The sequence below is a fragment of the Streptomyces vulcanius genome (genome assembly GCF_042653945.1).
GTDB lineage: Bacteria > Actinomycetota > Actinomycetes > Streptomycetales > Streptomycetaceae > Streptomyces > Streptomyces mangrovi.
In genome coordinates this window covers 57,672-110,354 of the sequence record NZ_JBHSFK010000041.1, presented here as the reverse complement: position 1 = coordinate 110,354, position 52,683 = coordinate 57,672, and the positions used below count along the sequence as shown (strand labels likewise).

Annotated in this window: 51 protein-coding genes and 6 pseudogenes (1 of these 57 cut by a window edge); 29 read left to right on the top strand and 28 right to left on the bottom strand. The window is 69.8% G+C overall.

Annotated elements, in window-relative coordinates:
* Window positions 1-111 (top strand): annotated as a pseudogene (locus ACFPIH_RS56560) (IS630 family transposase); the annotation flags it as partial.
* Window positions 112-221: 110 nt separating this feature from the next.
* Here ACFPIH_RS56560 and ACFPIH_RS43655 read toward each other — a convergent pair.
* The 4 genes from ACFPIH_RS43655 to ACFPIH_RS43640 form a co-directional block, all read right to left on the bottom strand.
* The gene (locus tag ACFPIH_RS43655) at window positions 222-395 is read right to left on the bottom strand and encodes a hypothetical protein (protein WP_381184044.1); all 174 of its coding nucleotides are present in this window, start codon (window positions 393-395) and stop codon (window positions 222-224) included.
* A gap of 88 nt (window positions 396-483) precedes the next feature.
* Window positions 484-1,053 carry a hypothetical protein gene (locus ACFPIH_RS43650; protein WP_381184042.1) on the bottom strand — a complete coding sequence of 190 codons (570 nt, stop codon included), beginning with the start codon at window positions 1,051-1,053 and terminating at the stop codon, window positions 484-486.
* Between the two features lie 39 nt (window positions 1,054-1,092).
* On the bottom strand, window positions 1,093-1,701 hold the full coding sequence (locus ACFPIH_RS43645; RefSeq protein ID WP_381184039.1) for a hypothetical protein: 609 nt from the start codon (window positions 1,699-1,701) through the stop codon (window positions 1,093-1,095).
* Window positions 1,702-2,083: 382 nt separating this feature from the next.
* Window positions 2,084-2,647 (bottom strand): DNA-binding protein, encoded by a 564-nt coding sequence (locus ACFPIH_RS43640; RefSeq protein ID WP_381184037.1) that lies wholly within the window; start codon window positions 2,645-2,647, stop codon window positions 2,084-2,086.
* 314 nt (window positions 2,648-2,961) lie between these two features.
* Here ACFPIH_RS43640 and ACFPIH_RS43635 point away from each other — a divergent pair, with 314 nt between their 5' ends.
* Window positions 2,962-3,111 carry a hypothetical protein gene (locus tag ACFPIH_RS43635; protein ID WP_381184034.1) on the top strand — a complete coding sequence of 50 codons (150 nt, stop codon included), beginning with the start codon at window positions 2,962-2,964 and terminating at the stop codon, window positions 3,109-3,111.
* 92 nt (window positions 3,112-3,203) lie between these two features.
* Here the strand turns inward: ACFPIH_RS43635 and ACFPIH_RS43630 are convergent, their stop codons facing one another.
* From ACFPIH_RS43630 to ACFPIH_RS43620, 3 genes are all read right to left on the bottom strand, one after another.
* Entirely contained in the window at window positions 3,204-3,935 is a 732-nt protein-coding gene (locus tag ACFPIH_RS43630) for a hypothetical protein (protein WP_381184031.1), read from the bottom strand.
* A gap of 597 nt (window positions 3,936-4,532) precedes the next feature.
* A complete protein-coding gene (locus ACFPIH_RS43625) occupies window positions 4,533-6,086 on the bottom strand; it encodes a recombinase family protein (protein ID WP_381184028.1) in 1,554 nt (517 codons plus the stop codon).
* Window positions 6,083-6,256, bottom strand: a complete 174-nt coding sequence (locus ACFPIH_RS43620) for a hypothetical protein (RefSeq protein ID WP_381184025.1) — start codon at window positions 6,254-6,256, stop codon at window positions 6,083-6,085. Before ACFPIH_RS43620 ends, ACFPIH_RS43625 begins: the two co-directional genes overlap by 4 nt.
* A 62-nt stretch (window positions 6,257-6,318) precedes the next feature.
* On the opposite strand from ACFPIH_RS43620, the pseudogene ACFPIH_RS43615 reads away from it, so the two are divergent.
* The 4 genes and pseudogenes from ACFPIH_RS43615 to exaC all read left to right on the top strand — a co-directional run.
* Window positions 6,319-6,678: pseudogene (locus ACFPIH_RS43615) on the top strand (acetamidase/formamidase family protein); the annotation flags it as partial.
* Window positions 6,675-7,286 carry an N-acetylmuramoyl-L-alanine amidase gene (locus tag ACFPIH_RS43610; RefSeq protein WP_381184023.1) on the top strand — a complete coding sequence of 204 codons (612 nt, stop codon included), beginning with the start codon at window positions 6,675-6,677 and terminating at the stop codon, window positions 7,284-7,286. The pseudogene ACFPIH_RS43615 and the gene ACFPIH_RS43610, both read left to right, overlap by 4 nt.
* 153 nt (window positions 7,287-7,439) lie before the next feature.
* A complete protein-coding gene (locus ACFPIH_RS43605) occupies window positions 7,440-8,711 on the top strand; it encodes a GAF domain-containing protein (protein WP_381184020.1) in 1,272 nt (423 codons plus the stop codon).
* A 103-nt stretch (window positions 8,712-8,814) separates the two neighbouring features.
* A complete protein-coding gene (gene exaC / locus ACFPIH_RS43600) occupies window positions 8,815-10,338 on the top strand; it encodes an acetaldehyde dehydrogenase ExaC (protein WP_381184018.1) in 1,524 nt (507 codons plus the stop codon).
* A gap of 867 nt (window positions 10,339-11,205) precedes the next feature.
* On the opposite strand, the pseudogene ACFPIH_RS43595 reads toward exaC, so the two are convergent.
* Window positions 11,206-11,316 (bottom strand): annotated as a pseudogene (locus ACFPIH_RS43595) (IS5/IS1182 family transposase); the annotation flags it as partial.
* Between ACFPIH_RS43595 and ACFPIH_RS43590 the strand changes: the two are divergent.
* Window positions 11,306-11,416 (top strand): annotated as a pseudogene (locus ACFPIH_RS43590) (IS5/IS1182 family transposase); the annotation flags it as partial. The pseudogenes ACFPIH_RS43595 and ACFPIH_RS43590 overlap by 11 nt on opposite strands.
* A 208-nt stretch (window positions 11,417-11,624) precedes the next feature.
* On the opposite strand, the gene ACFPIH_RS43585 reads toward ACFPIH_RS43590, so the two are convergent.
* From ACFPIH_RS43585 to ACFPIH_RS43550, 8 genes and pseudogenes are all read right to left on the bottom strand, one after another.
* Window positions 11,625-12,761, bottom strand: a complete 1,137-nt coding sequence (locus ACFPIH_RS43585; protein ID WP_381184015.1) for a hypothetical protein — start codon at window positions 12,759-12,761, stop codon at window positions 11,625-11,627.
* On the bottom strand, window positions 12,758-13,066 hold the full coding sequence (locus ACFPIH_RS43580) for a helix-turn-helix domain-containing protein (protein ID WP_381184012.1): 309 nt from the start codon (window positions 13,064-13,066) through the stop codon (window positions 12,758-12,760). The genes ACFPIH_RS43585 and ACFPIH_RS43580 overlap by 4 nt, the downstream gene beginning before the upstream one ends.
* On the bottom strand, window positions 13,063-13,803 hold the full coding sequence (locus tag ACFPIH_RS43575) for a hypothetical protein (protein ID WP_381184010.1): 741 nt from the start codon (window positions 13,801-13,803) through the stop codon (window positions 13,063-13,065). The genes ACFPIH_RS43580 and ACFPIH_RS43575 overlap by 4 nt, the downstream gene beginning before the upstream one ends.
* A 277-nt stretch (window positions 13,804-14,080) precedes the next feature.
* Complete coding sequence (locus tag ACFPIH_RS43570; RefSeq protein ID WP_381184007.1) at window positions 14,081-14,878, bottom strand: hypothetical protein; 798 nt, start codon at window positions 14,876-14,878, stop codon at window positions 14,081-14,083.
* A gap of 109 nt (window positions 14,879-14,987) precedes the next feature.
* A complete protein-coding gene (locus tag ACFPIH_RS43565; protein WP_381184004.1) occupies window positions 14,988-15,803 on the bottom strand; it encodes a Crp/Fnr family transcriptional regulator in 816 nt (271 codons plus the stop codon).
* Between the two features lie 57 nt (window positions 15,804-15,860).
* Window positions 15,861-20,327, bottom strand: coding sequence for a hypothetical protein (locus ACFPIH_RS43560; RefSeq protein WP_381184002.1), 4,467 nt, complete (start codon window positions 20,325-20,327; stop codon window positions 15,861-15,863).
* Window positions 20,328-20,927: 600 nt separating this feature from the next.
* A complete protein-coding gene (locus tag ACFPIH_RS43555; protein WP_381183999.1) occupies window positions 20,928-21,449 on the bottom strand; it encodes a site-specific integrase in 522 nt (173 codons plus the stop codon).
* Window positions 21,450-21,585: 136 nt separating this feature from the next.
* Window positions 21,586-22,266, bottom strand: a pseudogene (locus tag ACFPIH_RS43550) (permease); the annotation flags it as partial.
* Window positions 22,267-22,614: 348 nt separating this feature from the next.
* Between ACFPIH_RS43550 and ACFPIH_RS43545 the strand changes: the two are divergent.
* The 3 genes from ACFPIH_RS43545 (at window position 22,615) to ACFPIH_RS43535 (ending at window position 26,424) form a co-directional block, all read left to right on the top strand.
* Complete coding sequence (locus tag ACFPIH_RS43545) at window positions 22,615-22,989, top strand: ArsR/SmtB family transcription factor (RefSeq protein WP_381183996.1); 375 nt, start codon at window positions 22,615-22,617, stop codon at window positions 22,987-22,989.
* A 27-nt stretch (window positions 22,990-23,016) separates the two neighbouring features.
* A complete protein-coding gene (locus ACFPIH_RS43540; RefSeq protein WP_381183993.1) occupies window positions 23,017-25,329 on the top strand; it encodes a heavy metal translocating P-type ATPase in 2,313 nt (770 codons plus the stop codon).
* An 858-nt stretch (window positions 25,330-26,187) separates the two neighbouring features.
* The gene (locus tag ACFPIH_RS43535) at window positions 26,188-26,424 is read left to right on the top strand and encodes a hypothetical protein (protein ID WP_381183990.1); all 237 of its coding nucleotides are present in this window, start codon (window positions 26,188-26,190) and stop codon (window positions 26,422-26,424) included.
* Window positions 26,425-26,643: 219 nt separating this feature from the next.
* Here the strand turns inward: ACFPIH_RS43535 and ACFPIH_RS56555 are convergent, their stop codons facing one another.
* A complete protein-coding gene (locus ACFPIH_RS56555) occupies window positions 26,644-26,913 on the bottom strand; it encodes a hypothetical protein (RefSeq protein ID WP_465270393.1) in 270 nt (89 codons plus the stop codon).
* A 5-nt stretch (window positions 26,914-26,918) separates the two neighbouring features.
* On the opposite strand from ACFPIH_RS56555, the gene ACFPIH_RS43530 reads away from it, so the two are divergent.
* The 9 genes from ACFPIH_RS43530 to ACFPIH_RS43490 all read left to right on the top strand — a co-directional run bounded on the left by ACFPIH_RS43530 (window position 26,919) and on the right by ACFPIH_RS43490 (window position 36,131).
* Window positions 26,919-28,148, top strand: coding sequence for a copper resistance CopC/CopD family protein (locus ACFPIH_RS43530; protein WP_381183987.1), 1,230 nt, complete (start codon window positions 26,919-26,921; stop codon window positions 28,146-28,148).
* Between the two features lie 263 nt (window positions 28,149-28,411).
* Window positions 28,412-28,744 carry a hypothetical protein gene (locus ACFPIH_RS43525; protein ID WP_381183984.1) on the top strand — a complete coding sequence of 111 codons (333 nt, stop codon included), beginning with the start codon at window positions 28,412-28,414 and terminating at the stop codon, window positions 28,742-28,744.
* A 53-nt stretch (window positions 28,745-28,797) separates the two neighbouring features.
* Complete coding sequence (locus tag ACFPIH_RS43520) at window positions 28,798-29,217, top strand: hypothetical protein (RefSeq protein ID WP_381183982.1); 420 nt, start codon at window positions 28,798-28,800, stop codon at window positions 29,215-29,217.
* Between the two features lie 84 nt (window positions 29,218-29,301).
* On the top strand, window positions 29,302-29,958 hold the full coding sequence (locus tag ACFPIH_RS43515; RefSeq protein ID WP_381183979.1) for a DUF3105 domain-containing protein: 657 nt from the start codon (window positions 29,302-29,304) through the stop codon (window positions 29,956-29,958).
* Window positions 29,955-30,644 carry a DUF305 domain-containing protein gene (locus ACFPIH_RS43510; RefSeq protein ID WP_381183976.1) on the top strand — a complete coding sequence of 230 codons (690 nt, stop codon included), beginning with the start codon at window positions 29,955-29,957 and terminating at the stop codon, window positions 30,642-30,644. The genes ACFPIH_RS43515 and ACFPIH_RS43510 overlap by 4 nt, the downstream gene beginning before the upstream one ends.
* A 123-nt stretch (window positions 30,645-30,767) precedes the next feature.
* The gene (locus tag ACFPIH_RS43505) at window positions 30,768-31,952 is read left to right on the top strand and encodes a permease (protein ID WP_381183974.1); all 1,185 of its coding nucleotides are present in this window, start codon (window positions 30,768-30,770) and stop codon (window positions 31,950-31,952) included.
* Between the two features lie 427 nt (window positions 31,953-32,379).
* The gene (locus tag ACFPIH_RS43500) at window positions 32,380-33,264 is read left to right on the top strand and encodes a DUF5134 domain-containing protein (protein ID WP_381183971.1); all 885 of its coding nucleotides are present in this window, start codon (window positions 32,380-32,382) and stop codon (window positions 33,262-33,264) included.
* Window positions 33,265-33,435: 171 nt separating this feature from the next.
* Window positions 33,436-33,732 (top strand): heavy-metal-associated domain-containing protein, encoded by a 297-nt coding sequence (locus ACFPIH_RS43495; protein WP_381183969.1) that lies wholly within the window; start codon window positions 33,436-33,438, stop codon window positions 33,730-33,732.
* A 110-nt stretch (window positions 33,733-33,842) separates the two neighbouring features.
* The gene (locus tag ACFPIH_RS43490) at window positions 33,843-36,131 is read left to right on the top strand and encodes a heavy metal translocating P-type ATPase (protein WP_381183966.1); all 2,289 of its coding nucleotides are present in this window, start codon (window positions 33,843-33,845) and stop codon (window positions 36,129-36,131) included.
* Window positions 36,132-36,165: 34 nt separating this feature from the next.
* Here ACFPIH_RS43490 and ACFPIH_RS43485 read toward each other — a convergent pair whose 3' ends face one another.
* Window positions 36,166-37,446, bottom strand: a complete 1,281-nt coding sequence (locus ACFPIH_RS43485) for an RNA-guided endonuclease InsQ/TnpB family protein (RefSeq protein WP_381183963.1) — start codon at window positions 37,444-37,446, stop codon at window positions 36,166-36,168.
* 23 nt (window positions 37,447-37,469) lie between these two features.
* Here ACFPIH_RS43485 and tnpA point away from each other — a divergent pair, with 23 nt between their 5' ends.
* Complete coding sequence (gene tnpA, locus ACFPIH_RS43480) at window positions 37,470-37,898, top strand: IS200/IS605 family transposase (protein ID WP_381183960.1); 429 nt, start codon at window positions 37,470-37,472, stop codon at window positions 37,896-37,898.
* Between the two features lie 209 nt (window positions 37,899-38,107).
* On the opposite strand, the gene ACFPIH_RS43475 is transcribed toward tnpA, so the two are convergent.
* Complete coding sequence (locus ACFPIH_RS43475; RefSeq protein ID WP_381183957.1) at window positions 38,108-39,016, bottom strand: M56 family metallopeptidase; 909 nt, start codon at window positions 39,014-39,016, stop codon at window positions 38,108-38,110.
* Entirely contained in the window at window positions 39,013-39,381 is a 369-nt protein-coding gene (locus tag ACFPIH_RS43470) for a BlaI/MecI/CopY family transcriptional regulator (RefSeq protein WP_381183954.1), read from the bottom strand. Before ACFPIH_RS43470 ends, ACFPIH_RS43475 begins: the two co-directional genes overlap by 4 nt.
* Before the next feature lie 158 nt (window positions 39,382-39,539).
* On the opposite strand from ACFPIH_RS43470, the gene ACFPIH_RS43465 reads away from it, so the two are divergent.
* The 3 genes from ACFPIH_RS43465 to ACFPIH_RS43455 all read left to right on the top strand — a co-directional run bounded on the left by ACFPIH_RS43465 (window position 39,540) and on the right by ACFPIH_RS43455 (window position 41,750).
* A complete protein-coding gene (locus tag ACFPIH_RS43465; RefSeq protein WP_381183951.1) occupies window positions 39,540-39,977 on the top strand; it encodes a hypothetical protein in 438 nt (145 codons plus the stop codon).
* Between the two features lie 94 nt (window positions 39,978-40,071).
* Window positions 40,072-40,722, top strand: a complete 651-nt coding sequence (locus ACFPIH_RS43460) for a DUF305 domain-containing protein (RefSeq protein ID WP_381183948.1) — start codon at window positions 40,072-40,074, stop codon at window positions 40,720-40,722.
* Window positions 40,723-40,880: 158 nt separating this feature from the next.
* The gene (locus ACFPIH_RS43455) at window positions 40,881-41,750 is read left to right on the top strand and encodes a F510_1955 family glycosylhydrolase (RefSeq protein WP_381183945.1); all 870 of its coding nucleotides are present in this window, start codon (window positions 40,881-40,883) and stop codon (window positions 41,748-41,750) included.
* Between the two features lie 38 nt (window positions 41,751-41,788).
* On the opposite strand, the gene ACFPIH_RS43450 is transcribed toward ACFPIH_RS43455, so the two are convergent.
* A complete protein-coding gene (locus ACFPIH_RS43450; protein ID WP_381183942.1) occupies window positions 41,789-41,998 on the bottom strand; it encodes a hypothetical protein in 210 nt (69 codons plus the stop codon).
* A gap of 330 nt (window positions 41,999-42,328) precedes the next feature.
* Here ACFPIH_RS43450 and ACFPIH_RS43445 point away from each other — a divergent pair, with 330 nt between their 5' ends.
* A complete protein-coding gene (locus ACFPIH_RS43445) occupies window positions 42,329-42,760 on the top strand; it encodes a DUF6153 family protein (protein WP_381183940.1) in 432 nt (143 codons plus the stop codon).
* Window positions 42,761-42,857: 97 nt separating this feature from the next.
* A complete protein-coding gene (locus ACFPIH_RS43440; RefSeq protein ID WP_381183937.1) occupies window positions 42,858-44,498 on the top strand; it encodes a multicopper oxidase family protein in 1,641 nt (546 codons plus the stop codon).
* Window positions 44,499-44,527: 29 nt separating this feature from the next.
* Here ACFPIH_RS43440 and ACFPIH_RS43435 read toward each other — a convergent pair whose 3' ends face one another.
* Complete coding sequence (locus ACFPIH_RS43435) at window positions 44,528-44,851, bottom strand: TetR/AcrR family transcriptional regulator C-terminal domain-containing protein (protein WP_381183934.1); 324 nt, start codon at window positions 44,849-44,851, stop codon at window positions 44,528-44,530.
* Window positions 44,852-44,921: 70 nt separating this feature from the next.
* On the opposite strand from ACFPIH_RS43435, the gene ACFPIH_RS43430 reads away from it, so the two are divergent.
* Complete coding sequence (locus ACFPIH_RS43430; RefSeq protein WP_381183932.1) at window positions 44,922-45,317, top strand: DUF4396 domain-containing protein; 396 nt, start codon at window positions 44,922-44,924, stop codon at window positions 45,315-45,317.
* A gap of 63 nt (window positions 45,318-45,380) precedes the next feature.
* On the opposite strand, the gene ACFPIH_RS43425 is transcribed toward ACFPIH_RS43430, so the two are convergent.
* The 4 genes and pseudogenes from ACFPIH_RS43425 to ACFPIH_RS43410 form a co-directional block, all read right to left on the bottom strand.
* Window positions 45,381-45,986, bottom strand: a complete 606-nt coding sequence (locus ACFPIH_RS43425) for a cadmium resistance transporter (protein WP_381183930.1) — start codon at window positions 45,984-45,986, stop codon at window positions 45,381-45,383.
* A 187-nt stretch (window positions 45,987-46,173) separates the two neighbouring features.
* Entirely contained in the window at window positions 46,174-47,694 is a 1,521-nt protein-coding gene (locus ACFPIH_RS43420; protein WP_381183928.1) for an FAD-dependent monooxygenase, read from the bottom strand.
* A gap of 125 nt (window positions 47,695-47,819) precedes the next feature.
* Window positions 47,820-47,942, bottom strand: a pseudogene (locus tag ACFPIH_RS43415) (ClpX C4-type zinc finger protein); the annotation flags it as partial.
* A 262-nt stretch (window positions 47,943-48,204) separates the two neighbouring features.
* Window positions 48,205-48,855: a class I SAM-dependent methyltransferase gene (locus ACFPIH_RS43410; RefSeq protein WP_381183925.1), complete on the bottom strand. Its 651-nt coding sequence runs from the start codon at window positions 48,853-48,855 to the stop codon at window positions 48,205-48,207.
* Between ACFPIH_RS43410 and ACFPIH_RS43405 the strand changes: the two genes are divergently transcribed.
* Both ACFPIH_RS43405 and chrA read left to right on the top strand, forming a co-directional pair.
* On the top strand, window positions 48,846-49,259 hold the full coding sequence (locus tag ACFPIH_RS43405) for a MarR family winged helix-turn-helix transcriptional regulator (protein WP_381183924.1): 414 nt from the start codon (window positions 48,846-48,848) through the stop codon (window positions 49,257-49,259). The two genes, ACFPIH_RS43410 and ACFPIH_RS43405, sit on opposite strands and share 10 nt — an antisense overlap.
* Window positions 49,260-49,436: 177 nt before the next feature.
* Window positions 49,437-50,636, top strand: coding sequence for a chromate efflux transporter (gene chrA / locus ACFPIH_RS43400; RefSeq protein ID WP_381183921.1), 1,200 nt, complete (start codon window positions 49,437-49,439; stop codon window positions 50,634-50,636).
* 480 nt (window positions 50,637-51,116) lie between these two features.
* Here the strand turns inward: chrA and ACFPIH_RS43395 are convergent, their stop codons facing one another.
* Complete coding sequence (locus ACFPIH_RS43395; RefSeq protein ID WP_381183918.1) at window positions 51,117-51,614, bottom strand: aminotransferase class V-fold PLP-dependent enzyme; 498 nt, start codon at window positions 51,612-51,614, stop codon at window positions 51,117-51,119.
* The gene (locus ACFPIH_RS43390) at window positions 51,596-52,252 is read right to left on the bottom strand and encodes a DUF1326 domain-containing protein (RefSeq protein ID WP_381183916.1); all 657 of its coding nucleotides are present in this window, start codon (window positions 52,250-52,252) and stop codon (window positions 51,596-51,598) included. Before ACFPIH_RS43390 ends, ACFPIH_RS43395 begins: the two co-directional genes overlap by 19 nt.
* 311 nt (window positions 52,253-52,563) lie before the next feature.
* Between ACFPIH_RS43390 and ACFPIH_RS43385 the strand changes: the two genes are divergently transcribed.
* On the top strand, window positions 52,564-52,683 hold the 5' end (the start) of the coding sequence (locus tag ACFPIH_RS43385; RefSeq protein WP_381183914.1) for a DUF2182 domain-containing protein. 711 nt of this gene lie beyond the right edge of the window; only the first 120 of its 831 coding nucleotides appear in the window; its start codon is at window positions 52,564-52,566; its stop codon lies beyond the right edge, outside the window.

The following is a 52,683-nucleotide window of genomic DNA, read 5'->3' as shown; positions in this document are numbered from 1 at the left end:
TTGGAGGCCCTCGTCCGCAACCGGCTCAAACGACTCCAGTACCGGCCCGAAACCCTCGACGGCTTCATAGCCGGCACCGGCCTCGCCCTCGGCAACCCGACCTCACCCTGACGAGCCGAAGTCAGTAGCGCGCTTGCGGCAGAGGGCGGTGGCGGCCTGGTAGAAGCAGTCGTTCAGCACCCCGGGGTGCAGCGTCTTGGTCAGATGCTGCAGCATCGTCCTCAGCGGGCGGCCGACGAGACCACGCCGGGCAGGTCCCCCAGTTCTCGGCGGATCCGCTCGAACTCCGCCGAGATCCGCTCAACGGCCCAGCCGGAGGAGGCGCCGCCGTCGTTCCAGTCCCGGTAGAGGTCTTCGAGGTAGTCCAGCCGGGCGGCCGCTTCGTTGCTGGCCACCTCGGCGGCAAATCCCGACTCCGATGACCCTAATGGTGCAGTCGGACGTGATGCCCAAGGGTTCTGTGCTGCCTGGGTGGTGCGGCAATCAGCTGTGCTGGTCGCAGTCCTTGGCCATCAAGGTCTTCGCCTGGTCACTGTCGGCGGGGATGAGCTGTACCTGGTCGATCGAATAGGCGAAGGTGTACCCAAGCGTGATCATGCTGTTCGACATCGAGATCGAGCCGGATCCCGGGTCAGTGCCTGTCTGGTCGGAGCCGTTGACGTCGTCCCAGAGCACGCTGGTCCGGCTGTCGTTGATCGTGCCGATCGAGAGAACTTGGTACTGACCCTTGTCGGTCGTGCCGTCCTTGACGATCGAGCCGTGCTTGAAGTCGTCGAGGGCCTTCGTGGTCAGCTGGCACTGCTGGTCGCCGGCGGTGACGTTGATGTATGTGATCTTGTGGCCTTCGACGGCTGCGATGCCGCCGCGCGCCCCGTCGGTGATGGAGATGTAGGCACCGTCGAAGCTGGAGGCCTGGCTGCTGCTGGGGCTCTGCGAGGAAGCAGCATCGCTGCTCCCCCCGCAGGCGGTGACCATGAGCGCGCCCCCGGCCAGAGCCGCGGCGGACACGGCGATCCTGGTCCGCGTCGCACGTGCGGTCCTGGTGGTCTTCATGGTGTTCTTCCTTTGTTTGTTCTGGATGGTCGGTTTGGGTCAGCTCTGTGGAGGCCGGGCTGGTGGCATCGGCGGAATCGCAGGCGTCTGACGCGGCGACAGCAGGATGAGGACTGCTGTCGCCGGCTTCACGACCGACAGCAGTGCCAGGAGCACCACGCCCGCCCCGACGGAGGTGTAGCGGGTGCCGCTGACGGGGCCCATGAAGTAGTTGACCGAGAAGTCCACGGCTGAAGCGGCCGGCATGAACAGCGAGATGATCGCCAGGAACGCCGCGGCGGGAAGGATGAAGGTGGCCAGCCCTCTCAGCTTGAGTCCCGAACGCGAGGTGCTCTGCCGCATCGAGCGCGCGGCGCCCAGTGCGGCCGGGGCAACGCGGCTGCCGAGGAACTCCTTGGCTCCAGAGTTCTCGACGGCCGGCACGACCTTGGTGTTGAAGAAGTCCTGAGCACCGTTGACGACCTGCTTGGCTCCGTCGGCCATCAGTTGCATCGACGGATCGCGAGGCCGGCGCTCGGGAGCGATCAGTCCGGCATGAACGGCGGCCTGGTACTCGGACATCGTCGGCTCGCGGTGATGCGTCTGCTGGAACCCGGCGGCCCACTGCTCGGCCGTGACAACGGGCGGAACCTGTGGTCGCGGCGGCACGGCCTGTGATGCTGTTGCATGGCCCTGTGCCGGCTGCTCGGGTAACCGAGGCTGATCCTCAGTCATAATCGCCCCCGCTTCCTCTCGTTCAGCCCTGCGTGTCCAGGTAGGGCTCTCTTCCAGAAACCAGCGTCTCGGCTCCGCACTTCCACACTGCATCCCCGGGACCCGGATCCCGACCACGCCCGGGAGCCGAAGCTGGCCCCCTTGAGGACCACCTGACCGACGTCCGAGCTTTCTTCTCGTACATCAGCACTTGCGAAGGCATTCACAAGTCCACTATCAGTATTCCAGATTGATGTACCGGATGTACCACCCAACGACAGAAAGCCAGTCAAAGTCGTCTGTGGATAGGTGACTTTGACTGGCTAGGACTCAGCTGTCAGGCGTCTTCTTGAAGGTTGCCGAGTCGATGCTCAGTCAGCGCCAGTGCAACCTCGGACTGATTGAGCGCATGCTCGCCGTCCTGAATGCGCCACTGAAGACGCTGCACCGGCGGGGCGTCCGCTTCCTGGAGCGCAAGGTCACCGAGCTCGCGCAGCTCCGCGTACGCACCCTGCAGCTGCTCCTCGTGGTGCGCCGACCGGACCCTGAGGCGGGCGAGTCGCTCTTTCCACCAGCTCACCCGCGACTCGCGGTCGAGCGTGGTCTTTCCTTCGAGCCAGGCACGGAGCTCGGTCTGGTCGACGTCACAGGGGAGCCCGGTAGCCAGGGGCCCCTCGGGTTCCGGCATGTCGATGGGAATGTGCGACAGCAGCACCGCGGGGGTCGTGTCGAGCGCATAGGAGATCGCGACGAGGTCGTCGACAGTCACAGGACGAGCACATCGCTCCATCTCCGCGAGGGCGTCGGCCGAGATCGGGTGATCGAGCATCCCGAGCACATAGGCCAGCTCGTCGACGGTCAGCTCGCGCAGCTGGCGGTAGTGGGTGATGGCGTCGGACACAGCAAGGGACGTGGGAAGGGATGACGGCATGCACCGATCATAGGCGCGCTCGGCGCGGCCTCCAGGTGGGTTGCCACATAGCTCTCGGCCGTCGTCACATGCGCCAGAAGAGCTACATCTCGGGGAAGAAGTTCAGGCCAGCCTTGTCGTCGCAGCTAGTACTGCGCATGCTCCGCACCATGGCACCCATCGAATCCGAGTCGACTACCTATTGAGTGGTACTCCGACTCGTGTTTCAATAGGGCACCGATAGGCATTCAGTTCACTCTACATAAGGCGGGCAACATGTTCGGGCACGACCAGAAGATAGCCTGATGGCGTTGACCGCTGCGGAGATCGCAGACATTCGGCGCTACGCCCAGGAACTGGCCGACCAGGCACCCGCACTCACCCCCGAGCAGCGGGACCGCCTGAAAGCCCTGCTCCGGCCCAAGCCGACCGAGTCGAAGCCGATCGCCGCCTAGAAGCGGCCCCCACCAGGCCGGTGTTCCAGCACGAAACCGACAGGGGCCAGTCCATCCAGCACATCGAGCGGCTGGACCAACTCCGGAGGTGGCTACAACCCATTGTGGCTGCTCGCGAGGCGCACATCATCGGCGACGACGAAGACCGCACCCAGGTCAAGGAGCTCGCTCATGGCACAGGAGAAACAGGACCGGGAGAAAAGCGGTTCGGCCTGACCACGCCCGCGCCCCGTCGAGCACGGCCCACCATGTGGCAGCCCCGGCGGGTGACGGCCTCCTCGACGTCCTCGCCGCCAACCTCCAGTTCGCCGACATCCTCGAACCGTACCGAATCGCGGATCGAACTGCGCCCTGCTCGGACGGCCGGGCACGAGCGTCACCGTGGCCAGCGTTGCGACCACCGCGCGCTGCCGGTCCAGCATCAGATCCTTCCATGCCTTGGCGGGATCTTCGGCGGTCACGATGTCCAGCAGGACACGCGCCCGCTGCAGGTGCGCCATCTGCGCCTCGACGTCAGCCAGCCCGGCCTTGATGCTGCGGGTAGCGGCCCTGAATTCGGCGGCGTCCGCATCGTCGTCATCCGCGAACTCGCCGGTCAGGGACCTGATTCGGGACCGCAAGGCAACGGCCTTAGCCCGCAGCTCCTCCGTCCTCGGTGAGGTCTCGTCGACGAGGAGGCCGACGGCGTCGGAGCGCGACAGGCGCCGGATCACGTACTCCTCGACGGTGAGGTCGATCGGTTCCGTACCGCGCGCCAGGTGCTTCGTCTTCCGGCACCGGTATAGCGGCGCCGTGAGCCCCCGCGTGCCTTTCGGCCGCCCCACGACCCGGACGTCACTGAGGCACCGCCGACGAGGCGGCCCGGCGGCTGGGCGACGGTTGGGCCCACCCGTGGCTGATCTTCGGACGGGGAATGGTGGACGCGTACGCGACCACCATGAACGCGGACTTGGTCCGCTCGCCCAGCGCACCCGAGGCTTTTGTGACGGACAGTCACAGGAGCGTCGGGAGCAGTGCCATAGCAATGACCATCGAGGTGTACAAGATCGACCAGGAGGGGCGGCGCACGGCGGTTGTCTCGCGCTACGAGGTGGGAACCGGAGACCCGGAACGCCTCCAGCCAAAGGAACTGGGCTATCCGGCGTGCATGTGTCCCCGGTGTCGGGCGCGGAAGGCGACGGTCCGGTGGCCGCCACGGACGAAGTGACGCTGTCGGCCGAGCGCGCTCGCCCAGCGGGCGGAGTACCGGGGACTGCACAAGGACTGCCGCCGGACCCGGGACATCCCACTGCCGCACTCGAACGGGATCATTCTCCTGCCGCGCTGCAAGTGCGACTGCCACTGGAACAGGTAGGCGCCCGAACAGCCCAGCGCCCTGCCGGAGTTGAGTCCCGGCAGGGCGCCGTCGTGTGCGTGGCAGGTCAGGCCCAGTCGACCTGGACGCTGTCGGGGTCGAAGTACGGCGTCCCCGGCTTCCAGCCCGGGGGGCGTCCCTGCTTGCCGGGGACCAGGGTGACCACGGCCAGCACCTTAAGGATCTTCCGCCGTCGCTCCAGGCTGTACGTCTCGCGGTACCAGGTCAGCGCGTCCTCGGGGTCGGCGGCATGGCGGCGGGCCAGCTCCGGAATGTCGATGTCATCCAGTGGGCCGGGCTCGCGGGCGGCGGCGGCCTGGCTCTGGGCGTCGGCTAGCCGCTGCTCGACGGCGGCGATGCGCTCCTTGAGCTTCCTGGACGCGGACCGGTACTCCACGGGGTCCGCCTCGTCGTCGTCCGCGAAGGCGTCCGCCAGCGCCTCCAGGCGGGCCGTCAGCGCCGCGTGACGGGCGTTCAGCTCGTCGGCGGACGGCTGTGCCAGGGCAGGCGCGGCAGGCGCTGAGAACGCGGCCCGGGCGTCCGGCCGGGCGAGGCGGGCGACAACCGTCAGCTCCACCAGGTCGTCAACCAGGTCCGCCCTGCGGCTCACATGACGCGCGTCACCTGTGGCGCAGCGGTACCGGGGGTGCTGGCCGACGCGCGAACCGCCGGGGCTGACGGTGCCTCCGCAGGGGCACAGGTAGATCCCGCTGCCCAGGTACTTGGGCGTCCGGTTGCCGTGGCCGTCGCTCAGGTGCGCGCTGCGGGCCGGGTCGCGCAAAACCGTGCGCAGTGCCTGCCACGTGGTGCGGTCGAGAATCGGCTCCCACGAGGCGGGGCCGACGGTCTCGCCTTCGAACTCGATGAGACCGACGACGCGGGCCGAGGTCATCACCTTCTTGAGGGCCGAGACCGTCCACGGGTTGCCGCGCGGGGTGGTGACCTTGCGTGCGTTCCACGCGCGGCAGACGCCTGTGAGGCTGAGGCCGGTCTCGGGGTCGGCGGTGTGCGCGAGGAGAGCATCAGCGGCCTCACGGATGAGCCTCGCCTCGCGCGGGTCGACCTGCGGCACCTGGGGAGCCTCGCCGGGGGCGTGCCGCTTGACGGCCTTGAGCCCGAACGGCCGGGGGCCGCCGGGGTGGACCCCGGCCCGGCGGTTGGTGTCCTTGCGGGCCTTCATGTTCTCGATGGCGTGACTGACGTACTGCGCGTTCACGGCCGCCAGGATACGGGCCAGCATGACGCCGGTCGGCGTGGACAGATCCAGCTGGCCGTGCGTGACGGCGTGAATCCGCTGCCCGGTCTTCTCGACGATGTCGACCAGGGGTTCAAGGTCACGCGGCTGACGGTACAGGCGGTCGGCGTGCCAGACGATCGCTGCGTCCGCCTCGCGGTCGGCGAGCATGGCCATCAGGCGCTGGAAGCCGGGGCGCGGCTTGCCGGAGTAGGCGGAGCGGTCGTTGTCGGTGAGGACCGGTGCGAGCACCGTCATGCCGAGGCTGGCGGCCAGCTTGCGGCATGCCTCCTCCTGGGCGGCGACGTTGACTCCGTCGCCGCGCGGGTCGTTGCTCAGGCGGGTGTAAATCACGGCGCGGAGCGGGGCGTTTGTGGTGGCGATCATGACTCGTCCTCGGCGTCGTAGCCACGGCACGGGGTGGTGACGAGGACTGCAACCTCGACGGTGACGCTGCAGTCGGCGCACTGGCCCAGGGAGCAGCCCGACTCCTCATGCCGGCATCCGGGAATGGGCACCACACGGTGCGGCTGGTGCTGCGCTGGCTGGTTCTTCATGATCCCCTCCTGGGCCGGTGCGGGCCGCGTTCGGCCGTACTTCTAAAATACGCCTGATTCCAGCCTCCGAGTGCGCGATGAACACCGTGGTGATCGTGGAGCTGTTGAAGGGGCTGGCCACTCCCTGGCCGCGCATCGAGTCGGACACGCACATCGTCTCGACGGGTTCGGCCCGTCCCCTGGAGGACGCGTTCCGTATCTCACAGCTCGACCTGGTGCGGTGGCTGGTACGGGACTACGGCTTCAGCGAGTTGGACGCCTACCAGTTCGCGACCCAGGCCGTGGAGTCGCCGTTGGCCAACGTGTGCGACACCAACTACACCTGTGTGGCCAAGCTCCGCAAGGAGTGGCTCCCGGCCCGCGAGACGCATCGCGGAGTGCACGCGCGGCTGCGCGAGACGGCGGCGGCGCTGAGCCGATGAACCAGCCGAACGCTCCGTCGAGCCCCCGCCCCGACCGCCGTTGGATCCTCAGAGGCGCGTTCCTCGCCGCCGTGCCGTACGCGCTGCTCCCGGCCGCGCGGGCGGGCGCCGAACCCCGGGCCGTCGACTACCCGTTCGCCGACTGGCAGCCGGCGAACCCGTCGAACCGCACGGCGGCCGACCGTCCCGCGAGCCATCGCGTCGACCGGGTGGTCATCCATGTCACGCAGACCGAGTACACCAAGACGCTCGCCGTCTTCCAGAACCCGAAGAAGAAGGTGTCGGCGCACTACGTGGTGCGTTCCGTGGACGGTCATGTGGCGCAGTGCGTGCGCGAGTCCGACATCGCCTGGCACGCGGGGAACTGGGAGTACAACACGCGCAGCGTCGGCATCGAGCACGAGGGATGGGTGGACCGTCCGGCGTACTTCACCGACGCGCTGTACGAGCGGTCCGCCCGGCTGACGGCCTCGGTGTGCGAGCGGTACGGCATTTCCAGGGACCGTGCGCACATCATCGGGCACTACGAGGTGCCGGGCACCGACCACACCGATCCGGGTCCGAACTGGGACTGGGCCCGTTACATGAGACTCGTCAATTCCGTCTGAAATCTGCCGGAACGGTTGTCGGCCTCCGCACCCGGAGTGACGATGTCCCCCAACCGAAGAGTCTCCGACCCAAGAGTCTCCAACCGCAGAGTCCCCGGCCGAAGAGTCCCCAGCCGAGGGATCCCCAGCCACAGCGTCTTCCGGGAGGGCGAGTTGCCGAACGATCCCTGGATCGCCCTGGAGCCGGGGGCCGATCCCGCCGAGCGTGTGCGGGTCCTGCGCCGGGCGCACCAGACGTTCACCGAGGCGGGGACGGTGCCGAGGCCGGTGCGGGCCGTAGTGGCCGACTCGTGGCGGCGTTCGGCGCGCGCGGGAGTCGGCCCGGACGGCACGGCGAGCGTGGAGCTGACGGACGGCGATCTCGGTGCCTACCGGTCGGAGCATCCGCTGGCCCGGGTGATGCCGTTGTTCCGGGAGCTGATGGGCACCTTCGCCGCCGACGGCGAGCATCTGCTCGCGGTGTGCGACGCGCACGGCAGGCTGCTGTGGGTCGAGGGGCACGCGGCGACACGGCGACAGGCGGGGCGGATGAACTTCGTGCCGGGTGCCCGGTGGTCGGAGACCGCGGTCGGGACGAACGCCCCGGGCACGGCGGTGGCACTGGACCGGCCGGTGCAGGTGTTCGCGGCGGAGCACTTCATCCGGCGGGTCCAGCCGTGGACGTGCGCCGCCGCCCCGGTGCACGACCCGCGCACCGGGCGGGTGCTGGGCGCGGTGGACATCACCGGCGGCAACGGCCTGGCCCACCCGCACAGCCTGGGCTTCGTCCAGGCTGTCGCCAGGGCGGCGGAGTCCCAGCTGGCGCTGCTCGCTCCCGAACGGCCGGAGGCCGGGGCGTTCGAGCTGACCGCGCTCGGCCGGGACGAGGCCCTCCTGGTCACCGGCGGCCGGACGCTCAGGCTGAGCCGTCGGCACAGCGAGATCCTGGTACTGCTGGCCCGTCACCCGGAGGGCCTGACCGGCGACGAGCTGCTGTGCGCGCTGTACGAGGCCGAGTCGGTGACCCCGGTGACGCTGCGGGCCGAACTGGCCCGGCTGCGTGGGGTGCTCGGCCCCGGGCTGCTGGCGTCCCGCCCCTACCGGCTCACCGTGCCGCTGGAGTCGGACGTGTCGGTGGTCGAGCGGCGGCTGGCGGCCGGTGCGGTCACGGGGGCCCTGACGGCGTACACCGGACCCCTGCTGCCGGCCTCGCAGGCCCCCGCGGTGGTGTGGCTCAGACAGCGCCTCGCCGACGAGCTGCGCGCCGCGCTGATCGCGGGCCGGGACCCCGACCTCCTCACGGACTGGGCGCACGCGCCGTGGGGTGAGGACGACCCCGACATATGGCGGGCGCTCGCGGCGGCGCGCCCGTCGGCCGCGGTGCGGGCGCGTCTGACGGCACTGGAGGCGGAGCTCGCGGCACCGGCCGGCTGGACTCACTTCTGAGGCATACGGGGTCCAGCGCAACGTAGTTGCAACGTCCGCGTCCATAGCCTCCCGGGCAGAGCCGTCCAACGGCGGGCGGCCCTGCTGAGGGAGGCACACCGGCATGACCCGTTACGCGGCGCCCGGCACCGAGGGCGCGATCGTCTCCTACCAGGCGCGTTACGACCACTTCATCGGCGGCGAGTACGTGCCGCCGGCCCGTGGGCAGTACTTCGAGAACCCGTCCCCCGTGAACGGGCAGCCCTTCACCGAGGTGGCACGCGGTACGGCGGAGGACGTGGAGCGGGCGCTCGACGCGGCGCACGCCGCCGCACCGGCCTGGGGGCGGCGGTCGGCGACCGAGCGCTCGGACATCCTGCTGAAGATCGCCGACCGTATGGAGGCGTATGTGGAGCCCCTCGCGGTCGCGGAGAGCTGGGAGAACGGCAAGCCGGTGCGCGAGACGCTGGCGGCGGACATCCCGCTGGCCATCGACCACTTCCGGTACTTCGCGGGAGCGGTGCGGGCGCAGGAGGGCGCGCTCAGCGAGATCGACGACGACACGGTGGCGTACCACTTCCACGAGCCGCTCGGGGTCGTCGCGCAGATCATTCCGTGGAACTTCCCGATCCTGATGGCCGCGTGGAAACTCGCCCCGGCGCTCGCGGCGGGCAACGCGGTGGTCATCAAGCCCGCCGAGCAGACCCCGGTCTCGCTGCACTACTGGATGAGCCTGGTCGCGGACCTGCTGCCGCCGGGCGTGCTGAACATCGTCAACGGCTTCGGCGAGGAGGCGGGCAAGCCGCTCGCGTCCAGCCCGCGGGTGGCGAAGGTGGCGTTCACCGGCGAGACGTCGACCGGGCGGCTGATCATGCAGTACGCCGCCGAGAACCTGAAGCCGGTGACGCTGGAGCTGGGCGGCAAGTCCCCGAACCTCTTCTTCGACGACGTGTGGGACAAGGACGACGACCTGCGCGACAAGGCCCTCGAGGGCTTCACGATGTTCGCGCTCAACCAGGGCGAGGTGTGCACCTGCCCCTCCCGCGGTCTGATCCAGCGCGGCAACTACGGCGACTTCCTTCAGGCGGCCGTCGCCCGCACCGAACTGATCAAGCCCGGGCACCCTCTCGACACCGACACGATGATCGGCGCCCAGGCGTCCGACGCGCAGCTGTCGAAGATCCTCTCCTATATCGACATCGGCCGGCAGGAGGGCGCCAAGGTCCTCACCGGCGGCGAACGTGCCGACTACGACGGTGAGTTGAAGGGCGGCTACTACGTCCAGCCGACCATCTTCGAGGGCGACAACCGGATGCGTGTCTTCCAGGAGGAGATCTTCGGCCCGGTGGTCTCGGTGGCCTCCTTCGACGACTTCGACGACGCCATCAAGATCGCCAACGACACCCTGTACGGTCTCGGGGCCGGCGTATGGACCCGTGACATCAACACGGCCTACCGCGCGGGCCGCGCCATCCAGGCGGGCCGCGTCTGGACGAACTGCTACCACGCCTACCCGGCCCACGCGGCTTTCGGCGGCTACAAGCAGTCGGGAATCGGCCGCGAGACCCACAAGATGATGCTCGAGCACTACCAGCAGACGAAGAACGTTCTTGTTTCATACAGTCCGAAGAAACTTGGGTTCTTCTAGAGCCTGAAGTCGATTGCCTGAAGGCATCGTTACACTCCAGGCAACCCGACACGATAGCTACCCAATGCAACCAGTCGGGTTCTTCTCGTTACTCTCCGGCGCCCAATGAAGTTCTACTCGGACCAGTCGCGGACCAAATTGCGCCGGAGGACGTTACCCCCACGAGCCGCCCTCTCATAGGCGCAGCGACCCGCCCGAGGCCCGGAGGCAGCGCCCGAACCGTCGAGAGAAGACAGCAGAAATGGCTGAGCAGGAAGGCCGCCGCGAAGTCAGCCCGCCCCCAAGCTCCCGGCATGGGCAAGGCCGTTGTCAGTGCCGCGTGCGATCCTCTCCCCCCGAAGCGGGCAATGCAGAGGGAGGCTGAGTGGCGACGGGACGTCCTCGGAAGGATCCGCGCGATCCGGTGTTGATCATGCGGGAAGCCGGGCTCGACCGCTGGAGCCCTATCCAGGCAGTGATAGGCTCTGGCGTTGCCGCCATGAAGCGTGCGGGAGAGAAGTGATACCGCGGCTGGGCAACATCGTTGCGGGCAGACAGGGCGGCTGCCGCTACTGTTCAGGCAGCGCGCGAACAGCCCCCTGCGTCTGCGGCGACATGGCCGGTGGAATGCTGTCGGGCCGCCGCAGCGCGACACCAGCGCCGTGCCTCCGACCACCAGTAATGCCACAACGAGCAGCATCGGAACCCCCCGTTTCCCACCCCAGCCTTCATGAATATCGGGAAAGCATCCGTCCCGGGCAGTGCATCTTCAGCCGAAGTGGTGGCGCGTTGCAGCACCGTGCATGCCTCGCGTGCTCGCCTGCGCCCCGGCAGGTGCTCCGGCTGGGAGTCGCCGGATCGGTGAGGGTACGAGTTGGCAGGTGATCCGGTAGTCGAGCAGCCGAGCTTGCGGAGAAGTCGCCAGGACTTGAGGTTGGCGATACCTTTTTCGACCAGCGCGCGGACCTTCGCAGAGCAACGAGGCGACCTGTTGATCGAGCCGGTGATCACCGCGTGGAAGGACCGGCACCGCTCGGTCAGCGGCCACCAGGGTGCCTACGACATGCGGAAGATCGTGAACGCGATCCTCTACCGGGGGTCACCATCATCCCCGACGGCCACAGCAATGTATCGGCGCCGCCTTGGACGACATCTTCTGCTGCGGCAAGAGCTGCGCCCTCAACTCCGCTGTAGGACAGGACCGCAGGTGGATCGGCCGGCAGCGGCCCGTCAATGTGTGTGCGAGCAGTTGCGTGAGAACACAGAACCCGGGCCTCTGAGGAGGTCCGGGTCCCTGCGAGGCAGTGTCATGCGGTGTCACTGCGAGCCAGCACGCGGGCCTTGGCCGACCACTCCCCCATCCTCGTGATGGCGACGGTCAGTTGGGTCACCGCGGAGGAGATCTCCCTCACCGGCTTACGGAGGTGCCGGCTCACCCGGACCATGGTGCCCGCTGAGGTGCCGAAGGAGCCGATCTGTGCCAGACCGTCCTGCGCAGCCTCATCCAGCGAGATCAGTTGCTCCAGGAACGCCTCCGTTCCCTCGCCTCGCTCGTTGGGTGGCGTCATCTCGATGAGCCCCAGCGCGGCCCGCACCCCACTGTCCAGGTTCACCATCCGCTCCCCGAACGCGGCGGCGACTATGTTCAGTTCGCCCGCGGGTGCGCTGATCATCTCCGCGTACCGGGCGACGGCGGCGAGCCGCGCGCTCGCGGGAGCGTTCGCCTGGGCCAGTTCGAGCATCTCGGTGCCAGAGCGCTCAGTCAGCACTCCGATCGTCTCGATCGTCCTCGTGATCGTCTCCATGTCAGCGGTCGTCTCGTCCAGCCCGTCCTCGATCACCGCGAAGTCGTCGAGCAGACCGGGCGAGTCCTCATCCTCCGCGTTCTCCCCATCGCCGACCTCCGAGGCGGAGGCCGGTCCGTCACCGGTCTGGAGTCCGCGCAGCACCCGTGCCGGTGTGAGGAGTTCGAAGCCGTCGCGGAGCCCCGCCTCCAGGGCGCTCTCGATCTCCTTGCACGCTCCGGCCAGATGACTGCGCGTCCGTTGGTAGCGGATGGTCCTGATCGAAGCGATGTCGAAGGGCAGTTGCCCGGCCTCCCCGATGTGGATCGTCGGCTTGCCGGTGATGTGCCGCAGCCCCAGCTCGTACATCACGTTGGGGTTGCCGCCGCTGACGTCCGCGACGACCAGGTAGGACTCGACCACGTGCCGACAGATCTGCTCATTGATGTCACCGGCGTGCGCGATGCCGTCAGCACGCACGGCGGTGATGCCGTACTTCTCGCAGGCGGGGGCGATCACCTGCTCGAAAATGCCAAGGTGGTGCTCGTACGCCTCACGCTCGGGGCTGCCGTGCGCGGCGTGCGGGTCGCCGATGGGCCCGACGACGAAACACCTCCGGGGCTGGTCGGACTCCTGCCGGAGCGTCTGTGACGTGATCATGCGGGAACCTCCGATGTGTGGGGGCGGGTGTCGTCGAGCCGAGCGACGGGCGGGGCGTCGTCCTCCAGGGGGACGGCGTACACCGGCCGCTCCTCGATGCCGAGGGTGCGCAGCAGGTACGCGGTGGGGATGCGGTAGCGTCCGCCGACCCGCAGCACGGGGCACGGGAATGCGCCGAGCCGGATCAGCTTGTACGCCGTCGCGGGGCAGATGCCGAAGGCGCGGGCGGCTGTGCGCAGATCGACGCTCAGGGGCAGGTCGAAGGCTTCCGCGAAGCCCAGCGGTGGTCCGGACCGCCCGCTCATCGCCGGGCTCCCGCGGGGCGCAGGACCAGCGTGCCGATGAGGTCTGCCTCCTCGTGGCGGCGGGCCCGGAACACCAGGTCAGGCAGGCGGGTACCGGTGCGCCGGCCGCCTTGCCGGGGGCATGGTTCAGCGAAGCGGAGCGTGGCGTACAGACCCTCGCGGCGAGGCGGGGGCGTGATGTGCAGTTCCCATCCCTCGGGCGGAAGGGCCCGTTCCTCCAAGGAGGCAGTGGCGTTACGGGACTCGGCGAAGGCGCCGACGTCGACGACGGGGACCTCGCGGGTGACGCTCTTCGCATAGGCCCACATCTGATTGACCGCCTCCTTGATCATGCGGCCGCCCGTGTCCGGACCGTCCGGGTCCGCCACGTCGAGGGCGGCGAGCACGGCCAGCACGGCCTCCGCCTCCAGGTCCGCCCGGTCGATCCGCCACAGGCGCAGGATCCGGTGCAAGTTCCGGTACAGCCCGGGGAGGGCCAGCCAGACCACGAGCAGCCGTCCGGTGCCGTCGCCATTGGGCGGCTCCCGCCGGGCCTGGGTGACTGCCTGTCGCCAGACGGCCGCGCCCAGCACCGCGTCCCGTCGCGGTCCGTAGAGCGCCCTCCTGCTTTCCTCCGGGGAGAGCAGGACCGCACAGGAGCCGACGTGCACTGTGAGGGACGGCCACGCGCCGCCGGGCAGTCCGAGGACGCCTTGGTCGATCCGGGTGAAAACGCCCCCGGGTCCGGTCGCCGTCATCTCTTCTCCTTTCCGGCCTCTTCGGGCCGGAGGTGTGCCAGTGCAGCGGCGACTCCCTCACAGGCACGTGCGAGGTCGGTCAGGGCCGACCGAACGGCCGCGTGCCACGCCATGCGGGCCGGCTGCGCTGTCCCGTTCCGACGCCGGGACCGTGCGGCGGGCGAGACGGGCGGGTGGAAGTGAATGCCGCCGTACACCGCGTGGCCGACATTCACCCCGTAGTCCGCCCACTGGCTGTCGCCCCGCTCGCGCCAGGACTGGGCCTGGTGGGGGGCCGTCACAGGGCGAGCCCGGGGCCGGTCGGCGGAGGTGGCACAGGCAGGCCGACGGTGAGACCGCCTACGACGTCCCGGCCGACGGCGGCACCCTGGTGGACGTACTGGGACAGGGGCATCCGGCTCGGGGCGTCGTCGTCCGACTGGGGCTCCGGTGTCGGCTCCTGCTCCTGCGCCGCGGCCGACCGCACGTCGTCCGGCGCGTGGCCCGGCACGCGGATCCAGCCGTAGCCGCCGAACTCCTTCACCCGTACATGGGCCCGCACGTACTGCGCGGGGTCGAGGCCCGGCCGCCCGGACCGCACGACATCCTGGTACAGCTGGTCCGACACGATGACCGCGAGGTCCGCCGCGGTGAGGGTGGCGAGTACGGCCCGGAGCTGGGGTGCGTTGACGTAGCGTGCCACGGCGACCGGGGCCGGGCCGGCGTGGCCGAGGGCGGCGTCCGCGACCACGCCCATGTCCATGGCCATCCGCAGCCTGATCCGCTGGGCGGCCGAGCGGGCATTCCGGTCCCTGAGGCGGACCGCGAGGTGATGGACGAAGGGGCCCAGCACGGCGTCCTCCGGCGTGGCCTCGGGGAGAACGGCGAACTCCAGGTCGCCCTGCGGCTGACGCTTCCAGGCGGCCCGGTCCAGCCGGGTCAGCGCCGCCGCCTCGTCCAGCATCCGGACCAGCTCTGACTGGACGGCCGCCTGCATCCGGGTGTCGAGACGGCTGTACTGCTCCACATCCGCGGCCAGGCACAGCCGGCGGTGTGCCAGGCCGTCGGGCGGCCGGGAAGGAGAGATCTCATTCATGACAACTCGCCACCTTCCAAAAGGGGTTGGGTGCAGTGCACGCCAACTGTGGGAGGAAGGTGCGGGAGCAGCCAAGTAAGCCGCACTAATGCGGCTTACTTGCCATGACCTAGATGCCCGGCACAGCCAGCCGGGCTGCCTTACGCAGGCGGGCCATGTCCTCGATGGATGTCTGCCGACACCCGGTGGTGATGATCTTGTCCTTCCGTAGCTGGGCGAGAGCCTTGTGCACGGTGTGCGTGGTGGATGCGGTGAGCGCGGCGAACTCCGACTGCGACAAATTCACATCTATGCGCAGCCTGTTCCAGTCGAGCCCCTTGAGCATCTGCCTGGGCTGCCCGTACGACTCGGCAAGTTCGACGATGACGCGCGCCAGTCGGACCGGGACCGGGTATCCACGAAGTTCGAGCCGCAAGCGATCGGATCGGCGCAGTCGGCCGCAGACCATCTCAATGAGCGACAGCGACATCTCGGGATGGGCACGGAGGAAGGCCTCCAGCTCAGGTCTCGGGACAACAGCGGCGACCACATCGCCACAGGCCGTGACCGTGGCCGATCGCGGTCCGACGCCCATCGCCGCCACCTCGCCCACGACGTCCCCGGCGATCCTGATGTCCATGAGGGACACCCGGCCATCGTCCAGCCGGGCGGTCACCTTCACCAGGCCCTTGTGGAGGACCACCAGCTCCTGTGTGTGGTCGCCCTCATGGATGAGTACGTCTGCCACGGCGTAGCGGCGTCGAGCACCGAGCCGGGCGAAGGCCGCGCGTGCTTCGGGTGACAACGTGTCGAGAAAGGCCGCGCGACCGTTGGGGTTCGAGCCGTGCATCATCTGCACAGCACAGCACTCGGCCACCTCAGCGGCGACGTTTCCGCCCGGTCCACCGGTGCGCCCGGACGCACGCCGGGGCGCGCGGCGGCGCACGACCGGAGCGTCTCCCATTACTTCCTGCGGGACGGGACCGGGAAGAGCAGATGAAGTTCAGCTCCGGTCGGAGTCGTTGATCGCCTCAGCCACACCGTAGGACCCGAGGAGCAGCAGCCGGTCCAGGAGGTCGAGGATCTCGGACCGGCGCGCCGGTGAGGTGGCCTGGACATAAGCGCGGACCAGCAGGCGACCGATGTGGCGGGCGTCGGCCGCGGCGCTGCGGGCCAAGTCGGCCGAGGCGGCTCCGAACACCGTGACAAACCGCCGTACGCACGTCAGCACCAGTTCATCGACCCGATCAGGGGCATGTTCGAGTGTGATCAGCAGCTGCGACAGGGCGGGCTCGAAGGCGCGGGAGTCGATCAGTGCAGTCAGCGTCCGGCGGTAGGGCCCCAGACGTCGGCCACGCAAGGCGTCGGCCACCGCAGCAGCGGCTTCCCGCACGTCCTCCTCCGAGTCGTGGAAGAACAGGACGAGCGCGTGGTGGGCGAGCGCCGCGTCACCGGTGTTCAGGAGGCGCCGGGCACACACGTCTGCCGCTCCCTGCCGCTGCGCCGTGTCATTCCCGGCGAGCACCTTCGCCAGTAGGTCCGGCATCTCCCACTCCATCGCGGCCAGCGCGGCTATCTGCCCACCGATCTGGCGCACCGGCGTCACCGGGGAGTGCAGCATCCGTTTTGTCAGCGGTCCGGCCGCCGCCGGATCTCCGTGCATCAGGGCAACGGCCAGGCGAGACACGTAGGGTGACGCCAGCAACTCGTCGGGTGCCTGGACCAGCACGACGAAGGCATCGGCCACGGCCGGGCGGTCGTGGCCGATCGCTGCATGCAGCACGTGGGCCACGCAAGCCCGGACGTCGAGGGAGGGGTCAGCCGCCAGCCGACCCAGGTGGGGAACGACCAGGGCCGCGCGGGACCCGTCCGCGGCGTGGACGAGCAGATCACCCAGACTCTCGGCCGCACTGCCCCGTACGGTGTTGATCCCGGCGGTGAGCAGGTCACGCGTCACGTCGCTCCCGCCCGCACCGGAAGTGTGCCTGCCGGACGGATCGCTGGCGTCTCTCGGCTCACCGGAATCGAGAGCGCGACTCAGGAGCGCCTCCACCAGGTCGAGCGGCACGTGGTCGAGGTACTTCCGCAGGGCGTGCCCCAGCCACCGGTCCTGCGCCGGCCTGCCCCTGTCGGCAAAGTGGCGCACCGCCGCGAAGACAGTCTCCGGGTCGTCGTACGGCTCTGCCTCCCCAAGGCCGAGGAGCAGCGAAGCACCGTAGGCCGGGTGTGTCCCGGCGTCGATCCGCAGGGCGAGCCGCGCGAACCGGCCGGGGTCCGCCACCGTCATGCTCCGCAGCACATGGGACAGCTCGCGGGCCCCGCCGATATTGGTTGCCCAGTCGGTTCGGTCCCGGCTGTGCTTCCTCATGGCCCTCAGCCACTGGTCGTCAGTCATGTGCTGGGCCGATTCCAACGGGATGGGCGGTCCGACCCACCCGCCCGTGCCCCCCTCCGGTTGGTCCGGCGCCTGTCGATCGCCGTGGAGCCGACGGAGTTCGCCGAGCCGACGCGTCGCCCGCTCGGAGAGCCGGACTTCGGGAAGGGCCGTCAGCAGAGTGAACTCGTGCCAGGGCGAGAGTTCACTATCCGGGGGAAGCCGCAGATGGAGCAGGGACTCCTCAAGCTGCCCGAGGGTGTCGTCGGGCAGGACACCACCGACGGCGCGGAGGACCTCACGCGCACCCCACACCACATTTTCTGAGTAGCCGGACAGCAGACGGTGTCCGCCCTGAAGAAGGATCTCGGCGGACCACGGAGCAAGGGCGGGTCCCGCCGCAGCCAGCGCCTGGTAGAGCAGCCACTGCGCCGCCTCGTACGGCTCGCTCGCCAGATGTTCCACAAGCTGACGCGTTCGCGAGGCGTCCCGGCCCGCCGTGTTTCGCAGGGCGCCGGCCGCGCCCTGCAACAAGGCGTCGCCCAAGTCGCTGGGCTCGTCGTCGGGATAGCGGTGCCAGAAGTGGCGATCGTGGACGGGCCGTTCGGGACGGGCCGAATAGGCGGTCAGGCTCATGACGGCCAGCAGGACCGGCAGCAGCCGGACGCAGAACTCCTCCGGAGCGCCGACGGCGGCGGCGGTCACCATCCGGAGTGCCGCGTGGTCCCGGATCAGCAGCACCGCCACACTGCCTCGATCGTCCAGCCGGAGGGCGTCTGGGCGTTCCGCCAGCAGTGCGCCCAGCAACTCGACCACCCAGATGGGTTCGTCAGCCGCCAGGTCGCCCGCCGGATCCCAGAGGGCATGTTCGACACCGCTTAAGAGGCCCGCTCGCACGCCGTCGAGTAGTAGGTCGAAGAGCTGTCGGCTGTCGGCGAGGCGGGCGTGGGGAACGATCTGGGCCAGCCAGGCACTGTACCGAGAGTCCGCGGTGTGCGGCTCCAGGAGACAGGCCACCCGGTCGGGTAAGGCGTCAGCGACCGCCACCAATAACCTTACCGCCCGGTCCTGTTCTCGTGTGTCGGCGCTGCCTAGCCAGTTCTCAACGACTCCCTCGTCGTCCGCGCGACGGAACCAGGCAGGTAGGCCGACCAAGTCGAACAGGCGGTCACGGAAGGGAGGGCGCATGTCCAGCACACGTGCGATGGCACCCCACTCAACAGCGGTGGGAGCGTCCAACCCACGCAGCACGGCCAGGGTCAAGTCCTTCAGGTGGTAGCGAATATCCGAACTGGTCAGCAGTGCCTCGATCTCCTCGATGAACCGTTCCGGATCGAGATCCCGAAGATGATCGAGCACCTGTCGAAGCTGTCCGCGGCGGAACAGTTCCTGCTCCCCGCCGGTGAGGAAGGCGACCAGGCTCTCGTCGCGCCGGAGCCAGTCGCGGGCGAAGGCATAGTCGAAGAAGCTCTCGTGGAAGAACGCCAGTTGACGGCCGTCGCGCAGACAGACGTGTTCCGACTCCAGTACCTTCCGGCTGGGGGCGAGGTCGTCCGTGTCGAGCAGGCTGTACGGCACGGACAGCCGCTGGCGCGCACTCATGGCGGCTACAACGGCCGAGACTGCGTCGTGGAAGCGCACAGGGGGCTGACGCCGGGCGCACTCCACCTGTTTGGTGTCCCAGAAGGCGTCGAAAAGCTGCCGGGTGGTGTGGAAGCAGAGGGCCTCCTCCTTGTCCGCCACCTGGGCAAGGAGGACGAGATGCAACGGTGAGCGCAGCAACGCTCGCTGCGGCTGGGCCAGTCGGGAGGCGTCCAGGCCGATGCTGGTGACGGCCGCGTCGACCTGGGCGTCGGAGAGCGGCCCGACCTCGACGCGTGCGCAGCGGTCCGGGGCGGTGAGCCTGCGGATGCGGGCGTCGGCCTCTGCGTCGAAAGCGCGGCAGGCCAGGATCACCCGCATGCCGGGATGTGCCGCAGCCTCGTCCACCAGGTCGGCCACCGCGTCGAAGGTGTCCGGGATGCGTCCTGACGCCATGCTAACGGCATCGAGCTGGTCCACTACGAGGATGCAGGGACGCCCGTCCGCCACGGAGCCGAGGGCACCGACCGGGGACATGGGCAGGCCGACGCGTTGCCCCAGTTCGCGGGTCGAGCCGAAAGGTTCCAGGCGGTCGAGACGGAAGGCGAGAACCGGAGTGGCCGCCTCGTCGAGAGCGGTGAAGGCCTGGTGCAGCACCGCGCTCTTCCCGCCGCCCGCGGTACCGGTCAGCAGAATGAGCCGCCGGGTACCGTCGCCGACCTCCGCCACGAGGCTGGCGGCCTCCTCGCGGGGGATCGTGGGCCTGAGCAGCGTACGTTCAATACTCCCCGCCCACCGGCACGTCACTGTGCTCACCGCGTCGGACACTGCGGCGACGTCGGCCCGCACAACACCCCGCAGTCCGTACGGAGCCAGCCGGGCGGTGAGGGCCGCAGCGTCGAGTGTAGAGCCCAGGTTGTCGAAGAGGAGTTGACCGAGGGCGAGTGCCGACAGACGGCCCGGAGCTCCGGCCAGGACCCGTTCGGCCAGGACGGCGTTGGTGTGCACGAGGTCCCGTTCGTCGTGCCACTCCACGCGGAGCCCTCTCAGCATCAGCCAGGCGGTCGCGGCCGAACCGTAGATGTCGGCTGAGGCGAGGGCGTCGAACGGACCCCTCAGTTCGTCCGTCAGCCACTCGGACTGGAAGGCGGCAAGATCGTCGGAGCGGCGGGCGCGGTCGGCAAGTTCGTCGAGCGCACGGGCAGGAAGCACGGAGACAAAATGAAACGCCCGCCCCGCCTCGACGTGCGAACGCAGGCTCTCCCACACTCCCTTGTCGCGGAGGGAGGCCACGTTCCAGCTGTTCGCGTTGCGGTTCTGCCGCTTGACCTGGTGCACCTCCGTCCCGTGGTCGTGCCGGTAGACGAACTCGACCCCCTCGCCCAACGGTCCGCCCGGCTCGACGCAGAGCGACGTGCCCGAGCCCAGCAGTACGTACAGGGCATGTCTGACTGTCCAGGCTCCCTCGTAGCGGTTGCCGAACTTGTCCGTCTCGCCACCCGGTCGCGGTGCCACCGTTCCCCCTCTGCCCCCTCCGGGCCGTCGGGACCGGCCCTGCGCGCGTAGGCGGACGCTACCGCGTGCACGCCAGGTGCGCCGAGACCGCTGAGCGAGCTTCATTGAGGCTGTCCGCCTTGGGCAACAGCCTGCGCTACGTACCTTGCATGAAGCCGCCCACGAGTCGCCCTCCATCGACGAGCCGCGTGCCCCCGGGCTCGCTACAACCTTGAGCGCCGTCGCGCATCCCCTTTGCCCGTGGACTCCAGAACCTCACTCGAGGTCGCACCCACGACGTCAATCGAGACCAAGATCCGGACCATAGGCGGGCCAGCACCCAACCTACAGCTGACCAAACCTTCATTTTCCCTGGTCACGACGCCAGGCGTCATGTACCACCAGCAGACGAAAAACCTGCTCGTGTCGTACTCGCCGAAGAAGCTGGGCTTCTTCTAGAGGCACGAAAAAAGGCGCCTGACCTGGGTTTTCACCCGTCAGGCGCCTTTCGCTCAGCCCGCTCTCGACCGAGCCCGGCTTGCGAGCTAACTCCCAGTTCCTCCCACTGCTGTACCCCTCCTGACCAGTTCTTCCGGACCAGTCACGGACCAAGCCCTCGATTCAGCCCTCGGGCGCGTCACCTTGGCTGACACGCTGCCACTCGTTCATGGACTGCTCGATGAGGCGGTTCGCCTGCCCTCGAAGGCCGTCGAGGAACTTGGCGTAATGGCGGAAGAGAACCTCGATGCTCTGACCGGCGCGGCGGGCACACTCGGCCGGGTCCACTCCGGAGTAGAGCCAGAACGAGATCCCGGCATGCCGGACGTCGTAGGGTCGCTTGGCCAGGCGAGAAGTCTGGTCGGTACGCGTCAGGGCATATTCCCGGGCCCGGGCCCGCGCCCACGTGATGCCATAGGCAGCAGCGTCCACGTAATTGCCAGCCTGGTTCCGAAAGAGTCGGCCGTCTGGTGCCACGTCGAAACCTTTCACATGGGCACGCAACATGCGTACGAATTGTGGCGGGATGGGAACAGGCCGCGTCGCGCTTACCGCGCGGCGCTTGAGCGAGTGCACCTCGTGCACCTCACCGTCGTCGGTCCACTCCTTGCCAGACGTGACAACCCCACCCGAGAGGTTGAGCATCCCCCACCCAGTCTTCGGCAAGTGACATTGATCGATCCGAAGATGGATGACCTCCGCTGGCCGCATAGCCGCGAAGTACATGCAGCCGAAGAACGCTTCAAGATGAGGACCCCGCCCCCGCTGGTGAGCAACGGCCGGCCTCCGAGCAGACCGCGAGCACCACGGCGAGGCCGGCCAGCAGCAGCACCGACAGCCAGGGCGAGCCGGAGACGGCGTCCAGCGCGGACTGCGGTACGACGATGTTGAAGGTGGCCGCCGCCATGGCCCCGACGATGAGGAAGCCGCCCGCGTGCAGGAAGTCGTGCTGCAGCTCCTGGCGGAAATCCTCCCAGCGTGCCGCGCCCTTCAGCGAGGCCGTCCGCGTGGGCTGCTTGGGCAGCCGCAGCCACTCGGGCCTGCCCAGGCCGATCCACAGCCACCCCATGGCCACCGACACGGCCAGCGAGGCGACGAGCCGCGCCACCACCATCTCCGGGCTGCCCGGGAAGGCCACGGCCGTCGCGACCAGCACCACCGGGTTGACGGCAGGAGCGGACAACAGGAACGACAGCGCCGCCGCCGGAGCCACCCCACGCCCCATCAGACTGCCCGCCACCGGCACCGACGCGCACTCGCCGCCAGGCAGCACCACACCGGCCACACCCGCGACCGGCACCGCCAGCGCCGGATTGCGGGGCAGCACGCGGGAGAACACCGACGCCGGGACGAAGGCGCTGATCGCCGCCGAGACGAGCGTGCCGAAGAGCATGAACGGCAGCCCCTGCACCGCGATCGCCGCGAACACCGTGCGCCACGCCTGGAACGCGGGCGTGTCCATACGCGCCAGCAGCGCCGGCCCGATCGCCAGCGGTCGAAGCCACCGAGCAGCCCCTCTGCTCTCGATCAGCCGGTCTTACACACGTCCCTCTCGTCGCCTCCGCCGACCAACGCGGAGCGGAGCAGGGCGACGAAGCTAACGCGGAGAGCTGTCAGAACACCGTTGATCCTCTGTGAACCAGCGGTGGGGTGCCGTGGCACGGGCCACCGCCGCCTCCGGCGAACGACGCTGTCGCGCCTGGCCGGTCGATGATGTTGGGATGCAGTGCCGCCCCCGCGCGTGCGAGCCGTCCACGGCTGGCGCCAGGGCCCCCTTCCAGCACATATCAATGAGCGTTAGGATATTGATGTGACCGGGGAACGTATCGACTCCTGCGACCTGCTCTGCCTGGATCTCCCGCACGCCGAGGAGATCCGCGGACGGCTGCCGTCGCTGGGCTCGCTGGAGCCCGCGGCGTCGGCGGCCAAGGGACTGGCCGACCCGACGCGACTGAACGTGGCGGCGGCGCTGGCAGCCGGCGACGAGCTGTGCGTGTGCGATCTGGCATGGATCGTCGGGCAGGCGCAGAACCTCGTCTCCCACCACGTGCGGCAGCTGCGCAATGCGGGCCTGGCAACCTCCCGCCGCGACGGGCGGCTGGTGATGTACACGCTCACCGAGCAGGGCCGGGCCCTGCTGGGAGTGCTCCTCGGCGACAGCGTCGATGCCGCCATAGAGATCTAGTAGGACGAGCAGGCAAAGGGGATCTCGATGGGTGCGGAGTGCTGCGCGCCGGCCGAGGCGAACGCCACCGCCGGCACCGAGGAACACGACCAGGGGCCGCAGCGGCTGTGGCACGTACGGGAGCTGCGGTTCGCGGCCGTGGCCGCCGTACTGTTGCTCGCCGGGTGGCTGACCGGCCGCACTGGAGCCGAAATCCCGCAGACCGTGATGGAGCTGGCCGCAGTCGCTGTCGGCGCTTCCACCTTCGTCCCCGCAGCCGTACTGAATCTGTTCAGGCACCGGCACGTCGGCGTCGGCACCCTGATGACCATCGCCGCGATCGGCGCGGTGACGCTCGGGCAGTTCTTCGAGGCCGCCATGCTCGGCGTGCTCTTCTCCGTCACCGAGGGGCTCGAGCACTACGCGGTCGTCCGCACCCGGCAGGGCCTGCGCGCGCTGCTCAACCTCGTCCCCGACACCGCCTCCGTACTGCGCGGCGGCCGCGAAATCCAACTCGCCCCGGACGCACTGGCGTTGGGTGACGTGATGCTGCTGCGGCCAGGACAGCGGGCCGCCACCGACGGCGTCATCCGCACCGGGCGCACCAGCCTGGACCTGTCCGCCATCACCGGCGAGTCGATGCCCGTCGAGGCGGGAGCCGGCGAGCCGGTGTACGCGGGCGCGATAAACGGCGGCGGGGCGATAGAGGTCGAGGTCACCGCGCTGGCCAAGGACAGCTCCCTGGCCCGCATAGTGCACATCGTCGAGGAGGCTCAGGAACGCAAGGGCAGCGGCCAGCGCCTGGCCGACCGTCTCGCCAAGCCGCTCGTGCCCGGCATAGTGATCCTTTCCGTGCTGATCGCCGGGCTCGGCGCGATCCTCGGCGATCCGCTGCTGTGGCTGGAACGGGCCCTGGTCGTCCTGGTGGCGGCCTCGCCCTGCGCCCTGGCCATCGCCGTACCCCTCACCGTGGTGGCAGCCGTGGGCGCGGCCAGCCGTACCGGCGCCCTGGTCAAGGGGGGCCTCGCCCTCGAACAGCTCGGCACCGTACGCACCGTGGCCCTGGACAAGACCGGCACCCTGACCCGTAACGAGCCCCGCGTCATCGGCACCCTCACCGCCGGCGGCGCGAGCGAGGCCCAGGTGCTGCGCCTTGCCGCAGCACTGGAGGCGCGCAGCGAACACCCCCTCGCCGCCGCGATCACCGCCGCCGCCGAAGAGATCCCGGAAGCCGTCGACGTCACCGCGATCGTGGGCCACGGACTGCGCGGTGACGTCGACGGGGAGCGGGTGCGGCTCGGGCGCCCCGGCTTCATCGAACCCGGGGGCCTGGCCGCCGAGGTGGAGCGGCTGCAAGGCGAGGGCGCGACCGTCGTGCTCGTCGAGCGCGACGACGTACTGCTCGGCGCGATCGCCGTACGCGACGAACTGCGCCCGGAAGCGGCCGAGACCGTACGCGAACTGCGCCGTCTCGGCGTCAGGGTGGCCATGCTCACCGGCGACAACGCCCGCACCGCCCAGGCCCTCGCCACGGCGGCGGGCATCGAGGACATACGTGCAGACCTGCGCCCGGAAGACAAGGCCGAAATCGTCACCGAGCTGCGCGCCCAGGGCGGCCGGGGCACGGTGGCCATGGTCGGCGACGGCATCAACGACGCCCCGGCGCTGGCCACCGCCGACGTCGGCATAGCGATGGGCGCCATGGGCACCGACGTCGCGATCGAGACCGCGGACGCCGCGCTCATGGGCGAGGACCTGCGCCACCTGCCGCAACTGCTGCGGCACTCCCGCCGGGCCCGCACCATCATGCTGCAGAACATCGCCCAGTCGCTGGCCATCGTCACCGTCCTCATCCCGCTGGCCGCCTTCGGCGTCCTGGGCCTGGCCACCGTGGTCTTCGTCCACGAACTCGCCGAGGTCCTCGTCATCGCCAACGCCATCCGCGCCGCCAAGGCCACCCCACTGCCGGGCGTCAGCCTGACCCGCCCGGTCCGCGCCACCCCCGCGCCGGCACCCGTGGAAACCACCGCGAACGACGCCACCGGTCAGAGCGACGACGGGTGCTGCGACGACTGCACGACGGACACCACCGCCGAGACAGTGGCCGCCGCTGACCGCCCGCTCGTGCTCATCGCCCCCCGGGTTCAGACCGAGACCGGCGCTCCCGCAGACGCGGCCAAGAACACCGGCACAGGTACGGGGTGCTGCGACTCCTGCTCAACCACCCAACCCACCCGCCTCAAGCAGGGCGCGTCGCTCAACACGGTCACGGTCTCGGTCCAGATCCGCCCGCAGAAGACGCTGCCGCTTGTCGACAGCTCCCGCCGTGACGACGGCGACGGGTGCTGCGACGGCCACTGACACCCGGTGAGCGAGGAGACGAGTGCAGCTCAGTTGTGGACGCGCCGGGCAAGGGCACGGACTACCTTCGTCTGTACGGCCCGGAATCTTGTGGGGCAAACTGCGCACATGGGGGATGTACTCAGCAGCGGCCCGGACCGACCGCCCTGGAGACCACCCAGTCGACTGATCACAGCGTCCGCAGCCGTGACCCTGGCCGCGGCGCTCGTGACGGGCATCGTGGCCGTGAGCAGGCACGACGACCAGGCCACAGCAGCCCCCGTGAGGTCGTTGCCGGCGTCGCCTCCCGGCAGCGCCTTTCCCGATGGTCCGAACACCACTGTCGGGGCGGGGCAAACCCCCGGCCTGGTGTTCACAGGGATGCCACTGCCTCAGGGCGCCACGCTGATCAAGCGTGACCGCACAGCGACCGCAGGCCCTTCGACAGTGGTCGTACGACGCTCAGACGGGTCTCTGGGACGGCACAGCGCGGTGGTCACGTTCCCCACACCGGCGCCTCGGGCGGGACGCCCGGTCCAGGTCGGCGGCGTCTCAGGAAGGGCCCTCGACCGTGAGATCACCTGGCCGGTCGGAGGCTCGTACGCACGAGTCCGAGGGGATCTCCCACAGTCCGAGCTGATCGCTGTCGCCGCCGCGACCAGCGTCGTCTCGGGCCGCCCCAACGTCGAACCACAGCCCGGACTTTCCGTGACGGCCACGGGCCCCTCACGCCCGCCCTACATACACGAGACCCGATACAGCTCGGCCGAGACCGGGGAGGCCGACGAGCTCTCAGGCGGCCTGACCTTCACCGGCGTCGCCCGGTGCGGCGGCCTTGAAGACCAGCTGTACGCCACCCGTGTTCAGAGGGCAGGGACCGTGAACGGAAAGCCCGCGGTCGTCACGTCTGCGTTCGGCGGCAACGGCGCGCTGGCCTGGGAGCCCGTGCCTGGAGTCGTGGCGTACATCGGCTACAGCGGGGCACTCCTCGACGAAGGCGCCGTCGCCGCCCTGCGTCGTCTAGCCGCGCGGACCCGTCTGCTGAGCCCCGAGCAGTGGCAGGCGACCAGCCCCACAACGAACGACCAGACCAACGACCTCGGCCGATTCGACTGAGTCGGAATCCCACCGGCTCTCTCATTTTGATCGCTCATGCTGACGACTTCCCCCTTGAGGGCCGGGTTCGGGCTGCTGTTCGGTTTCCTGGCCGAACGCGTCCTCGAGCCGAAGCCGGTCCGCGGCAAACTCTCCCTATTGGCCGTCTGACAGGGAGACATACGGCGGGGCTACCGGGGGCGCGCCCGGTAGCCCCGCCGTTCCTGCGCGTGTGGCCGGTCAGGTCTGTGTCGGCCGCATGGTCACGTCCTTGGCGACGGTGACCTGGTCGACGTCGGTGAGGCTCACGGTGACCTTCATGGTCCAGGCGCCGTACAGCGGAATCCGCAGCCGGTCGGCGGCGAAATAGCCCTTCCGGCCAACGAGTTGCGCGTCCGGCGGACCGAGCCACGCTCGTCGAGGACGCTCCGACGCCGACGGCCTGTGCCACCGGCCTCCTAGGGGGACGTCTCGGCCCGACCGACGGACGCGGCCGGCCCCTGTGCGCACGGGTTGTGCCTCCGCGCATCACCTGGACTGCGGAAGCCGCGGATGGAAACTCCGGTATCTGCGCGCTGGTCCTCGTCTTCGACCAGCCGGTCGGCGCCGGCGGTTCGACCGTACGGCTGAAGCCCGCGGCCGGGCTCGGCAAGCCCACCCTCGGCCGGGGCGGCCGGACCGTCACCCTCCCCGTGCGCGGCAGACTCGCCGAGGGTGTGCACACCGTCGACTGGCAGGTCACCGCCGAAGACGGCGACGTAATGACCGGCAGCTACCGCTTCGGCGTCGGCCCTCGCACCGTCGCCCTCTCATCCGGCCAGACCACGACCGCCAAGGACCGCGTCCCCACCACCATCCTGCGCTGGCTGCTGTTCACCGCCCTCGCCCTGCTTCTCGGCGAGGCCACGCTCAGCCGCCTCGCCGCCCGCCTCCCTGGCGTTCCACCACGCCGGCCGCGTTCGTGGGCCCTGCCCACCGCGCTGGTCGGCTGCGCGGCCGCCCTCGGGCTGACGGCGCTGGTGATCGGGGGCGGCTCCCTGCGCTCGGCGATCGACACCCGCCCGGGCATCCTGTCGCTGATCGAGGTCACGGGTTTCGCCCTCGCGGCGGTGGCCGTCGCCGTAGGCCGCCGTACATGGACGGTCGTCCCGCCGGCCGCCGTCGTGGCGGCGGAGGCGTTGCGCGCCCACCCTCAGGCCGAGCAGGCCGCCGCCGGACCGGTGTTGACCTTCGTACACCTCACCGCCGCGGCCCTGTGGACCGGCGCCCTGGTGCACGTACTGCGAACCATGGCCATGTGGCGGAGCGAGCGGTCCGCCGCCCGCGCCCTGCTGCTGGCGTACGCCCGCCTCGCCGCCTGGCTGTTCGCGGCCGTCGTCGTCACCGGCGTCATCGCCGCACTGCTTCTCGTGCCGCTCGACGACCTCGCCACCACCACGTACGGCCAGGTCCTCCTCGCCAAGATCGGCGTGGTCGCCCTCGTCGCCGCCCTGGCTTACGCCGCGCGTCACCGCCGGCACCGTACGAGCGGCCTTCCCCACCGCCCGGCCCGCGTCGAAGCCTCCGCCCTGGCCGTCGTCCTGGCCATGTCCGCCGCCCTCACCGTCCTGCGCGCCCCCGCCGACACCAACCGCCCGCTGTCCTTCGCGCCCCCGACCACCGGCCCGGTCGTCCCTGCCGGCACCCGGCCGGGGAGATCGGTGTCAGCGCCCGCGCCAGTACCGGCCAGCTCATCGTCGAGCTGACCGCACCCCAGGTCGGCGACCCCGACGGCCAGTCGTACGGCCTCACAGCCACCCTCGCCGACCCGCGCGGCAGCAAGCGGCGGCTCGCCCTGCGTGGCTGCGGCACCGGTTGCTTCTCCACGCCGCTGCCCTGGCGTACCGGCACCAGCCACCTCACCCTCACCGCCTCGGCGGGCGAGGAATGGGCGGGCGGACGCGCGGGCCTGGCCGTGACCTGGCCGCCTCGCCCTGATGGCGCCCTGTTGCGCGAAGCCGTGGCCGCAATGAACCAGGCGCCCCGCTTCACCCTGCACGAGTTGGTCACCAGCAACACCGCGCGCGGCCTCGGCGACCTCAAGCAGCTCCCCCTCACGGGCAAGGAGTTCCTCGCCTCCGAGCCGTACGGCAGCGGCACCGCCCCGGTCACCACGCGGCTGCCCGACGAGAGCGGCCACCGTCGTCTGGCCCTCGCCCACCCCGCCGAACACACCCAGCTCGACCTCACCCTCGACGAGACCGGCCGCATCCTCCACGAGACCCTGACCGCCCCCAACCGCCTCGTCACCCGCACCTTCGTCTACCCGGACGCGGACGAGGAGGAGGGCCATGAGCACTGAACTCCCAGCCCCGACCGCCACCACATGCACAGGCACCGCTTAGCATCACCTTGGTGAACAGCCGGACGCAGCGCAGGCACCGTGACGCGTGGTGGACCACGCAGGTCGCGGCGCTCTGCCCTGCCCTGGCCGTCCTGCTCACCGTGCTGGTCATGTGCCTGGGCTCCACGGCCCACGCGACCGTCGGCGAGCCGGTGGCCGCGATGTCCGCCGCACGGACACCGGCCGACAACTGGACCGAGCACCACGCAGTGGTGATGGCGCACCCGGGCAACTGTCCACCAGGCGACGTGTGCTGCGCCCAGTCCGCACATGCCGGACGGGCCGTACTCCCGGCAGCACCTCAGCCCCTGCCGGTCGTCCTGCCCCGCGTGCCGGGTCTCGCCGCTCCTGCCGCCTCCGCCTGCGCAGCCGGCCTGCCACCCACTCGCGGTGCCCCCGACCTCCACGTCCTCCAGGTGCAGCGGATCTAGGCGGACGCCCGCGCCCACACGCGCACCGGCATCCCCATCCCCTTGCGCCCACCGCCGTACGGCGGAGACGAGGACACCACAGCCATGCGCAAAACCAGCAAGAAGACGGCTTCCGCATCCCGCAAGGCCCGCATCGAGGAGCTGCGCCGCGCCGAGAGAGCCCGCGAGCGCCGCAACCGCATCCTCACCATCACCCTCAGCACGGTCATCGTCGCGGGACTGGTGGGCTGGGGCACGTACGCCATCAACAACGCCAACGAGAAGGAGGAGCAGCAGGCCGCCGCCGCGAAGAAGCCGGTCAGCGGCGAGAAGACCTGGGACGCCAAGAAGCTCGGCCGCAACCACGTCGCCGAGCCCGTGAAGTACCCGATGCAGCCGCCCGTCGGCGGCGACCACAACCAGGCGTGGATGACCTGCGACGGCACCGTCTACACCCAGGCCATAGCGAACGAGAACGCCGTCCACTCCCTCGAACACGGCGCGGTCTGGGTGACGTACAACGACAAGGCCGCGGACGCCGACGTCAAGGCTCTCGCCGACAAGGTCTCCAAGACGCCCTACACGCTGATGAGCCCGGACAAGACCCAGGCCGGGACGATCACGCTGTCCGCCTGGGGCCGTCAGCTGACCGTCGACAAGGCGTCCGACGCCCGGGTGGGGCAGTTCCTGACCAAGTACGTCCAGGGCGCGCAGACCCCCGAGCCGGGCGCTGCCTGCACGGGCGGACTGACCGCCTCATGACCGACACGGCACTGAAGGCGACAGACGCCGGCGAGGCGCACGCTCCCAGGCCCTCCCTCTCCCGATGGCTGATCGTCGGCGCGGCGGCCCTGGCCGTCCTCGTCCTCGCTCTGACGATCCTGACCACGACCGGCGGAGACAACGACAAGGGGGTCGTCGTCCCGGCTGCCGACTCCGCCGACGCGGGCTTCGCGCGCGACATGGCCGTCCACCACCAGCAGGCGGTGGAGATGGCGTACATCGTCCGCGACCGCACCGCCGACGAGGACATCCGCCGTCTTGCGTACGACATCGCCCAGACCCAGGCCAACCAGCGCGGCATGTTGCTCGGCTGGCTCGACCTCTGGGGCCTGCCGAAGACGTCACTGGACGGCTACATGGCCTGGATGCAGGGCGGCGGCCACATGGGGCACGAGGTGAAGGACGGCTCGCTGATGCCGGGCATGGCCACCGACACGGAGCTCGCTGAACTCGGCAAGCTCCAGGGCAGGCAGGCGGAGGTTCTCTACCTCCAGCTCATGTACGACCATCACATGGGCGGCGTCGACATGGCCCGCGCCTGCGCCCAGCAGTGCGAGGTGGAGCCGGAGAAGAGGCTCGCCCAGGGCATGGTCGAGGCACAGCAGTCGGAGATGCAGTTGATGACCGACCTGCTGACGGAACGCGGCGCCGCGCCCCGGAAGTGATCACCTCGCGGTCGGGCGTCGTCGGCTGCGGCGCCCGACCGGTTCACCCCGGGTCCGAGCATGTGGTACCCCCTGGGGGGATACTCGCCGACGGCAGCAACGCCTCGGGAAAGGTGCAGATCCGTGGACGCGATCGGCCATGCCCTGTCCATCGCCGGGTCGATGACCTGGGAGGTCACCTGGGCACTGATCCTCGGCTTCACGCTCTCCGCCGTCGTGCAGGCAGTGGTGCGCCGCTCCACGGTCGTACGGCTCCTCGGCGACGACCGGCCCGGCACCCTGGCCATGTCCGCCGGGCTCGGCGCGGCCTCGTCGTCCTGCTCGTACGCAGCCGTCGCCCTCGCGCGCTCCCTCTTCCGCAAGGGCGCGGACTTCACGGCGGCGATGGCCTTCGAGATCGCCTCCACCAACATGGTGATCGAACTCGGCGTGATCCTGGCCTTGTTGATGGGCTGGCAGTTCACGGCCGCGGAGTTCGCCGGTGGACCGATCATGATCGTCGTACTCGCCGTGCTGTTCCGGATCTTCCTGCGCGAGCATCTCCTGCGCCAGGCCCGGGAACAGGCCGAGCGCGGCGTGGCCGGGTCCATGGAGGGCCACGCGGCGATGGACATGTCCGTTCAGGGCGAGGGCGGCTTCGCACGCCGTCTGCTCTCGCGGGACGGCTTTACGTCCGTGTCGCACATCTTCGTCATGGAGTGGGCGGCGATCCTGCGTGACCTGGTGGCCGGACTGCTGATCGCCGGAGCGATCGCCGCCTGGGTGCCGGACGACTTCTGGCAGACGTTCTTCATGGCGGACCACCCGCTCGCCGCCAAGCTGATCGGACCGCTCGTCGGACCGCTGGTGGCGATCGCGACGTTCGTCTGCTCCATCGGCAACGTGCCACTGGCCGTAGTGCTGTGGAAGGGCGGCATCAGCTTCGGCGGGGTGATCGCCTTCATCTACGCCGACCTGCTCATCCTCCCGATCCTCAACATCTACCGGAAGTACTACGGCCCCCGGATGGCCGCCCTCCTCCTGTTCACCTTCTTCGCGGCGATGGCGGTCGCCGGGTACGTCGTCGAGTTCGTCTTCGGTGGGCTGGGGCTGGTCCCGGACCAGGCGGACGCGAAGATCCCCGAAGAAGGCGTCACCTGGAACTACACCACCTGGCTCAACATCTCCTTCCTGTTGCTGGCCGCGGCCCTGCTTGTACGGTTCTGGCGCACCGGCGGTCCGGCAATGCTGCGCATCATGGGCGGCTCACCGGATCACGCTGACCACGAGCATCACGACACCCATAGGCACGACGGTCACCGGCACTGACCCGACGTCTCACGCCTGCCTGAGATCAGGTCGAGAGTTCCCCGCCTCGGAGCCGGCCGGCAGCGGCACCGTCCTCGCGATCATCGGACTTCCCGACGAACGCGGCCAAGCCTGCCTTCCACAGCGGCCGGTGGCCGCCGGTCGCCGGGGACAGCCGCGGTCAGCTCGTCTCGGTCTCGTGGCTGCGGCAGCAGGCGCTACCGCGCTGGTCACCAGGTGCCCTTTGACGCTCTCGGCGGAACACGTCAAGCACATGACCGGTCTGCCTCGGCGAGCACCCCAGAGAGGCGATCTTGACGCACCCCCGACCGCGGTTCGAAAACTAATCTGCTTAGCAGATACTGAGTCCCCGCCCGCCCCCATGCGTACTAAGTCCCAGCCGCCCAGCACTTGCGCGGCTCAGTGGGACGCACTTGGAAGGGTGGATATGGGAACTCTGGCTCTGAGCTGGTCCATAGCGGGGGTCGCCGCGCTGGTCGCCGCCGTCAGCGCGGTCCGGGTCGTGACCACGAGCGGCGAGGGCCGGTACGCGGCAGGCGGCGACCTGCTGATGGGCGTATGCATGGCCACCATGGCCCTGCCCGCGACGGCCGCCTTGTACGGGGGGTACGGCATGTGGTGGGCGGCGGCGTTCGCCCTCCTCGGGCTCGGCGCGGTGGCGTTGGTCATCAAGCACGCGCGTGAACGCGGCTGGAAGGAAGGCCGCCACTGGGTGCACCTCATCGTCGGCAGCGCCGGCATGGTGATCATGACGTTGGCCATGACGACGACCTCGTCCGGGCCCGTCCTCGCGCTGGGGCACGGCCACGGTTCCTCGATGCCGGGCATGCCGGGCATGGAGGATGCCGCGAGCGTGCAGCACACCGGCGGGACGGAGAGCATGGCCGGAATGGAGTCCATGCCCGGGATGGACATGGCCGACATGAGTGCACACACGTCTGCCGCCGGAGCAGGCGCATCGTCGTCGCCTTCCGTCTGGCGTCTGGTGATCGCCGCGCTCGCTGTCTACTTCCTGCTGTCGATCGCCGCTTCGGTCTGGGCGCGCATCCGCGGCACAAAGCGGATCGGCCTCACCGCCGGCCGCGAGAACACTCGGCGCCGCAGCTGGAGCCACTGGCTGCTCTCCATGCCCGACACCATCGTGGTGTTTCTGGCATCGCTGACACTTTCCGTCTGGGACAAGGCCCGCACGGCGGAACGGGGCCGCCACGGCCGTCGCCGCAGGGCCGGCGCCACCCCCGAGGCTGCCCTCGCAGCGCACATCGGCATGGGCGGAACCATGTCCGCCATGCTGCTGATGATGGTCGCGTAACGGCAGAGGCTCCCCCGAGCTCCACAGCAACCACTGGCGTCGGGGAATTGCGAGGCACCCCCACAGCTCTGAAATACCCCTGGGGGGTATATTGTCGACCTGCTTGAGAGGAGCGGGGATGAGCCCCTCCCGAAGCGTCGTCCACGCATCGACATCCGAGGATGAAAAGCCATGACCGACCAGAAGAACTCCGGCTCCTGCTGCTCCACCGACGGCTCGTGCCACTCCAGCGCCGCGACCGACACCCAAGTCGGCGGGGTCACCACCGTCTACACGGTGTCCGGCATGACCTGCGGGCACTGCGAGGGCGCGGTCTCGCAGGAGATGTCCGAGCTGGACGGCGTCACCGCGGTCACGGCCGTCGCCAAGACCGGTGAGGTGACGGTCACCTCCGCCGCCCCGCTCGACGAGGAGGCCGTCCGCGCCGCCGTCGACGAGGCGGGCTACGAGCTCGTCGGCACGGCGTGAGCCCGTCCGGGGTCGGGCAGCCCCGGACCAAGCGTTTCCCTCCACGCCGGGACGTGCCGCTCCGCTGATACGGACGCCGTACGCCCCCGGCCTTCCCCAGGAGAATCTCCATGACCAGCACGGTTCCCGAGATGACACGTCCCGGTGAGGCGCCCCCGTCGGCGCCGGCCTCCGAGGTCGAGCTCTCCATCGGCGGCATGACCTGTGCCTCGTGCGCGGCACGCATCGAGAAGAAACTCAACCGCATGGACGGCGTGATGGCGACCGTCAACTTCGCCACGGAAAAGGCGAAGGTCTCGTACCCGGACGGGATCGAGGTCGCCGACCTGATCGCCACCGTCGAGAAGACCGGATACACGGCCGAGGAGCCGCCGCCCCCAACTCCCCCAGCCGGGCAGGAAGGCGAGGTCCCGGCACGTCCTGCCGTGGACGGGGAGTTGCTCTCCCTGCGGCAGCGTCTGTTCGTGTCGCTCGCGCTCTCGGTGCCCGTCGTCCTGATGGCAATGGTCCCGGCCCTGCAGTTCGACAACTGGCAGTGGCTGTCGCTGACTCTCGCCGCTCCGGTCGTCGTCTGGGGCGCCTACCCCTTCCACCGGGCCGCCTGGACGAACGCCCGCCACGGAGCCGCGACCATGGACACGCTCGTGTCCATCGGCACGCTCGCCGCCCTGGGCTGGTCACTGTGGGCGCTGTTCTTCGGGCACGCCGGAATGCCGGGCATGCGACACGGCTTCGAGTTCACCATCTCCCGATCCGACGGCTCCTCCTCCATCTACCTGGAGGCCGCGGCCGGGGTGACCACCCTCATCCTCGCCGGGCGCTACCTGGAGGCGAAGTCCAAGCGCAAGGCGGGAGCGGCGCTGCGGGCGCTGCTGGAACTGGGCGCGAAGGACGTGGCGGTGCTGCGGGGCAGCACGGAAGTGCGCATCCCCGTCGCACAGTTGGCAATCGGCGACCGCTTCGTCGTACGCCCGGGCGAGAAGATCGCGACCGACGGGACCGTCGTCGAGGGCGCGTCGGCGGTGGACGCCTCCATGCTGACCGGCGAGTCCGTGCCGGTCGACGTGGGCGTCGGGGACGCCGTGACCGGTGCGACGGTCAACGCCGGCGGGCGGCTCGTCGTCGAGGCGACCCGTGTCGGCGCCGACACCCAGCTCGCCCGCATGGCGAGGCTCGTCGAGGACGCGCAGAACGGCAAGGCCGAGGTGCAGCGCCTCGCCGACCGGATCTCCGGCGTCTTCGTCCCCGCGGTCCTGCTGATCGCCGCCGCTACTCTCGGGGGCTGGCTAGGCGTCACAGGTGACGCGGCCGCCGCCTTCACGGCCGCCGTGGCCGTCCTGATCATCGCCTGCCCGTGCGCACTCGGGCTCGCCACGCCCACCGCCCTCATGGTCGGCACCGGGCGCGGTGCCCAGCTCGGCATCCTCATCAAGGGCCCCGAAGTGCTGGAGTCCACCCGCCGCGTCGACACCGTCGTCCTCGACAAGACCGGCACGGTCACCACCGGCCGGATGCAGCTCCAGGACGTGTTCACCGCACCGGGCGTGGACAAGGACGAACTGCTGCGGCTGGCGGGCGCGTTGGAACACGCCTCCGAGCACCCGATCGCCCAGGCCATCGCGGTCGGCGCGGTGAAGCGGGTCGGCAGCCTGCCCGTACCGGAGAACTTCGAGAACGTCGCCGGACTCGGCGTACAGGGCGTCGTGGACGGACACGCCGTACTCGTAGGCCGCGAGAAGCTTCTGGACGACTGGGCCATCGAGCTGCCCCGCGAACTGGCCGATGCCAAGGCCGCGGCAGAGGCGGAGGGTCGTACGGCGGTCGCCGTCGCCTGGGACGGCGAGGCGCGCGGAGTCCTCACCGTCGCCGACGCGGTGAAGGAGACCAGCGCCGAGGCGGTGGCCGAGCTGCGCCGACTGGGTCTGAAGCCGGTTCTCCTGACCGGTGACAACCAACTCGTGGCCGAGTCGGTCGCCCGCGCTGTCGGCATCGACGAAGTCATCGCCGAAGTACTGCCGCAGGACAAGGTCGACGTGGTCAAGCGGCTGCAGGCCGAGGGCCGTACGGTCGCCATGGTCGGCGACGGCGTCAACGACGCGGCCGCCCTCGCCACCGCCGACCTCGGCCTTGCCATGGGCACCGGCACGGACGCGGCCATCGAGGCGGGAGACCTGACCCTCGTACGAGGTGACCTGCGGGTGGCTGCGGACGCGATCCGTCTGTCCCGCAGGACCCTGGCCATCATCAAGGGCAACCTCTTCTGGGCCTTCGGCTACAACGTCGCGGCCCTGCCGCTCGCCGCCGCCGGCATGCTCAACCCGATGATCGCCGGTGCCGCGATGGCCTTCTCGTCGGTCTTCGTCGTCACCAACAGCCTGCGCCTGCGGTCCTTCAATTGAAGTGCTCTCCCGGCTGAAGCCGGGAGATTCCTGCTTACCTTGCGGCAGCGGGTTTGACGCGCTGTGCGCGCCTGACGACTGCCCTCCCGGCAGCCGGGATGAGCGCGAGGCCCATCCGGTACAGGTGTAGGACGTTGCGGGCTGCGTTGTGGTCGGCGTTGCCCGACCAGCCGCAGTCCGGGTTCCTGCACACGAACACGGCCTGGCTCTCCCGGCTGCCGGGCGTGGTGAAGCCGCACGCCGAGCAGCGCCTGGAGGTACCGGGGGCGGGGACCTTGACCACGGTGCCGCCGAGCCGGGCGGTCTTGTACGTCAGCATGGTGACCGTGCGGCCCCATGCCTCCTGGCTGATGGAGCGGTTCAGCCCAGCCTTCTGGGCAACGTTCTTGCCTGGCTCCTCGACGGTTCCCCTGGCAGACTTGACCATGTTCGTGATGCTGAGTGCTTCGACCACGACGGTGCCGTAGGTGCGGGCGATGACGGTGGCCGTCCGGTGCTGCCAGTCCAGGGACCGGCGCTTGGCTTTCGCGCGCAGTCCCGCGATCTGGTCATAGGTGCGGTGCAGCCGGCGGCTGGTGCGCTCGCCGGGCTTGCGGTGCTGCTTACGCTGCGCGGCACGCTGCTCCAAGTACAGGAGCCTTGCCTTCTCCTTGGCGGTCAGCCATTCGCCGTGCTCGTACGTCTCACCGTCCGAGAGGGCTATGGGGACGGTGACGCCCACGTCGATGCCGACGTCCGGCCCCTGGTGGGGATCGGGCTTGGCCTCCACGGTCTGAACACGGAAGGCGATGTGCCAGCCGAGCGCGTCCTTGATCAGTCGTGCCCCGGTGATCCGGTTCTCCGCCCCTGCACGCTTGCCGACCGGAAGGTCTTTGGTCCAGCGGAAGCGGACACGGCCCACCTTGGGAATGTTGGCCATGCCCCAGCGTCGGTGCACGCGGGTGATGTTCAGGTCCCGGCCCTGCGGGATGTCCACGGACATCACCGTGCGGAACCGGCCCTTGAAGTTCGGGGCGTCGGCCCGCCCGTCCCAGCAGTTCTTCCACGCCCGGAAGTACGTCTTGAGTACCGCTTGCGCGGCCTGCGCGGGGAGAACGGCGAGAAAGTCGATGTCCTCGCGGGCCTGGCGGATCGCGGCGTCCGCGTGTCCGAGGGTCCGCTTCTCCTTCGGCATCATCTGCCACCACGCGTGCAGCAGGTTCCACATCGTGCGGGCGGCGTGCGCCTGGTCGTCTGTCTTCAACACCTCGGCAGGCGACAGCGCGAGCCGGGCGCGGTGCCCGAACTGCCGCTTGACCAGGGTGTGGTGACTCACAATCGAGAACCTACCATTGGTTTATGTCACCCCGCTGGAACACTAATCCCGATGTCAGAACCGGTCGTCATGTTGTCTACAACCTGCACGTTCACTTGGTTTTTGTCACGAAGTACCGGCGGAACGCGTTCACCGACGCCATGCTCACCCGTACAGAAGAGATCATGCGGGAGGTCTGCGCCGACTTCGAGGCCGAGCTGAAGCAGTTCAACGGTGAACAGGACCACGTCCACCTGCTCGTGCACTACCCGCCCAAGGTCCAGCTCTCCAAGCTGGTCAACTCCCTCAAGGGCGTCAGCTCCCGCAGACTCCGCCAGGAATACGACAGCCACGTCCGCCGGTACCTGTGGGGCGGACACTTCTGGTCCGGTTCCTACTTCGCCGGATCGTGCGGCGGGGCACCCCTGACCGCCGTCAGGCAGTACATCGAAAACCAGCAGCGCCCCGTCTGACCGCCACCACGGAGGCGCAGAGCCCTCCGGCGCTCCGCGCCTCCGGCCCAAGGATGACCTTCACCCCCGCCCTGAAGGGCCGAGCACTGGCCAAGATCAGAGGTAGACCCGTCGAAACCGCCCACCCGCCGCCCGGTCTCTGTCCGCGAAGGGCATTGGCCAGGCGGCCAAGGCATGATGAGGTCGCGAGCAGTTGGGACAACGCTGGATCAGAGCCCGCACGCCACCAGGAGCGGCAGCAGCGGCGCCACGACAGTGGCCGCGACCACGCCCAGCCAGGTCGCGCGGTGCGGCCGGGGCTGCGGCGTGAGCACGCGCCGGAGCCTGATCAGGGCACCTGCCCCGCCGGCCCCCAGGGCCACCGACGGCACCCGCCCTGCTGCCACCTCGCACATCGCTGTCGCCAGTGCCTCCCGCGGATGGAGCCGCAGGGCGTGGTCGTCCGCGATCATCTCCACCAGCAGCGCCGTCTGCTCCTTGGCGTGGCGGGCCAGCGGCAGTCCGGGGAAGGCCCGGGAGAACGCGTCCGCCAGCAGGTGCAGCAGGTGGTGCCTGCCGTCGATGTGCGCACGCTCGTGCTCCAGGACGGCCCGCATCTGTTCCTCGGAAAGGGCGTCCAACGCACCTCGGGTGATGACGACCCGACGGCGACGGCCGGGCAGGCAGTAGACGGCCGGGGCCTTGTGGTCGACGACGGTGGCGTCGTACTCAGGTGCCGGGTCGCCCACGAGGGTGAGCAGGTCGAGGTGGCGCTGTCGTGCCCTGCGTGCCTGCCAGGAGCAGGCTACGAGCCAGCCGAGCGGCAGCAGCATGATCGCAGCGGGCGCGGCGAGCGCCAGGGCCTGCGGCAGAGATGGTGCGGACCCGGCCAGCGGGGCGCCGACGGCGAGACCGCAGGCGCTGAGCAGCCCGACGAGCCCGCCGTGCGCGTGATGATTGGCAAGAAGCAGGTGATACACCGCGAGCGTGACGGTGAAGACGAACGTGACCATGAGGCCCTGCCACGCGAGGACCGCGAGGACCGGAGCGCGATGCGCCCACGCCGCCCGGGACAGCAGGGACGGCACGAGGGCGCCCACCACAACGGCATATCCGGTCAGGACCGCTGCTGTGCTCATGCTTCGCTCCGCCTCTTGACCGCCCGGAGCGCCGAGCGTAGGGCGTCAGCCTCGTCGGGCGTCATCTGTTCCACGAAACTGACCAGAGTGCCCGCCGGGTCCGGGTTGCTGCCGAGGGCCTGCTGCATCAGCGCCGCCGTGTACTGCTGCCGGGTGCAGGTGGGCTCGTACACCCATGCTCTGGCCTCCTTGTGCCGCGTGAGCATGCCTTTGTGGTGAAGGATGTCGGCCACGGTCTTGACGGTGCTGTAGGCGAGCGGCCGCTGCTTGTTGATGTCGGTCAGTACGTCGCGTGCGGTCGCGGGACGCCCCCAGGCCCACAGGCGGTGCATGATCTCCGCCTCGAGCTCACCCAGCTGACGCACGGCCACTCCCTTCTCCGGTACTCTGAACGCCAATCAGCTTAGTAGATCAGTGGAGTCGGCCGTCGCTCAGCAGGGCCCGCAGCCCTTGAGTAGTACCGCCGGAAGGGCTGATCCAGAACGACCAGTGACGGAGTCCCTTGGTGAAGGTGAGCCGGTGCGTGCGCGCGGGAGGTGCCCTCGGGCACCTGCTGCTCGTCGTCGTGCTCGCCGTGGGCATCTTCGCGATGCACAGCATGGGGCATCCCAGTGAGTCGTCGAGCTCGGTAATGAGCTCCGCGTCCCACTCGGCAGCGATGGATCCGGCTGCTTCCCGCCAGGATCCGATGGGTACTCCCGCCGACCGGGGCGGAGACGGTCACGCCACGGGTACGGCAGGCTCGGCGGCCTCACACGAACCCGCCATGGCCATGGACATGGTCTCGCTGTGCATGGCGGTCCTGTTCGGCGCGTGCGTGCTCGCCACGCTTCTCAGGTCGGCGTTCACCCGTCACCAGGAGTGGCCGGCCAGACTTCTCGCCCAGGTCTCCGGCGTTCTGCGGCCCGATCCCCCTCCACGCGGCCCCGATCTCACTCTCTTGTCGGTTCTGCGGCTGTAGGCCGAGTCGCTCTCGCGGGCGCGCACCACGCGCGGACCCGCGACTTCGCCTGCACCGAAACAGCCAAGAACCGACAGCACAAGGTGAATCGACCATGACTGCCCTCACGCATGCCCTGCGCCGCAAGCACGCCCGCCACGCTGCCGCCATAGGCGTCGTCGCCGCCGGGGCCCTGTTCCTCTCCGCCTGCGGCGACAACGGCGACGACATGAGCGGGATGGACCACGGCAGCGACAAAAGCTCCGCGTCCGCCTCGGCGACCACCCAGGCCGGATCCTCGAGCTTCAACGACGCGGACGTCACCTTCGCGCAGATGATGATCCCGCACCACGAGCAGGCCCTGGAGATGGCCGGACTCGCCGACGACCGAGCCTCCGACTCGGAGGTCAAGGACATCGCCGCGAAGATCGAAAAGGCCCAGGACCCCGAGATCAAGACCATGACGGGCTGGCTGAAGTCCTGGAACAAGCCGACCGCCGCGGAGTCCATGCCCGGCATGGATCACGGCAGCGGCGACGGCATGATGTCCGACGCGGACATGGAGCACCTCACGTCCATGAAGGGCGCCGAGTTCGACAAGATGTTCGCCGAGATGATGATCGAGCACCACAACGGCGCGATCAGCACGGCCCAGGACGAGCAGAAGAACGGCAAGAACGCCGACGCCGTGAAGATGGCCGGCGCCATCGTCGAAGGCCAGTCCGCCGAGGTCAAGCAGCTGCAGAGCATCGTCGACAGGCTCTGAGCCCTCCTGACGCGAGCCACCCCTTTCGGCTCGCGTCGCCAGCCGAACGTACGGGTTCCGCAGCGCAAGGTCCGCGCCGCGGAACCCGTACGGCCGCTCGCCCCCTCAACCCGCCCGGTCGCCCTCCCCTGGTGCGCCCCGCCCTCCCCCGAGGACCCATGAACCAGCGCCTTGCCGCCGCGGCAGCCACCGCGGTCGCTCTCAGCCTCGCCCTGACCGCCTGCTCCAGCAACGACGACGAGACGGACGCCTCCGGATCCGGCGTCACCGTGAGCCACATCCACGGACTCGGTCTGGACCCGTCCGACCAACGCCTGTACGTCGCCACGCACGAGGGCGTCTACACCCCGGACGCCCAGGGCCGTCCCACTCTGGTGGGCGGCGACGTGGACGACTTCATGGGCTTCACCGTGGCCGGGAAGAAGACGTTCCTCGCCAGTGGGCATCCCAGCGCGGACGGTGACGGCCCCGGCAACAAAGGGCTGATCAAGAGCACGGACGCCGGCCGGACCTGGAAGTCGCTGTCCCTCTCGGGAGAGTCCGACTTCCATGCCCTGGAGTACGTCCACGGCACCGTCTACGGATACGACTCCACCAACGGCCGCCTGCGCACGAGCGCGGACGGCACCGCCTGGACGGACAAGGCGCCGCTCGAAGCACTCGACATCGCGGTCAGCCCTCAGGACCCCGACCTCGTTCTGGCCACCACGGCCGACGGAGTGGCCCGCAGCACCGACGGCGGCAAGACCTTCGCCGCAGGCAAGCAGCCGGTGATGGCCTACCTCTCCTGGTCGGCGAGCGATGCGCTGTTCGGCATCGACACCACGGGCGGCCTCCACCGCAGCTCCGACGGCGGGACAACGTGGAAGAAGCCGGCCACCGTGCCGGGCGGTCAGCCCCAAGCGCTCACGGCCGTCGGCGCCGAGCACGTCCTGGCCGCCACACGGGACGGGGTGTACGAGTCGAAGGACGGCGGCCAGTCCTTCACCAAGCGCCTCGATGTCGAGGCGCTTGGTGAAGGGCACTGAGCCGAGCGCGTCCACCGATCCCGTGTGCCACGGCGTGCTCAGCGGCTCCTCGATGCTCGGCCGCTACGGATGGCGAACCCGCCCAGCAGCGCGATCTTCAGGAGGACGACCGCGAGAAGGCCGCCGACAGCCCACCCGGTCCACCGCCAGTTCGACAGGAGGACACCGCCCAGCCCCAGGTGCACGGCCAGGACGAGTACGACGACGGCCACGAGGCCCATCGCCTTGAGGTGACCGCGGCGTGGCACGGCATCGCCTGTCGGCGCCTGGACAGCGCCGTCGACGGCTGCGGGAGAATCCGCGGGCGAGTCGGTTGGTTGCCAGCTGCCCTCCGAGGCCGCGGTGCACCGGCTCGTCAGGGTCACACTGACCGGGGTGCGGCCCAGCGCCGCCGACGCGGCGGAGCCTCCCCAACAGGCGGACGGCACCGCACATCCACCGCACCACCATGGGCACCACTCCGCCCATGGTCCGCACTCGGCCGGTTCGCAGGCGACAACGTCATCCCAGGCTGCCGCACATACCCGTGCGGGGTATATTCGGGTTGCCCGCGATCGCAGGAAGTACGGACGCTCCTGATGACGGTACGAGAGTTGCCCTGGCCCCAGACCGGCGTAGCCGCCCGCTGGGTACGCGGCCTGCTGGTCGCGCTGTGCACCGTGGTCGCCGTACTGTTCCACCACGGGCTCACCGACGCGCCGGTCACGTCGATGTCGACCGCTTCACCGCACGCCATGCCGGGACCTGTCTCAGCTCCTGCCGAGCACCCCCACACGGGCTCGCCGGCGGCGGGCGTTGCGGCACACGGTTCCGACGGCGCCTCCTGCCCTTCCATGGAAATGCAGCTCTGCACGGCCGCCGGCATCAGCGCCATTCAGCTCGTGGCACCACCCCAGTCGTCGACCGCAACCTTCCCGACCCGGATCACGGTGCTCAGTGGCGTGGACATCGCACGCTCCGTGAATCGTGCGCCACCCGACCTGTCTCTCCTCTCTCAACTGCGCATATAGGCCGCCGTCCCACGGCTTCCCCGCGTCACCACGACGCCGGCGAGCCGTGTCCGGACCGCCCCGAACGCCTATCGCGCATCGAGAAGAGGACTCTTTCGTGAACAGCATCAACCGTCGCTCCGTCCTGCTCGCCGGACTGGGCGCGGCAGGTACCGGTCTGCTCGCCGCCTGCAGCAATGACGCCTCCAGCCGCCCCTCCCTCCTCAGCCCCTCCGGTTCCCAGGTCGCTCGCACGGAGCAGAAGCGGGCCGGCACCGGTAAGGTGCACCGCCTCAACCTGACCGCCGCTCCCGGGATGCTCGACCTCGGCGGCGGCACCATGGCGAAGTCCTGGGCTTTCAGCGGCCGGGCTCCGGGCAAGGAGATCCGTGTCTCCGCCGGCGACACCCTCGCCGCCGAGCTGTCCAACCAGCTTCCCGGCAGGACCACGACCTCCATCCACTGGCACGGCATCGCGCTGCGCAGCGACATGGACGGCGTACCGCCGGTCACCCAGACCGCGGTGCGAGCCGGGTCCGACTTCACGTACCGCTTCGTCGCCGACGCACCCGGCACGTACTTCTTCCACCCGCACGTCGGTGTCCAGCTCGACCGCGCCCTGTACGCCCCACTGATCGTCGAGGACCCCAACGAGCCGCTGTCGTACGACGACGAGTGGGTCGTCGTCCTCGATGACTGGCTCGACGGCGTGACCGGCACCCCCGACGAAGCCTTCGCCGAGCTCAGGCAGGGCATGGGCGGCATGGACATGGGCGGTTCCGGCGACGCGTCGACTCCCTCCGCTTCGGCCGGCTCATCCGGTCACGACATGGGACACATGGACGGGATGGACATGAGTGGCTCCGGCATGGACGGGACGACGGCCTCGCCGTCCGCGTCCTCCGGCCATGGCATGTCGATGAGGTTCATGCTCATGGGCGCCACCAGCCGGCTGCTCGGCGGCGACGCGGGGGACGTGAAATACCCGTACCACCTGGTCAACGGGCGGGTGCCGACCGACCCGGCCGTCTACACCGGCAAGCCGGGCAGGCGCGTCCGCCTGCGGATCGTCAACGCGGGCGGTGACACCGCCTACCGGGTGGCCCTCGGCGGCCACAAGCTGACGATCACCCACACCGACGGCTTTCCCGTCGAGCACCAGCAGGTCGACGCGCTGCTGATCGGCATGGGCGAGCGGTACGACGTCCTCGTCACGCTCGAAGACGGCGTCTTCCCGCTCGTCGCGCTCGCCGAGGGCAAGGACGCCGCCGGTATGGCTCTGATGCGCACCGGGTCGGGAAGCGCTCCGAAGCCGACCGTACGACCGGCCGAACTGGACGGCCGGATCGTGACCGCCTCGCAGCTGCGCGCGGCCGACGACGTACGGCTGGAGGCGAAGAAGACCGACCGGGTCCACCGCATCGAGCTGACCGGCAGCATGGCCACGTACGACTGGGCCGTCAACGGCAAGCGGTACGACTTGGCCGATCCGACCGCGAACCCGCTGCTCGTCGAGGAGGGCCAGCGCGTCCGGCTCGACTTCGTCAACACCACGGACATGTGGCACCCGATGCACCTGCACGGCCACACGTATCAGCTCGGCGGGACCGGTCCGCGCAAGGACACCACCATCGTGCTGCCCAAGAAGAAGGTGTCCGTCGTCTTCGACGCGGACAACCCCGGCCAGTGGATGCTGCACTGCCACAACGCCTACCACGGCGAGGCCGGGATGATGGCGCTCGTGGCCTACGGAGCCTGAGCCTTCGGTTCCCCGTCCGGGGGCGGGACTCAGCAGTCCCGCCCCGGACCGTAGCGTCCGAGGAACATGTCCACCCCGCTGACGACGAGGCGGTCCGTGAGGCTGGCCTCGATGTGGGTGCCGTAGGTACTGAAGACCATGTGGGGGAAGACCAGCAGCGCGTAGAGCTGGATGATCGCGGCCTCCAGGTCGGGGATGACCAGCCGGCCCTGGTCCGCGAGCGCGCGCAGGGCACCGGCCACCGCCGGATGGTGGCCCTCGGGACCGTGCCCGTGCCACGCCCTGCCGAGTTCTGGGAAGCGGTGCTGCTCGGCGGCGACCAGACTCGCGGGCGGCCGACGGAATACCCCCATGGGGTATATGGTTTCACGTCAATGCAGCTCGGGAACCCGGGCCACTCCGGATGAAAATGAGGAAGTGGTCATGGACCACACCGCTCACGAGGGGCACGACAATCACGCCCAGCACGGCGGGCAGGCGGGGGCGTCCTGGGGAATGGCCGCGAAGGCGACGCTGCACTGCCTGACCGGCTGCGCCATCGGCGAGATCCTCGGCATGGTCATCGGCACCGCCCTGCTGTGGGGCAACGTGCCGACCATGGTCCTGGCGATCGCGCTCGCGTTCCTCTTCGGCTACTCCTTCACGCTGTTCGCGGTCCGCCGGGCCGGCCTGGACCTCAAGACCGCCATCAAGGTCGCGCTCGCCGCCGACACCCTCTCCATCGCCGTGATGGAACTGGTGGACAACGCCATCATCGCCCTCACTAAGTGGATGATCGGCCGCGGCAAGGGCCACGCGGTCGTCCACGCCTACCACTGACCAACAGCCGGGCCGGCGTCGAACGCGTCTTGAGGCGGGACCCGTGACCGACTGCCAGCCACGTCACAAGCCGAAGGCGCCGCCCTCAATGAGGATGAGCAGGCCGAGGGAGATCAGAACCAGGGGCAGCAGAAGGTGGCCCCAGCGGGCCAGGGCCCTGGCAATGACCGGGCGGGTGGCGAAGAACCGGCCCGCGAAGCACCACACCGCCACCAGCACGAGGAACACCACGGCGTACACGCTCATCCCGCCGATGCCGGCGGTGGCGAAGACAGGCACGTAGACGCCGATATTGTCGCCGCCGTTGGCGAAGGTGACCGCGGCGACCTCCAGCGGGCTCGGCCCACCCTCCTTGGCCTGCGCCTCCTCCTCGTCCCCGCCGTCGTCGCGGTGGTTCTTCCACGCCTGCCAGGCGGCTTTGAGGCCCAGTGCGAGCGGCAGCAGACCGAGGTAGGGAATGGCGGACTCGGGCAGGAACGTGGCGCCGAACGCGGCGGCCACCGCCACAGCGAGGATCGCAGCGAAGCCCAGGTACTGGCCAAGCACGATGCGGCGCGTGGAACCGCGGTGACCGGCGCCCTGGGCGAAGAACAGCGCCAGGATCAGGATGTCGTCGATGTTGGTGACGGCGAACAGGCCGGCTGCCTGCCCGATGATGCCCAGGTCCACGAGTAGCCGCTCTCCCTTGGTGTCGGTGTTCCGGTGACGCTACCGAGAGCCCGGGCCGAACCCCCGCACGGGGTCGAAGCTCAGTGCTGTTCCTGCTCGTGAACTTCGAACACGACGCCGTCGGGGCGCCTCCCGGATTGCTGAAGAACTGCTGTCGAACCCGGGCACTCCCGGGTTCTGCCGCGAATCAGGAGGGGAGCCAGCGGTTGAGGTAAGCGTGAAGACCCTCCAATTGGAGGCCGCGCGCGACGTAGCCGAGGTAACCGTCCGGGCGCACGAGGCCCTGTGCGACGTCTGGCCACGGGCTCTCCGCGCCCAGTCGGTGGACGCTGATGAGGTCTTCCCTGCCGCATATGACCGGGGCGATCCGTTGGTCCGGCCAGAGGTGGTGCGGCCCGGTCAGAAGCAGGTGACAGCCCGGTCCGGCGGTCCGCGACTGGAGCCCGTGGGGAAGATCGGGCAGACGGTCACCCGCCCGAGGCCCGTTCCTGAACGCACGCGAGCCCACACTGACCGGGCTGCGGCGGTAGTGGATGTCGAGCTCGGAGACCGTACGGAACACGCGGTTGCGCAGCCCGCTCGCGCGCAGCGCCAACGGGGCGATCCGCGGGGCGAGTTGGACGCGGGCCAGGCGGAGGACAGGGTTGCGGCTGGTGGCGATGGTGAACGCTCGGTCCGTGAAGCGCAGAACCCTGCGGCCGACGGGGGCGCGTTCCGCCTCGTACGTCTCCAGCAGTTCCTGGGGTGCGGCGCCCCGGCAGACGAGGGCGAGCTTCCAGCCGAGGTTGAGGGCGTCCTGGATGCCGGTGTTCATGCCCTGCGCGCCGGCCGGGCTGTGGATGTGGGCCGCGTCCCCGGCCAGGAAGAACGGGCCGGATCGGTAGTGGGTGGCACCGCGGCGGTGGAGCCGGAAGTCGGTCATCCAGACCGGGTCCCGCAGGCGCAGCTCCTCGTCGGCGTATCGGTCGACGATCTCCTGCATCAGCCCCAGTGTCACCTCGGCGCCCGGCGAGCCAGGGGGCCGCATCGCGAGCATCCGCCAGGTCGCGGGCTTGCCGAGGGGGAAGAAGAACAGCATCCCGGCATCGGTCATGAAGGTGTGCGCGACTCCCGGCTCCAGGCCGTCGGCCTCCAAGTCGGCGAGGAGGAAGGTCTGCGGGTAGGCGGAGCCGAGGAAGTCGATGCCCGCCTCGCTTCGTACGGTGCTGTGGGCGCCGTCGCAGCCCACGACGTACCGGGCACGCACGGTCTCCTCCCTGCCGTCCTGCCGCCGCCGCAGTCGACAGGTGACGTACCCGCCCTGCCTCTCCAGCCGTAGCAGTTCCGTGCCGCGCTCCACCGTCACGCCCTCCGCCTCCAGGCACTCCGCGAGGACGCTCTCGGTCTCGGCCTGCGACAGGAACAGCAGGAAGGAGTACGGGGTGTCGGTGAGCTCGCCTGAGAAGAGCGCCATCTGGACGACGCGTCCCGGAAGATGCATCCGCAGTTGCACCGCGGGATTACCGCGCTTGACCAGCTCGTCGGTCACTCCGAACCCGGCCAGCGCCTCCAGCGTGCGCGGCTGGATGGCCAGCGCCCGCGACTCACGCACCCGGTCGAGGGAACGGTCGACGATCCGGAAGTCGCCGCCATGAGCGCGGAGTTGCGCGGCGAGAGCGAGCCCGGTCGGCCCCGCACCGACCACCAGCACATCCAGCGCTGCCGTCATGCATCCACGGTAGTGCTGACAGGCCCCGACCGTCGGGATCATCGGCACCGCGAGCGCGGTGGCCAGGGCCCCAGCGTGCGACGTCGTCCTCGTCGAGTGCCGCAGCCCGTACGTCGGAACAGGCCCTACGTGCTGCGCGCGTCCGCAGGCTGGGCAGGGATCTCGCCTCGCAGAGCGACGCAGTCGGCGCAGATCCACACGGCCGGTCCGGCGGCCAGGCGGCGTTCCTCGGTGCGAGGGCGGCCACAGAGGGAGCAGCGAGCCTGGGCGTCAGCTGGTCGAGGTCGCCGACGAGGCGGAGGCTGCCCGGTGCGGTATGAACGGCTCGCCGACCATCCTCATCGACGGCGTCGACCCCTTCGCGGCGCCGGGGGTCCGCGCCGCTGTCTCCTGCCGCCTGTACCGGGGACCGGACGGGCGGGGTCGAGAGGGCACTGAGCGTGGCCGACCTGCAGCGTGCGCTGCAGCATGGGCCGCGTGGCTCCTCGGTCGGGCTGGCGGGCTGAATAGTCACACGGCGCCTCCCGCCTGGCTGCGTTCGGCGGCGCCGAGGATGTGGGTGGCGGCGGGCGAGGGGAGACGGGTCTCGGGGAAGGCGAATCGATCGACCGTGGTGAGGGTGAACCCGGCCGCGGTGATGGCTGACCGGGTGTCGCGGCCGGTGTGGCAGCCGCCCATCAGCAGCGGCCAGACCGTGGCGTCCACCACGCGCTGTACCCGTCGCATCGTTGGCGAGTCGGTTCTGACGTGTTCGAAGAATCGCAATTGTCCGCCCGGCCGCAGTACCCGGTACAGCTCGGCGAGCGCGGCGTGCGGGTCGGCCACGGAGCACAGGGTGAGGCAGACGACGGCCGCGTCGAACGACGCGTCCTCGGCGGGCAGTTGCTCGGCTCGCCCGTCCACCACCTCCACGGGGACGGTGACCGTACGGGCACGCCGCTCGGCTGCCGCGCGCAGGCGCGGCTCGGGCTCCAGGGCGAGGAGCCGGGTCACTTTGTCCGGGCAGTGGGCAAAGTTCGGTCCGTTGCCCGCGCCGATTTCGATGACTTCGCCGGACAGGCCGGACAGCAGGCGCTTGCGGTGTTCCGTGATCCCGGCCTTCTCCAGCGCGGGGCCGGCGACCTTCGCGTAGAAGCGGGCGAAGACCGGATGTGGCTTCATCTGTTGGGCCATTGCTGGCCGAGGTGCTCGGCGCGATGATGGCGCGCGGCGTCGCCGAGCACGGGCTGACGACGGCCCGGGCGGGCCTGCTGTGGGCCCTGCTGCACGACGGGCCGATGACCCAGCGGGCGCTGGCCGCACGGCTGGGAGTCACCCCGCGCAATGTCACCGGACTGCTGGACGCCCTGCAGGCAGACGGGCTGGTGGCCCGCGAGGCCCACCCGACCGACCGGCGCGCGACTCTGGTGTCGCTGACCGCGAAAGGCCGTACGGTCACGGCTACCCTGCGGGGCGGCCGCGACTCCATGGCCGCCGTGCTGTTCGGTGACATGCCTGCTGCGCAACTGGAGGCGTTCCAGGGTGGGTTGGCGGTTGTGATCGAGCGGTTGCGGACGATGGGCTGATGTGCAGGATGTCGTCGTCGATGGGGTGACTGGGCCTCGCGTCCGCGCCCGTGGCCGCGGTCGGCTGATCCTCTGCGTCACCGCTGGTCAGGCACGTCCGGTCCGGCTCCGTCCGTTCATCCGGGCCGGGTAGGGTCCCGCCGCGGTGCGGGCCGAGTATGCGGGAGAGGACAGCGCGTGGCGGTGGCGGACGAGGACCGGGCGGAAGAGGACCGGGCCGAAAAGGTCCGGGTGGGGCTGGGGACGATAGCCCGGGAGTGGGGCCGTATCGGCTGCATCGGGTTCGGCGGACCGCCGACCCATATCGCGCTGCTGCGGCAGCTGTGCGTGGACCGCCGACGCTGGATCGCCGCTGCCGACTTCGAGGACGGCATCGCGGCCACCAACCTGCTGCCCGGCCCGGCCTCGACCCAGTTGGCGATCTTCACCGCGTGGCGGCTGCGTGGCCTGGCCGGGGCGCTGGTCGGCGGGGTGTGCTTCATCGTGCCGGGCCTGGTGCTGATCCTGGCTCTGGCCGCGCTGTTCCTGGCCGGACACCCGCCGCTGTGGGTGAGGGGCGCCGCAGCGGGCGCCGGGGCCGCGGTCGCGGCGGTGGCGGTGCAGGCGGCCGCCAGCCTGGTACCGGCGAGCTGGAAGCGAGCCGGGCAGACACGGGCACCACAGGCCCGGTGGATCGGTTACTGCCTGGCGGGCGCGGCGGCAGCCGCGCTGACCGGGCCGTGGCTGGTCCTGGTGCTGATCGGCGCCGGCCTGGTGGAAGTCGCGGTCCGGGCGCGTCCGTCGGGGCATCCGGACCGGCGGGCCGTCTCGTGGCCGTTGCTGGCCGCCGCCCCGGCGGCAAGCGGGGGCCTGCTGGCGCTGGTGTGGGTCGCGCTGAAGGTCGGCGCGCTGTCCTACGGCGGCGGGTTCGTGATCATCCCGATGATGCAGGCCGACGCGGTCGACCACTACCACTGGATGACCGACGGACAGTTCCTCAACGCCGTCGCGCTGGGACAGATCACGCCAGGGCCGGTGGTACAGACCGTCGCAGTGGTCGGATACGCCGCCGCCGGGGTGGGCGGCGGACTGCTCGCGGCGACCGTCGCCTTCGCCCCGTCATTCCTGTTCGTGATCGTCGGCGGCCCCCGGTTCGACCGACTGCGGGCCAACGACCGCGTGCAGGCGTTCTTCACCGGCGCCGGACCGGCGGTCATCGGCGCCATCGCCGGATCGGCGATCCCCCTGGCCCTGGCACTGCAACACGCCTGGCAGTACGGCGTCCTCGCCGCAGCAGCGGTGTGGCTGCTGGCCGCGCGCCGGGGAGTGGTCAGCGCACTACTGGGAGCGGGCGTGCTCGGAGCGATTGTGGTACTCGCCGGCTGGCCGGTGTCCTGACCGTTCCCCCAGTTACCGTTTTCGTGGCTCCCCAATGGGGCCTTCTACGAACCCCAGACACCCGGAGCGGGGTGAGGGCAACCGGTCCCGTCTTCGAGCGGAACCCCTACATCTTGTGAACCTCCACGGAGAACCCCTCTGCAAGGACGGAGTTCAGGTGCTCCGCATGCGCGCCCAGCCATTGGCGAGTGCCAGCGAACTGTGCCGTCAGTTCGACAAATACGTAATCCTCGGAGCCATCAGTCGGCCCACCACAGACGCAGCAACGGAGCCGCTGGCTCACCACACCCGTCCACTCCGGTCCGTCCCCGCTCACCGCCACCGTCTGATCATCGACATCCACGGGGCACATCGTTCCAGACGCCCTGAAGCAGCACTCATCCACATAGTTCTCCTGCCCGTCGTCGCTCTCGCGGTGAGGCCGATGGGCCCCCTTCTCACCGCGCGGCAGCCGCCTTGAGCAGCGCGGTTGCCGCCGTTTCAATGTGCTCGAGTGTGCCCCACCGGCCCAGGGACAGCCGCAGGGCCCCGAGCACGCCGTCCGGGGTGAGACCCATGGCTGTCAGGACGGGCGAGGGGGTGTGGGTGCCGCTGTGGCAGGCCGATCCGGTGGAGGTCGGGTGCGGCGGCGAGGAGTTCGTGCCCGAGCACGCCGTCGATGCTGACGTTCAGCGTGTTGGGCAGGCGTCCAGTGCGGGGTCCGCTGAGGTGGACGCGGCCGGGCAGGGCGTCGGCCAGGCGCCGGTGCAGGCCGTCCCGGAGTCCCGCGATGCGGCCTGGTGTCCCATCAGCCAGTTCTGCGGCGGCGAGTTCGGCGGCCGTGCCCAGCGCGACGGCGAACGCGACGTTCTCGGTGCCGGCGCGCAGGCCGTGCTCCTGTCCCCCGCCGTAGACGAGCGGTTCGAGGGCGACGCCCTGGCGGACGTACAGGGCGGCGATGCCCTTCGGCGCGTCGCACGTCAGTCGGGGCCGCTCCAATCGAAGGGGAAGTACTTGCTGGACTTGCCGCTGCGGCTCCAGCTGAAGCCGAAGGCGTCGGCCTGATCGGTGGTGGACCGGCCCCAGGTGGCAATCTGTCCCGGGCCGACCTCGGCACCGGGCGCGTTGTGGACCTGGACCCGTGCCCCCTCGGGGGTGGTGGGACCGGTGAGGGCCTCGGCACGGGCGGTCACCCGGCCGGGGATCTCGGCGCGCCACGCCCCCAGGTCCTCGTCGACCTCGACGGTGATCGGAGCGACGTCCATGCCGCGCATCTCGGGTCGGAAGACCTCGACGAACTGCTGCGGCCAGCCACCGGCCTCCCCGCCGAAGATCGCGCCCAGTGCGGCGCGCTGCTGGTCGTCGGCGCGCTCGTCGACGAAGACGGCGGCATACGGGTCCGTGTGCTCGCCGGTCCACACGTTGCCGGTGAAGGACGCGAGCATGAGGACGTTCAGATCGTCAAGCCGGACATCCCCGAACTGTCCCTCGCGTATGTGCCAGGCAAGCACGCCCTCGCAATCGCCCTCGGACGGGGGCTGGGCGAATGTGCATGGGCACGGTATGGCGCACTTGCAGGTGTCGAACCAGTCGCCGACCACGCGCCAGGGCGGGCTGCTGGTGGTCTGCTCAGCCATCTCGCTCCTCCTCTCCCGGTCTCCCGGTATACGGAGCGGCCTCACTTCCAGGGTGCGCCCCGTCGACGCGAAAGCGAAGTGGCTTCGGAGGCGAAAGGGGCTCATCGGGATCCGGGCACGCATACGTACCCATGGGGCGCCATCCGTCGAGGCCGTCGACGCGCCGAGGAGGCCCAGTGGCTGTCATGAGGGCTACCACCCGTGTCCCGATCCTCCGTTTTTGAGGCTGGCGATTCTGTGATCTGCTGGAGATGTCTTCGGGGTGCTCATCGTGGCCACCCAAGCGGCGGGCGTCCCTTGGGAGGCATGCCATGCCGCATCTCCGGCTCGCCCCGCCAGAGCCCACCCGGCCGGGGGTCCTGCTGCCGAGGCGTGATCTGGCCGTCGGCTGGACTCTCCTGGCCCTGATCGCCGCTCTGGCGTGGGTGCTC

Excerpts from the sequence above, each read along its gene's own strand:
- ACFPIH_RS43460 (WP_381183948.1), top strand. The coding sequence starts at position 40,072 with ATGACTGCCCTCACGCATGCCCTGCGCCGCAAGCACGCCCGCCACGCT.
- ACFPIH_RS43525 (WP_381183984.1), top strand. The coding sequence starts at position 28,412 with ATGAACCAGGCGCCCCGCTTCACCCTGCACGAGTTGGTCACCAGCAAC.
- ACFPIH_RS43455 (WP_381183945.1), top strand. The coding sequence starts at position 40,881 with ATGAACCAGCGCCTTGCCGCCGCGGCAGCCACCGCGGTCGCTCTCAGC.
- ACFPIH_RS43420 (WP_381183928.1), bottom strand. The coding sequence starts at position 47,694 with ATGACGGCAGCGCTGGATGTGCTGGTGGTCGGTGCGGGGCCGACCGGG.
- ACFPIH_RS43515 (WP_381183979.1), top strand. The coding sequence starts at position 29,302 with ATGCGCAAAACCAGCAAGAAGACGGCTTCCGCATCCCGCAAGGCCCGC.
- ACFPIH_RS43475 (WP_381183957.1), bottom strand. The coding sequence starts at position 39,016 with ATGAGCACAGCAGCGGTCCTGACCGGATATGCCGTTGTGGTGGGCGCC.
- ACFPIH_RS43410 (WP_381183925.1), bottom strand. The coding sequence starts at position 48,855 with ATGAAGCCACATCCGGTCTTCGCCCGCTTCTACGCGAAGGTCGCCGGC.
- ACFPIH_RS43650 (WP_381184042.1), bottom strand. The coding sequence starts at position 1,053 with ATGAAGACCACCAGGACCGCACGTGCGACGCGGACCAGGATCGCCGTG.
- ACFPIH_RS43555 (WP_381183999.1), bottom strand. The coding sequence starts at position 21,449 with ATGCTCAACCTCTCGGGTGGGGTTGTCACGTCTGGCAAGGAGTGGACC.
- ACFPIH_RS43495 (WP_381183969.1), top strand. The coding sequence starts at position 33,436 with ATGACCGACCAGAAGAACTCCGGCTCCTGCTGCTCCACCGACGGCTCG.
- ACFPIH_RS43585 (WP_381184015.1), bottom strand. The coding sequence starts at position 12,761 with ATGATCACGTCACAGACGCTCCGGCAGGAGTCCGACCAGCCCCGGAGG.
- ACFPIH_RS43510 (WP_381183976.1), top strand. The coding sequence starts at position 29,955 with ATGACCGACACGGCACTGAAGGCGACAGACGCCGGCGAGGCGCACGCT.
- ACFPIH_RS43620 (WP_381184025.1), bottom strand. The coding sequence starts at position 6,256 with ATGAAGAACCAGCCAGCGCAGCACCAGCCGCACCGTGTGGTGCCCATT.
- exaC (WP_381184018.1), top strand. The coding sequence starts at position 8,815 with ATGACCCGTTACGCGGCGCCCGGCACCGAGGGCGCGATCGTCTCCTAC.
- ACFPIH_RS43490 (WP_381183966.1), top strand. The coding sequence starts at position 33,843 with ATGACCAGCACGGTTCCCGAGATGACACGTCCCGGTGAGGCGCCCCCG.
- ACFPIH_RS43500 (WP_381183971.1), top strand. The coding sequence starts at position 32,380 with ATGGGAACTCTGGCTCTGAGCTGGTCCATAGCGGGGGTCGCCGCGCTG.
- ACFPIH_RS43430 (WP_381183932.1), top strand. The coding sequence starts at position 44,922 with ATGGACCACACCGCTCACGAGGGGCACGACAATCACGCCCAGCACGGC.
- ACFPIH_RS43575 (WP_381184010.1), bottom strand. The coding sequence starts at position 13,803 with ATGACGGCGACCGGACCCGGGGGCGTTTTCACCCGGATCGACCAAGGC.
- ACFPIH_RS43540 (WP_381183993.1), top strand. The coding sequence starts at position 23,017 with ATGGGTGCGGAGTGCTGCGCGCCGGCCGAGGCGAACGCCACCGCCGGC.
- ACFPIH_RS43435 (WP_381183934.1), bottom strand. The coding sequence starts at position 44,851 with ATGGGGGTATTCCGTCGGCCGCCCGCGAGTCTGGTCGCCGCCGAGCAG.
- ACFPIH_RS43610 (WP_381184023.1), top strand. The coding sequence starts at position 6,675 with ATGAACCAGCCGAACGCTCCGTCGAGCCCCCGCCCCGACCGCCGTTGG.
- ACFPIH_RS43570 (WP_381184007.1), bottom strand. The coding sequence starts at position 14,878 with ATGAATGAGATCTCTCCTTCCCGGCCGCCCGACGGCCTGGCACACCGC.
- ACFPIH_RS43445 (WP_381183940.1), top strand. The coding sequence starts at position 42,329 with ATGACGGTACGAGAGTTGCCCTGGCCCCAGACCGGCGTAGCCGCCCGC.
- tnpA (WP_381183960.1), top strand. The coding sequence starts at position 37,470 with ATGTCACCCCGCTGGAACACTAATCCCGATGTCAGAACCGGTCGTCAT.
- ACFPIH_RS43635 (WP_381184034.1), top strand. The coding sequence starts at position 2,962 with ATGGCGTTGACCGCTGCGGAGATCGCAGACATTCGGCGCTACGCCCAG.
- ACFPIH_RS43580 (WP_381184012.1), bottom strand. The coding sequence starts at position 13,066 with ATGAGCGGGCGGTCCGGACCACCGCTGGGCTTCGCGGAAGCCTTCGAC.
- ACFPIH_RS43390 (WP_381183916.1), bottom strand. The coding sequence starts at position 52,252 with ATGGCTGAGCAGACCACCAGCAGCCCGCCCTGGCGCGTGGTCGGCGAC.
- ACFPIH_RS43625 (WP_381184028.1), bottom strand. The coding sequence starts at position 6,086 with ATGATCGCCACCACAAACGCCCCGCTCCGCGCCGTGATTTACACCCGC.